54 protein-coding genes and 1 pseudogene (2 of these 55 only partly in view) are annotated in these 56,092 nt (G+C 70.1%); 28 read left to right on the top strand and 27 right to left on the bottom strand.

All coding sequences use genetic code 11. The features are described 5' to 3' along the window. The 10 genes in view from IEJ02_RS15255 to IEJ02_RS15210 are tightly spaced (at most 10 nt apart) and all read right to left on the bottom strand, a layout consistent with a single transcriptional unit that may run on beyond the window. Positions 1 to 652 carry the 5' portion of an acyl-CoA dehydrogenase family protein gene (locus tag IEJ02_RS15255; protein WP_191065367.1) on the bottom strand. 488 nt of this gene lie to the left of the window's left edge, so 652 of the gene's 1,140 nt are visible here — the first part of the coding sequence; it begins with the start codon at positions 650 to 652; its stop codon lies off the left edge, out of view. Further along, a complete protein-coding gene (locus IEJ02_RS15250; RefSeq protein ID WP_182468079.1) occupies positions 649 to 912 on the bottom strand; it encodes an acyl carrier protein in 264 nt (87 codons plus the stop codon). The genes IEJ02_RS15255 and IEJ02_RS15250 overlap by 4 nt, the downstream gene beginning before the upstream one ends. 4 nt (positions 913 to 916) lie before the next feature. After that, a complete protein-coding gene (locus IEJ02_RS15245; RefSeq protein ID WP_191065366.1) occupies positions 917 to 1,759 on the bottom strand; it encodes a 3-hydroxyacyl-CoA dehydrogenase family protein in 843 nt (280 codons plus the stop codon). Then, a complete protein-coding gene (locus IEJ02_RS15240) occupies positions 1,756 to 4,752 on the bottom strand; it encodes a type I polyketide synthase (protein WP_191065365.1) in 2,997 nt (998 codons plus the stop codon). The genes IEJ02_RS15245 and IEJ02_RS15240 overlap by 4 nt, the downstream gene beginning before the upstream one ends. 6 nt (positions 4,753 to 4,758) lie before the next feature. After that, a complete protein-coding gene (locus IEJ02_RS15235) occupies positions 4,759 to 7,152 on the bottom strand; it encodes a non-ribosomal peptide synthetase (RefSeq protein WP_191065364.1) in 2,394 nt (797 codons plus the stop codon). Then, positions 7,149 to 8,636, bottom strand: a complete 1,488-nt coding sequence (locus IEJ02_RS15230) for an FAD-binding protein (protein ID WP_191065363.1) — start codon at positions 8,634 to 8,636, stop codon at positions 7,149 to 7,151. The genes IEJ02_RS15235 and IEJ02_RS15230 overlap by 4 nt, the downstream gene beginning before the upstream one ends. After that, on the bottom strand, positions 8,629 to 9,618 hold the full coding sequence (locus IEJ02_RS15225; RefSeq protein WP_191065362.1) for an aminoglycoside phosphotransferase family protein: 990 nt from the start codon (positions 9,616 to 9,618) through the stop codon (positions 8,629 to 8,631). The genes IEJ02_RS15230 and IEJ02_RS15225 overlap by 8 nt, the downstream gene beginning before the upstream one ends. Beyond that, the gene (locus IEJ02_RS15220) at positions 9,615 to 10,871 is read right to left on the bottom strand and encodes a hypothetical protein (RefSeq protein WP_191065361.1); all 1,257 of its coding nucleotides are present in this window, start codon (positions 10,869 to 10,871) and stop codon (positions 9,615 to 9,617) included. The genes IEJ02_RS15225 and IEJ02_RS15220 overlap by 4 nt, the downstream gene beginning before the upstream one ends. A gap of 2 nt (positions 10,872 to 10,873) precedes the next feature. Next, complete coding sequence (locus tag IEJ02_RS15215) at positions 10,874 to 11,851, bottom strand: transketolase C-terminal domain-containing protein (protein WP_191065360.1); 978 nt, start codon at positions 11,849 to 11,851, stop codon at positions 10,874 to 10,876. A gap of 10 nt (positions 11,852 to 11,861) precedes the next feature. Beyond that, a complete protein-coding gene (locus IEJ02_RS15210; RefSeq protein ID WP_223863846.1) occupies positions 11,862 to 12,641 on the bottom strand; it encodes a transketolase in 780 nt (259 codons plus the stop codon). 542 nt (positions 12,642 to 13,183) lie between these two features. On the opposite strand from IEJ02_RS15210, the gene IEJ02_RS15205 reads away from it, so the two are divergent. From IEJ02_RS15205 to IEJ02_RS15190, 4 genes are all read left to right on the top strand, one after another. Continuing rightward, positions 13,184 to 14,188 carry an aminotransferase class IV gene (locus tag IEJ02_RS15205; RefSeq protein ID WP_191065359.1) on the top strand — a complete coding sequence of 335 codons (1,005 nt, stop codon included), beginning with the start codon at positions 13,184 to 13,186 and terminating at the stop codon, positions 14,186 to 14,188. Next, a complete protein-coding gene (locus IEJ02_RS15200) occupies positions 14,185 to 15,246 on the top strand; it encodes a Gfo/Idh/MocA family protein (RefSeq protein ID WP_191065358.1) in 1,062 nt (353 codons plus the stop codon). The genes IEJ02_RS15205 and IEJ02_RS15200 overlap by 4 nt, the downstream gene beginning before the upstream one ends. A 351-nt stretch (positions 15,247 to 15,597) precedes the next feature. Continuing rightward, a complete protein-coding gene (locus tag IEJ02_RS15195; RefSeq protein WP_191065357.1) occupies positions 15,598 to 16,563 on the top strand; it encodes a DUF3500 domain-containing protein in 966 nt (321 codons plus the stop codon). 91 nt (positions 16,564 to 16,654) lie between these two features. After that, positions 16,655 to 17,437 (top strand): SDR family oxidoreductase, encoded by a 783-nt coding sequence (locus IEJ02_RS15190; protein WP_191065356.1) that lies wholly within the window; start codon positions 16,655 to 16,657, stop codon positions 17,435 to 17,437. Between the two features lie 267 nt (positions 17,438 to 17,704). Here the strand turns inward: IEJ02_RS15190 and IEJ02_RS15185 are convergent, their stop codons facing one another. Then, entirely contained in the window at positions 17,705 to 18,517 is an 813-nt protein-coding gene (locus IEJ02_RS15185) for an AfsR/SARP family transcriptional regulator (RefSeq protein WP_191065355.1), read from the bottom strand. Between the two features lie 151 nt (positions 18,518 to 18,668). On the opposite strand from IEJ02_RS15185, the gene IEJ02_RS15180 reads away from it, so the two are divergent. The 9 genes from IEJ02_RS15180 to amcH all read left to right on the top strand — a co-directional run bounded on the left by IEJ02_RS15180 (position 18,669) and on the right by amcH (position 26,444). Continuing rightward, on the top strand, positions 18,669 to 18,827 hold the full coding sequence (locus IEJ02_RS15180; protein WP_223863845.1) for a hypothetical protein: 159 nt from the start codon (positions 18,669 to 18,671) through the stop codon (positions 18,825 to 18,827). 517 nt (positions 18,828 to 19,344) lie between these two features. Further along, positions 19,345 to 20,595: an ATP-grasp domain-containing protein gene (locus IEJ02_RS15175; protein ID WP_223863844.1), complete on the top strand. Its 1,251-nt coding sequence runs from the start codon at positions 19,345 to 19,347 to the stop codon at positions 20,593 to 20,595. 19 nt (positions 20,596 to 20,614) lie between these two features. Beyond that, positions 20,615 to 20,881, top strand: coding sequence for a cispentacin biosynthesis acyl carrier protein AmcB (gene amcB, locus IEJ02_RS15170; RefSeq protein WP_191065353.1), 267 nt, complete (start codon positions 20,615 to 20,617; stop codon positions 20,879 to 20,881). Between the two features lie 46 nt (positions 20,882 to 20,927). Then, positions 20,928 to 22,301, top strand: a complete 1,374-nt coding sequence (gene amcC, locus IEJ02_RS15165; RefSeq protein ID WP_191065352.1) for an amipurimycin biosynthesis protein AmcC — start codon at positions 20,928 to 20,930, stop codon at positions 22,299 to 22,301. A gap of 47 nt (positions 22,302 to 22,348) precedes the next feature. Continuing rightward, complete coding sequence (locus tag IEJ02_RS15160) at positions 22,349 to 22,750, top strand: acyl-CoA thioesterase (protein ID WP_317985802.1); 402 nt, start codon at positions 22,349 to 22,351, stop codon at positions 22,748 to 22,750. Between the two features lie 82 nt (positions 22,751 to 22,832). Then, positions 22,833 to 23,285, top strand: coding sequence for a cispentacin biosynthesis cyclizing decarboxylase AmcE (amcE, locus tag IEJ02_RS15155; RefSeq protein ID WP_086879709.1), 453 nt, complete (start codon positions 22,833 to 22,835; stop codon positions 23,283 to 23,285). 59 nt (positions 23,286 to 23,344) lie between these two features. Then, positions 23,345 to 24,466, top strand: a complete 1,122-nt coding sequence (gene amcF / locus IEJ02_RS15150) for a cispentacin biosynthesis acyltransferase subunit AmcF (protein WP_275559397.1) — start codon at positions 23,345 to 23,347, stop codon at positions 24,464 to 24,466. Continuing rightward, positions 24,463 to 25,056, top strand: a complete 594-nt coding sequence (amcG, locus tag IEJ02_RS15145) for a cispentacin moiety biosynthesis protein AmcG (protein ID WP_191065350.1) — start codon at positions 24,463 to 24,465, stop codon at positions 25,054 to 25,056. The genes amcF and amcG overlap by 4 nt, the downstream gene beginning before the upstream one ends. Positions 25,057 to 25,061: 5 nt before the next feature. Beyond that, positions 25,062 to 26,444, top strand: a complete 1,383-nt coding sequence (gene amcH / locus IEJ02_RS15140) for an adenylate-forming 2-oxoglutaryl-ACP ligase AmcH (protein ID WP_191065349.1) — start codon at positions 25,062 to 25,064, stop codon at positions 26,442 to 26,444. A gap of 230 nt (positions 26,445 to 26,674) precedes the next feature. Here amcH and IEJ02_RS15135 read toward each other — a convergent pair whose 3' ends face one another. Beyond that, a complete protein-coding gene (locus IEJ02_RS15135) occupies positions 26,675 to 27,922 on the bottom strand; it encodes an MFS transporter (RefSeq protein WP_191065348.1) in 1,248 nt (415 codons plus the stop codon). 220 nt (positions 27,923 to 28,142) lie between these two features. On the opposite strand from IEJ02_RS15135, the gene IEJ02_RS15130 reads away from it, so the two are divergent. After that, a complete protein-coding gene (locus tag IEJ02_RS15130; RefSeq protein ID WP_317985801.1) occupies positions 28,143 to 29,927 on the top strand; it encodes an ATP-binding protein in 1,785 nt (594 codons plus the stop codon). 468 nt (positions 29,928 to 30,395) lie between these two features. On the opposite strand, the gene IEJ02_RS15125 is transcribed toward IEJ02_RS15130, so the two are convergent. Together IEJ02_RS15125 and IEJ02_RS15120 are read right to left on the bottom strand one after the other, a co-directional pair. After that, a complete protein-coding gene (locus IEJ02_RS15125) occupies positions 30,396 to 30,785 on the bottom strand; it encodes an alpha/beta hydrolase (RefSeq protein WP_191065346.1) in 390 nt (129 codons plus the stop codon). A gap of 157 nt (positions 30,786 to 30,942) precedes the next feature. Next, entirely contained in the window at positions 30,943 to 31,515 is a 573-nt protein-coding gene (locus tag IEJ02_RS15120; RefSeq protein WP_191065345.1) for a TetR/AcrR family transcriptional regulator, read from the bottom strand. Between the two features lie 83 nt (positions 31,516 to 31,598). Between IEJ02_RS15120 and IEJ02_RS15115 the strand changes: the two genes are divergently transcribed. Further along, entirely contained in the window at positions 31,599 to 32,552 is a 954-nt protein-coding gene (locus IEJ02_RS15115) for an NADP-dependent oxidoreductase (protein WP_191065344.1), read from the top strand. A gap of 296 nt (positions 32,553 to 32,848) precedes the next feature. Here IEJ02_RS15115 and IEJ02_RS48555 read toward each other — a convergent pair whose 3' ends face one another. Further along, the gene (locus tag IEJ02_RS48555; protein WP_223863843.1) at positions 32,849 to 33,118 is read right to left on the bottom strand and encodes a hypothetical protein; all 270 of its coding nucleotides are present in this window, start codon (positions 33,116 to 33,118) and stop codon (positions 32,849 to 32,851) included. Here IEJ02_RS48555 and IEJ02_RS15105 point away from each other — a divergent pair. Beyond that, complete coding sequence (locus IEJ02_RS15105; protein WP_191065343.1) at positions 33,108 to 33,506, top strand: LysE family translocator; 399 nt, start codon at positions 33,108 to 33,110, stop codon at positions 33,504 to 33,506. The genes IEJ02_RS48555 and IEJ02_RS15105 overlap by 11 nt on opposite strands. Positions 33,507 to 33,892: 386 nt before the next feature. On the opposite strand, the gene IEJ02_RS15100 is transcribed toward IEJ02_RS15105, so the two are convergent. After that, complete coding sequence (locus IEJ02_RS15100) at positions 33,893 to 34,255, bottom strand: hypothetical protein (RefSeq protein ID WP_191065342.1); 363 nt, start codon at positions 34,253 to 34,255, stop codon at positions 33,893 to 33,895. A 257-nt stretch (positions 34,256 to 34,512) separates the two neighbouring features. Continuing rightward, positions 34,513 to 34,752: a hypothetical protein gene (locus IEJ02_RS15095; protein ID WP_191065341.1), complete on the bottom strand. Its 240-nt coding sequence runs from the start codon at positions 34,750 to 34,752 to the stop codon at positions 34,513 to 34,515. Positions 34,753 to 34,809: 57 nt separating this feature from the next. Here IEJ02_RS15095 and IEJ02_RS48550 point away from each other — a divergent pair. Both IEJ02_RS48550 and IEJ02_RS15090 read left to right on the top strand, forming a co-directional pair. Then, a pseudogene (locus IEJ02_RS48550) lies at positions 34,810 to 35,001 on the top strand (esterase); the annotation flags it as partial. A gap of 169 nt (positions 35,002 to 35,170) precedes the next feature. After that, entirely contained in the window at positions 35,171 to 36,427 is a 1,257-nt protein-coding gene (locus IEJ02_RS15090) for a cytochrome P450 (protein WP_191065340.1), read from the top strand. A gap of 352 nt (positions 36,428 to 36,779) precedes the next feature. Here the strand turns inward: IEJ02_RS15090 and IEJ02_RS15085 are convergent, their stop codons facing one another. Continuing rightward, positions 36,780 to 38,990 carry an MMPL family transporter gene (locus tag IEJ02_RS15085; protein WP_191065339.1) on the bottom strand — a complete coding sequence of 737 codons (2,211 nt, stop codon included), beginning with the start codon at positions 38,988 to 38,990 and terminating at the stop codon, positions 36,780 to 36,782. A gap of 254 nt (positions 38,991 to 39,244) precedes the next feature. Here IEJ02_RS15085 and IEJ02_RS15080 point away from each other — a divergent pair, with 254 nt between their 5' ends. The 3 genes from IEJ02_RS15080 to IEJ02_RS50390 all read left to right on the top strand — a co-directional run bounded on the left by IEJ02_RS15080 (position 39,245) and on the right by IEJ02_RS50390 (position 41,688). Beyond that, entirely contained in the window at positions 39,245 to 40,441 is a 1,197-nt protein-coding gene (locus IEJ02_RS15080; RefSeq protein WP_191065338.1) for a sensor histidine kinase, read from the top strand. 90 nt (positions 40,442 to 40,531) lie between these two features. Next, entirely contained in the window at positions 40,532 to 41,212 is a 681-nt protein-coding gene (locus tag IEJ02_RS15075) for a response regulator (RefSeq protein WP_191065337.1), read from the top strand. Further along, positions 41,209 to 41,688 carry a hypothetical protein gene (locus IEJ02_RS50390; protein ID WP_191065336.1) on the top strand — a complete coding sequence of 160 codons (480 nt, stop codon included), beginning with the start codon at positions 41,209 to 41,211 and terminating at the stop codon, positions 41,686 to 41,688. Before IEJ02_RS15075 ends, IEJ02_RS50390 begins: the two co-directional genes overlap by 4 nt. A gap of 1,297 nt (positions 41,689 to 42,985) precedes the next feature. On the opposite strand, the gene IEJ02_RS15060 is transcribed toward IEJ02_RS50390, so the two are convergent. From IEJ02_RS15060 to IEJ02_RS15050, 3 genes are all read right to left on the bottom strand, one after another. Continuing rightward, positions 42,986 to 43,126 (bottom strand): hypothetical protein, encoded by a 141-nt coding sequence (locus IEJ02_RS15060; RefSeq protein WP_191065334.1) that lies wholly within the window; start codon positions 43,124 to 43,126, stop codon positions 42,986 to 42,988. Next, a complete protein-coding gene (locus IEJ02_RS49880; protein ID WP_370467045.1) occupies positions 43,123 to 43,539 on the bottom strand; it encodes a helix-turn-helix domain-containing protein in 417 nt (138 codons plus the stop codon). The genes IEJ02_RS15060 and IEJ02_RS49880 overlap by 4 nt, the downstream gene beginning before the upstream one ends. Before the next feature lie 253 nt (positions 43,540 to 43,792). Continuing rightward, the gene (locus IEJ02_RS15050; protein ID WP_191065333.1) at positions 43,793 to 45,058 is read right to left on the bottom strand and encodes an MFS transporter; all 1,266 of its coding nucleotides are present in this window, start codon (positions 45,056 to 45,058) and stop codon (positions 43,793 to 43,795) included. A 100-nt stretch (positions 45,059 to 45,158) separates the two neighbouring features. Here IEJ02_RS15050 and IEJ02_RS15045 point away from each other — a divergent pair, with 100 nt between their 5' ends. Beyond that, the gene (locus IEJ02_RS15045) at positions 45,159 to 45,551 is read left to right on the top strand and encodes an ArsR/SmtB family transcription factor (RefSeq protein ID WP_191065332.1); all 393 of its coding nucleotides are present in this window, start codon (positions 45,159 to 45,161) and stop codon (positions 45,549 to 45,551) included. A 149-nt stretch (positions 45,552 to 45,700) separates the two neighbouring features. On the opposite strand, the gene IEJ02_RS15040 is transcribed toward IEJ02_RS15045, so the two are convergent. Next, positions 45,701 to 45,928: a hypothetical protein gene (locus tag IEJ02_RS15040; protein WP_223863842.1), complete on the bottom strand. Its 228-nt coding sequence runs from the start codon at positions 45,926 to 45,928 to the stop codon at positions 45,701 to 45,703. Positions 45,929 to 46,458: 530 nt separating this feature from the next. Between IEJ02_RS15040 and IEJ02_RS15035 the strand changes: the two genes are divergently transcribed. Further along, positions 46,459 to 46,980 carry a nuclear transport factor 2 family protein gene (locus IEJ02_RS15035; protein ID WP_191065331.1) on the top strand — a complete coding sequence of 174 codons (522 nt, stop codon included), beginning with the start codon at positions 46,459 to 46,461 and terminating at the stop codon, positions 46,978 to 46,980. 315 nt (positions 46,981 to 47,295) lie between these two features. On the opposite strand, the gene IEJ02_RS15030 is transcribed toward IEJ02_RS15035, so the two are convergent. Continuing rightward, complete coding sequence (locus IEJ02_RS15030; protein ID WP_191065330.1) at positions 47,296 to 48,183, bottom strand: aldo/keto reductase; 888 nt, start codon at positions 48,181 to 48,183, stop codon at positions 47,296 to 47,298. Positions 48,184 to 48,266: 83 nt separating this feature from the next. Between IEJ02_RS15030 and IEJ02_RS15025 the strand changes: the two genes are divergently transcribed. The 5 genes from IEJ02_RS15025 to IEJ02_RS15005 all read left to right on the top strand — a co-directional run bounded on the left by IEJ02_RS15025 (position 48,267) and on the right by IEJ02_RS15005 (position 53,086). Beyond that, positions 48,267 to 48,770: a TetR/AcrR family transcriptional regulator gene (locus IEJ02_RS15025; RefSeq protein ID WP_223863841.1), complete on the top strand. Its 504-nt coding sequence runs from the start codon at positions 48,267 to 48,269 to the stop codon at positions 48,768 to 48,770. Between the two features lie 501 nt (positions 48,771 to 49,271). Beyond that, a complete protein-coding gene (locus IEJ02_RS15020) occupies positions 49,272 to 50,336 on the top strand; it encodes an isocitrate/isopropylmalate dehydrogenase family protein (protein WP_191065329.1) in 1,065 nt (354 codons plus the stop codon). 75 nt (positions 50,337 to 50,411) lie between these two features. Continuing rightward, positions 50,412 to 50,738 carry a putative quinol monooxygenase gene (locus IEJ02_RS15015; RefSeq protein WP_191065328.1) on the top strand — a complete coding sequence of 109 codons (327 nt, stop codon included), beginning with the start codon at positions 50,412 to 50,414 and terminating at the stop codon, positions 50,736 to 50,738. 142 nt (positions 50,739 to 50,880) lie between these two features. Further along, positions 50,881 to 51,609, top strand: a complete 729-nt coding sequence (locus IEJ02_RS15010; protein ID WP_223863840.1) for a FadR/GntR family transcriptional regulator — start codon at positions 50,881 to 50,883, stop codon at positions 51,607 to 51,609. Positions 51,610 to 51,703: 94 nt separating this feature from the next. Next, positions 51,704 to 53,086 carry a CitMHS family transporter gene (locus IEJ02_RS15005; protein ID WP_191065327.1) on the top strand — a complete coding sequence of 461 codons (1,383 nt, stop codon included), beginning with the start codon at positions 51,704 to 51,706 and terminating at the stop codon, positions 53,084 to 53,086. Positions 53,087 to 53,351: 265 nt separating this feature from the next. Here IEJ02_RS15005 and IEJ02_RS15000 read toward each other — a convergent pair whose 3' ends face one another. The 4 genes from IEJ02_RS15000 to IEJ02_RS14985 all read right to left on the bottom strand — a co-directional run. Continuing rightward, positions 53,352 to 54,050, bottom strand: coding sequence for an aspartate/glutamate racemase family protein (locus IEJ02_RS15000; RefSeq protein ID WP_191065326.1), 699 nt, complete (start codon positions 54,048 to 54,050; stop codon positions 53,352 to 53,354). Positions 54,051 to 54,067: 17 nt separating this feature from the next. Continuing rightward, entirely contained in the window at positions 54,068 to 55,450 is a 1,383-nt protein-coding gene (locus IEJ02_RS14995; RefSeq protein ID WP_191065325.1) for an NAD-dependent succinate-semialdehyde dehydrogenase, read from the bottom strand. Continuing rightward, positions 55,447 to 55,881 (bottom strand): cupin domain-containing protein, encoded by a 435-nt coding sequence (locus IEJ02_RS14990; RefSeq protein ID WP_137975922.1) that lies wholly within the window; start codon positions 55,879 to 55,881, stop codon positions 55,447 to 55,449. The genes IEJ02_RS14995 and IEJ02_RS14990 overlap by 4 nt, the downstream gene beginning before the upstream one ends. A 70-nt stretch (positions 55,882 to 55,951) precedes the next feature. After that, positions 55,952 to 56,092, bottom strand: the final stretch of a protein-coding gene (locus tag IEJ02_RS14985) for an Ldh family oxidoreductase (RefSeq protein WP_191065324.1). It continues 945 nt past the right edge of the window; the window shows 141 of its 1,086 coding nt (coding positions 946–1,086); the start codon falls outside the window, past its right edge; its stop codon occupies positions 55,952 to 55,954.

Below are 56,092 nucleotides of genomic sequence, written 5' to 3'. Positions count from 1 at the left end.
CAGTGCCCGGTCGCCCCACCACTCGGGTGGTGGGGGCGGTCGCCCCGTCGAAGGTGACGCGGGCCAGCCGCGCGGCCCGCAGACCCGCGGTGCGGGGTTCGGGCTCGACCCGCACCGCACTGCCCGCGTCCACCAGCGCGCAACTGTCCAGGCCCTCGGTGAGGCCGAAGACGAGGTAGGCGTCGGCGATCTGGCCGAAGGAGAGCCAGCGCTTCACTCCGGTGACGCACACGGTGTCGCCGTCCCGGTCGATCGTGGTGGTCAGTGCCCCGGCGTCGGCTCCGCCGCCCGTCTCGGTGAGGGCGAAGGCGGCGAGCACCCGGCCGGTGGCCAGCTCGGGCAGGAACGCGTCGCGGGTCTCCCGCACCGCCCAGCGGCGCAGGGCGTGACAGACCATGGCGTGGACCACCAGCAGGCTGTGCAGGCTGGGCGAGGCGGCGGCCACCAGCCGGTGCACCTCGATCACGTCCACCAGCGGGAGATCGCTGCCGTGGTGCGCGGCGGGGACGGTCATGCCGAGCAGTCCGTGCCCGGCCAGGCGCTCGACGTCCTCGCGCGGGACGGCGCCCGCCCGTTCCCAGGCAGTGGCCCGGTCGGCGAACTGCTCGCCCCTCAGCACGTCGAGGACCGCTTCCGGCACGGTGGTGCTCACGCCGCCACCCGGCGGGTGACCAGGGCGGCCAGTCCCCGCACGGAGTCGAAGTTGAGCAGTTCCAGGTCCTCGTCGGTCACCTCGACGTGGAAGGTGCGCTCGACGAAGTCGACCATCTGGACCGCGGCGATCGAGTCCAGGACACCCCCGGAGATCAGCGGCCAGTCGTCCTCGATGTCCGGGTGGCCGCTGAGCCGGGTGATGAATTCCCGCACCACGGCGACGATTTCCTCGTTCGTGGGCGCGTTCTGAGCAGTCATCGTGTCAGCTCCCGTCGTAGGAGTAGAAACCGCGGCCGCTCTTGGCCCCGGTCCGGCCCTCGTCGACCATCCGGCGCAGGTGCGGGTGGGTGGCGAACTCCGTGGTCCCGTAGTGCTCGTGCAGGACCTCGAGCGTGCGCACGACCGTGTCGAGGCCGATCAGGTCGGCGGTGCGCAGCGGCCCGGAGGTGTGGCCGAGGCAGCCCTTGAACAGCTCGTCGACCTGGTTCGGGGTGGCGACACCGTCCGCGACGACGGCGGCCGCGAGGTTGACCACCGGCATCAGCACGCGGTTGATGACGAAGCCGGGGGCGTCGTTGACCACGACGGAGCGCTTGCCCATGCGGCCCAGCAGGTCCCGGGCCGCGGCCAGCGCGGTGTCCGAAGTGGACGGGGCGCGGACGACCTCGACCATGTCAATGCGGTCGACCGGGTTCATGAAGTGCGCGCCGACCACGCGGCCGGGGTCGGCAAGGCACTCCGCCAGCCGGGCGATGGGGATGGCGGAGGTGTTGGCGGCGATGGTCACACCGGGCGCCAGCGCCGTGTCCAGCAACGTGTACAGCTCGCGCTTGCCCGGTTCCGATTCGGTGGTGTTCTCTACCACGAACCCGACGTCGGCCACGTCGGCCAGATCGGTGCTGAGGCGGATGTCCAGCGGCCGCGGTCCCCGGCCGCCCAGCAGCGCGGCCAGCCGCTCGTGCCGCCGGACGGCCGCGCGGGCCGCGTCCAGTGCGGCGGTATCGGTGTCGACGAGGGTGACGGCGTAGCCCGCCGCCGCGGCGGCGTGGGCGACGCTGGAGCCGATGACACCGGCTCCGATCACTCCGAGCGTGGGTGCGCTCATGACGCTGGGCTCCCGTGGTCGAGGGGTTCCGGTTCGTGCTCGGTGGTGGCGAGCCAGTCCTGGACCTCGCGCGTCATGCCGCCGAGGGTCGCGGAGGCGAAGACGACAGAGGAGGGCACGGCCCGTCCAGTGAGTTCCTTGAGGCCGGCGATCAGGTGCACGCCCATCAGGGAGTCGCCACCGAGGTGGAAGAAGTGGTCGTCGGGGTGCACTTGGCGCAGTCCGAGCAGGACCCGGAAGCGGTGGGCCAGGAACTGCCCGACGGTGGATCCGGGTGCCTCCTCCGACGGCGCCGGGGCGGGGGTCTCGGGTGCCGACTCGGCCTGCCGCTCCGTGGCAGCCGCCGGCCAGGGACCGGCAGGCGGCTCGGTGTCGGGCAGGTACCGGCGGCGCAGCAGGGCGCGCGGGGGCAGGCTGACCCGGCGCGCCGGGCCATGGCGCAGGCGTGGCCAGTCGGTCTCGACCCCGTGTGCCCACAGTTCTCCCAGTGCCTCGAGCAGGATCTGCCGGTCACCGGCGTTCTCGTAGGACCGCCGCACGGTGCGCACGCACACGGCGTCCGGGTCGGCCTGGTTGATCCAGGGACGGGCGGTGCCCGGTCCCACCTCGACCAGGACCCGGTGCCGGGACAGGACCAGCCCGGCCGCCGTGCGGAACCGCACCCGGCTGACCATGTGGTCACGCCAGTAGCCGGGTTCGGGTACCTTCCCGTCCAGCCACGTGCCGAGCACGCTCGACGCGATGGGGATGCGGGCCGGCGCCAGGTCCACGTGGCGCAGATCCTCGCCGAGCAGGGCGGCGGCGCCCGCCAACTGCGGTGTGTGGAAGGGATGCGTGGCGTCCACGGGCAACGTGGTGAACCCCGCGGCACGCAGCCGGCCGGCCAGCGTCGACACGGCTTCCGGTCGGCCGGAGAACACGCAGTGGCCGGGCCCGTTCTCGGCCGCGATCCAGGTGTCCTCCACGGCGTAGCGCTCCACCTCCTCCGCGGCGGCGAGCACGCTGAGCATGGCGCCCGGCCCGGCGGTCCCGACCAGGTCGGCCCGGCGGGCGACGGCGGCCATCGCGTCCTCCGGTCCGACGACCCCGGCCAGCACGGCCGCCACCCACTCCCCCAGGCTGTGGCCCAGCAGCGCGGCCGGGCGGATCCCGAGGTCCATGAGCGTGCGGGCCATGGCGTGTTCCATGCAGAACAGCGACAGGTGCACCTCGCGCAGTTCCCGGGGCGCGGGCGCCGAGCCGCCGCGCCGCAGCAGGGCGCGCAGGTCCACGCGGTCGCCCTGGCGGTCCGGCCGGGCCGGCTCGGTGGCGAACGACCGGCCCACGGCACCGTCGGTGAGCGTGTCCGCCACGGCCACGACGCCCTGGAGGTGGCGGGCAAACAGCGGGTCCGTGCGGGCCAGTTCGGCGCCCATGCCCGGGTAGTGACTGCCCAGGCCCGGCAGCACGAACACGACCTCGGGGGCGTCGGCTGTGGCGTGGCCGCGCTGGATTCGCAGCCGATCGCTGCCGAACGCCCCGGTCACCTCGGCCGGGGAGCGCACCACGGCGTAGGCACGATGCGCATAGCGGTGGCGTGCGGTCTGGGTCGTCCACGCCGCGTCAGCGATCCGCGAAGGGTTCTCGCCCAAGTGGTCGCGCAGAGCGGCCAGGTCGATGTCCAGGGCGTCCGAGTGGTGGCTGGACAGCAGCAGCAACTCGGGATCCCGCGAAGGCGGCGTCACCGGTGCGACAGGCGCTTCCTCCAGTACCACGTGGCAGTTCGTGCCGCCCAGGCCGAAGGCACTCACCCCGGCCCGCCGGGGCCGGCCGGGCACCGCGGTCCAGTCCAGGGCCTCGCCCAGCGGCTGCAGCGGGCCGGACCGGGCGGCCAGGTCGGCGGGCAGCCGCTCGAAGTGCGGGGTGGCGGCGAGACGCCGGTGGCGCAGCGAGAGCACCGCCTTGGCGAAACCGGCCAGGCCCGCCGCTTCCCGCAGGTGCCCGAGACCGCCCTTGACCGCCCCGACGTGGACCGGGTGGCCGGCCTCGGCGAACACCTCGGCCAGCGCCGACCACTCGGTGGAGTCCCCGATCCGGGTTCCGCTGCCGTGCGCCTCCACGTAGTCGATGTCCCCGGGCCCGAGCCCGGCCACGTCCAGTGCGGCCCGGATCACCTCGGTCTGGGCGGCGGCGTCGACCCCGGCGAAACCCGACTTGCCGGAGCCGTCGTTGTTCATGGCACTGCCCCGCACCACGGCCCAGATCTCGTCGCCGTCGCTCACCGCGTCGGCCAGCCGCTTGAAGACGACGGCGCCGACGCCGTCGCCGGGGACGGACCCGCCCGCCGCCGCGTCGAAGGGGCGGCACACCCCGTCCGGGGAGCCGATGCCGCCGAGCGGGGCGTCGTAGCCGCCGGGAGCGGGGACGCGGACCGAGGACACGGCGGCCACGGCCAGATCGCTGCCGCGGCCGAGCAGGTCCTGCACGGCCAGGTGGACGGCGGTCAGCGCGGTGGAGCAGGCCGACTGCACGGTGACGGCGGCGCCCTGGAGGCCGAGCCGGTAGGCGACCCGGGTGGCGGCGTAATCGCCGCGGTTGGTCACCTCCAGGGACTGGGCGTCGACGCCGGGGCGGCCGGCCAGCGCACCGCCGACCCACCGCTCGTAGTCGCTGTGGCCGACCCCGGCGTAGACGCTGACCGCCGTCGTCCCGGCCCGGTCGACATTGGCCGTGGTCAGCGCCTCGTCGACGGCCTCCAGCAGCAGCCGCTGCTGCGGATCGATCAGCAGCGCCTCGGAGGCGGCGATCCCGAAGCGGTCGCGGTCGAAGTGACCGGGACCCGGCACCGATCCGTAGGCAGGCACGAACGTGGCAGCCGTGGCGGCCTCCCGCCGGGTGATGCTGTCTTCGCCGGCTTCGAGGATGGACCAGTACCGCGCCACGCTGTCACAGCCGGGCAGCCGCACGGACAGGCCGACGACCGCGACGGCCTCCTCGTCGTCGAGCGCGTTCACCTCGAATCAGCTCCTTCGACGTGGGTTGTCGGTCCGCGAGCGGACGCGCCGGCGGCGGTCGGACGGCCGTCGGGCGGGTGGGCGAGCGGGCTCCTCGGTGTCCAGCAGGCGGGCGCAGCCACGCGGGGTGCCGGCGGCGAACACCTCGGCCAGCGCGAACTGCCGGTCCGCCGCGGTCTCCAGCGCGCCGCGCAGCAGCATCAGGCGCAGCGAGTCGCCGCCGAGGGCGAAGAAGTCGTCGTCGAGGCCGACATCGTCCAGCCCCAGGACGCGGGCCACGAGCTCGGCGGCTCTGCGCTGCCCGTCAGTGGCCGGTTCGGCGTAGGGCACATCGAGTTCCGGACGGCCACGGGGCACGACCCGCAGTGCCTTGCGGTCGACTTTGCCGCTGCCCAGCAGGGGCAGGGCGGGCACCGAAGCCAGCCGCGCCGGCACCATGAAGTCCGGCAGCCGCCCGGCCAGGTACTCACGCAGCCGCTGGACAGGGATCTCCTCGCCCGCGGGCACGACGTAGGCGACCAGGGCGGCCCCCTGGTCGGGATCCGGCGCGCCGACGACGACGGCGTTGGCCACGCCCGGGTGCCCCCGCAGCACGGTCTCGACCTCCGCCGGCTCCACCCGCTGCCCGCGCACCTTGACCTGGTCGTCGGCCCGGCCCAGGTACTCCAGCTCGCCGCTGGGCAGGTACCGGGCGAGGTCCCCGGTCCGGAACACGACCGGGGGGCGACCGGGATCGTGCCGGTTGGGCAGGAACCGCTCGGCGGTCAGGTCAGGCCGACCGAGGTAGCCGTCGGACAGCCCGGGGCCGCCGGTATGGATCTCGCCGGGGATGCCGGGCGGCACCAGCCGGCCCGCTGAGTCGCACAGGTACACGCGCATGTCGAGGGGGACGCCGACGTTGGTGCCGGGGCCGCCGGTTCCGGGGGCGGCCGGGGCCGCGGTGCGGTGGCAGACGTAGTCGGCCTCGCTGAGGGTGTAGGTGTTGTGCACCTCGAAGCCCAGCGAGCGCAGTTCGCCCTCCAGGTCCTGGCTCAGCGCCTCTCCCCCGACGAACACGTGCCGCAACGCGGGCGCCGTGCGGAACGCGGGCTGGGTCAGCAGGAGCCGCAGCATTGACGGCACGAAGCTGACGGTGGTGATGCCCTCGTCGTGGATGAGCCGGGCGAGGTAGCGGTCGTCCAGATCGCGGCCGGGCTCGGCCAGCACCGCGGTGCCACCGCCGGCCAGCGGCCAGACGAACTCCCGGAAACTGATGGGCGACTTGAGCAAGTGCCGGTCCGCCGGGCCGGGGCCGTAGAGGTCCTGTTCGAGCCGGATGCGGGAGGTGTGCATCCGGTGCGGGCGCACCACGGCCTTGGGGGTGCCGCTGCTGCCCGAGGTGAAGATGACGTAGGCGGTGGTGTCGGGCCGTGCGGTGTCCGGCGGCGGACCGGACGGCTGGTCGGGGGCGAGCAATGTCTCGACCCTCCGGGCCTGCCCGCCGACGGCGGTGTGGCCACTGGCGGTGGTGAGCTGGGCCACCGGGTCGGTGAGGCCGAGGATGTCCGCGGCCCGCGGTGCGGGCAGTGCCGGGTCCAGGTAGACGAACGCGCCGCCCGCCTTCCAGATGCCCAGGATGGCGGTGAACAGGTCGAGGTCCCGCTCACCGGTCAGCACCACGAGGTCGCCGGGTGCCTCGATGCACGGGAGCAGGGCGTGCGCGAACCGGTCGGAGGCCGCGTCCAGCCGGCCGTAGGTCAGTTCGGTGTCGCCGCACCGCAGGGCGACGGCATCCGGCGTGCGGGCGCTCTGCTCGCGGAAGAGGCGGTGCAAGGTGACGTCGGCGTGCGGGGTGTGCCGGGCGTTCCAGGTTTCCAGCAGGAGCGTGCGCTCCGCCGGCAGCAGCAGCTCGACGTCGCCGGCGGCCCGGTCCGGGTGCTCGGCGACCTCGTGGGCGAGCAGCGCCAGGTGTTCCGCGACCCGATCCGCACTGCCGTCGTCGAATACGTCGGCGTCGTGCGCCAGGTCCAGTACGTCACCGTCGGCGGAGAGCGTCCAGACGGGCCGGCGGAGCACGGCCGGTGGCACCTCGGCGGGGGCCGAGAGCACGGCCGCGTACAGCTCGCCCTCGGCAGGCGGCGCGGCGGGCCGCGGCCGGATGGCGCGGGCGAGTTCGCCCAGCGGGGTGGTCTCCTGGTCTGCATCGCTGTCGTGGCACACGACGGTGCGGCCGTCGTCGGCGACTCCGACGACATCCCAGCCGACGCCGTAGCGGTGCAGCAGCAGGCGGCTCAGGGCGGCCAGCCGGACCACCCCGCCGGGCCCCCGCAACAGAGCTGCCGCCGGCGGGCTCACCCGTGCCGTGGCGTGCCGGGGCCGCGGCTCGCCGTGATCGGGAATGCGCTGTGGGAGAGTGATCACCACCGATCCCCACCCGTCACGGTCGCCAGGCCGGCCCGGCGGCGCAGCACGGAGCGGGCCGCCGCCATGCCGGTCGCGGCGCCGTAGGTGATGCCGATGATCTTCGAGGAGCTGTCGCCGACGAAGTACAGCCCGGGAATGGAGGACTCCAGGTCGTCGGAGAGCTCGATGTCGGGGAAGATCCGCTCGATAACGGGGGCGGCGACCGTGGCCGTGCCCGGCACGAGTCCCGGGTGCAGGGCGTTGAGCCGCTCGACCATGGCCAGCACGTCGCGGACCAGCGACGGGGGCAGACACTCGCGCAGGTCGCCGTGGTGGTAGTTGATCAGGCTGGTGGTCAGCGGCCCCTCCGGGGCAGGGCGCTTTGCCAACTCGTCCACCGTGGACACGACCGGAAGGCCTCGGCCGTAGGCCGCGACCCTGGCCGCGAACGCGGCGGCGTGCTCGGTGCCGTCGGTCCCCTCCGGCAGGTCGACGGTGGTGAGAACACCCATGTTGGACTTGCTGGTGGGCTGGTTGAGGCAGTGCTGCCCGTCCAGGGCGACGGCGTCCAGGAAGCCGTACTGCATGACCCGACCGCCCTCGCAGACGCAGAACGTCCGCACGGAGTGGCCCTCCTCGTTGAGGAAGGACAGCTTCGGGTTGTGGCAGCCGTCCAGCAGGCGGTCGAGGTCCTCCCGCCGCGTCTCCAGGCGCACGCCGAGATCGACGCGGCGGCTGGGCCGGTGGCGCACGCCGATCCGGCCGATGAGTTCGCGCACCCACGGCAGGCCGAGCTTGCCCACGCCCACCACGACGTCATCGGCGTGGAAAGCGGCCGGCCCGCCAGGAGTGGCCGCGCGCACCTCGAAACCGCCGCCGCCCAGCGGCTCGATGTCCTCGGCACGGTGGTGCAGCAGCACGCGGCCGCCGTTCTCCTCCAGTTCGGCGTTGAGGCGGGCGATGACGACCAGGGAGTCGTCCACGGTGACGCTCTGCGAGAACGCGGTGTCGACGTGCTGGAACATCGCACCGAAGGAGTCGTCTTGTCCGGCGTGGACCGGCTCGGCGGGCGGCAAGCCCAGTTCGTAGAAGATGCGGTACGCCTCGGAGATCAGCTCCTGGGCGCGCTCGAACGAACCGAGGGCACGCTCCAGCCCGCTGTAGGAGCGGACCGTGCCGTCCGGCGCCGACTCGATCTTGGAGCGGGTGAGCGAGGAGATGTAGCCGAGGTTGGTGTCGAAGTGGAAGGCGGCGCCGCCCAGCCCCGTCAGGCAGGTGCAGCGGGGGCACTGCAGACGGAACTTCTCGGCATCCCGCACGGACCGCCCGTCCATGCGGGCCACCAGGCGGGAGCACAGGCTCTCCCGCATGTCGCCGCCGGCCTCCAGCAGGGCGACGCGGCGGCCGGCCCGCACCAGGGTCAGGGCCGCGAACAGTCCGGCGGGGCCGCCGCCGATGACCACGGCGTCCATACGGACCGGCGTGGCGTTGGTGTCAGACATGGTTGCTCCCGTTGACCGTTGGGCGTCGTTCGAGGTAGCGCTCGCGGAAGGGGCGGTAGAAGAGCCGGCTGGTGTCGCGGCCTTCGGCCTCGATGCGCTCGATCAGCCACTGGCAGGTGAACGGCAGCAGGTCGAGCACGCGGCCGGGCCGCTGACCGGTGTGGGCACCGTAGTGGTCGAGACCGCGGGCCAGGACGGAGCCGAACCAGTGCTCGCGGTCGAAGACCTGGTCGTAGAGCCAGTCGAAGCCGCGCTCCCGATAGTCGGGGAAGACCACGAGCGCCGTCGTCATGAGCAGGTTGACGATGTCCATGGCGGCGATGCCGGTGGCGCGGTAGTCCTCGAAGTCCAGCACCCTGGCGGTGCCGTCACGCGGGTCGCAGCGGACGTTCCACGGGCCGAGGTCGCCGTGGGTCGGCGCCAGCAGTGCCGTGCGCAGCGCCTCGTCGGCGTGCTGAACACCGAACTCCGGCGTGCGGACGTAAGTAGCGGCCGTCTCCAGGGCGAGCTCGGGCGTGCTGGAGACCGCGGTACCCGACCGGTGCAGTTCGACGACGCGGTCCACTGCCGGGCGCAGCACCCGCCACAGGCCGTCAGGGGTGTCCACGCCCGTGACGGCGGTGGGCAGGTCGACGCCGGGCAGGTAGCTCATAGTGAACCCGCCCCCCAGCGCGTCGAGCGGAGCCGGACAGCCCAGGGGTGACGGAGGCCGGAAGGAGCGCAGGACCTCGAGCTCGCCGGCGAGCTTCGGGTCGCTGTGCGACAGCGGGATCTTGGCCACCGCCACGGCCTCGCCGTCGATGTCGAGACGGACGAACGTCCGACGGCGGACCTTGCGGGCGCCGGCAGGCGTCCAGGTGCTGGTGTTCACGCGCTCCGGCGACACCTCGCCCTGCCCGGTGCGTTCCCGGTGGGCGGCCAGCATGAGTTGGGTGATCTCGTCGGTGTCGACGGTGCGCTCCGCGAGGTCGGCGGCGGTCACGACGTCCTCCCGGCGGGCGTGAGGCGGTCACTGATGTGGGCCAGCAGGTCGGCCAGGGCGGGGCCGCCGAGAAGCCCGCCGAGCTCGTCGACGGCTGCGTCGCGTTCCTGGTTCGTCAGCTGCCGGTAGTCGGCCAGCCGCTTGTTCAGGTAGTCGGCGAAGACGCGGTACTCGGTCTCGTCCGAGAGGAGTTCGCGGGTGAGCCGGTCCAGCGCCCGTGTGCCCTCCAGGTCGTCCTCCGGTACCTCGAACCGGGTGCCGAGGTCGATGAGGCTGGCCGCGTTGTCACCGATCGCGGTACCGCGCAGGGCCCGCAGGTTGGTGACGTGCCCGTAGTGCTGTTCGGGCAGCAGCAGCGGGAGCTTGCGCAGGATGACCGCCTCGTGCAAGGAGGTGAGGCTGGGCGGCACCGCGTACAACGGGGCGTGGGCCAGATGCCGCAGGAAGTCCTTGTGCGGCAACATGGTGTACTCGATCTCGACGCCTGCGTGGGTCTCGGTCACCGGTTCCCGGAACGCACCACCGCACACCAGGACGCGGCGCAGTTCGGGCTGCGCTGCGGCGAGTTCGGTGACCCACCGGTGCAGCAGGTCGAGATAGGCATTGTGGGATTCGTAGTCCAGGAAGAAGTTCTGGAAGCCACCCAAGTTGATCAGCAGGTCGGGAATGCGGTCCGGTGCGGAAGCGGACAGCTCGGCCTCCAGCGCGCCTCGGTCCACGATGGGGCCGCACAGCTGGATGTGGCTCGCGCCCGTCCTGGTCAGGGAGTCGATGCGCGCCGCGACACCGGGGAAGTTCTGCGCGTACGACCGGGTGGCCAGCAGGTGGGCCAGCAGGATGCGCTCGTGCGGCGTCAGCGTGTCGAAGACGAACCGCGCGGTCTCGTCGTCGGACCAGCGCACGAGCGACGCGCGGGCGGCCAGTTCCTCGACGCTGCGCTCGGTGAGCCAGAAGCTCAGCAGGCTGTCGAAGAACAGCACCGGTACGTCGGCGCGCACCGCCCAGAACACGAGTTCCGCGTCCATCACGCTGACCACGAAGTCAGCCTCGGCCAGGCCGGCCGCGACGTCCTCGTACCGCTGAGTGTCGCCCTCGTTGATGTTGGTGAAGCGGTGCAGGTGGCGCCGCGCGAAGTCCAGCGCGACGTCGCGACCCGTGAAGTCGATCGTGGCGCCCTCGAACAGGGGCGATATGGCGGTCAGTTTGGAGATGGGTCCGAAACCGCAGGCCTGGGCGCTGGAGAAGATCCTCATCGTCACGCTTCCCTCGTCTTCCGGTGGCGGTAGCTCAGTACGGCGGACCGGATGCCCTGGCCGTCGACGCCGTAGAAACGGAGAAGGTCCTGGTGGGCGGCGACCGGCGGGTACCGGTGGTCGGTGTGCAGGCTGATCACCGCCGGACCTCGGCGGCCGAGTGCCTCCGCGGTGGACGGACCGAGACCGCCGGGCGCCAGGGATTCCGCCGCGGTGACGACGAGCGGCCAGCGGCCGGCGAGCTCTCGGATCGCGGTGGCGGGAAAGGGGCGCAGGGTAGTCACCGAGGCGACGGCCGCCACCACCCCGTCCGCGGCCAGCCCGTCCGCGGCGTCGAGCGCCTCGGCCACACATCGACCGGTTGCCAGGACCAGAACGTCGTCGCCGTCCCGCAGCAGCCGGGGTCCGCGGGGATCACCCTCGGAAGCCGCGGTCGGCAGCACGGGATCAGGACGCGCGGAGAGCCGCACGTAGGCCGGCCCCGAGGTGTCGGCCAGCAGCGTTCGCACCACAGAGACGGCGTCGGCGGCATCGGCCGGGCAGTACACCCTCATGCCGGGCATGGCCGACATCAGGGTGATGTCGTCCGGGGCGTGGTGGGTGGGGCCGAGCGGGCCATAGCCGAAGCCGCCGCCCACGCCGAGCAGCACGACCGGCAGGCCGGGCACGCACACGTCCAGCCGGATCTGTTCGTACGCCCGGCGGACCAGGAACGGCGCCATGGCGGCGGCCACCGGACGCAGGCCGGCGCGGGCCAGCCCCGCGGCGACGCCGACCAGGTTGGCCTCGGCGATGCCCGCGTCCACATAGCGACGCGGATCCCGCTCGAGGACCTGGTGGAACAAGGCCCGTCCGTCCGCACCCACGGCGATCAGGCTGGAGTCGTCGTCCACGGCAGCGGCCAGCACCGGGGCGAGCGCGGCTCGCATGCTCCGCGGCGCGACGGATGTGTGGTGCGGTGGGATGGATGTGGTGGTCATGGTGCTCTCCTCACGCCGTCGCGGTCAGCGCCGCGACGGCGATCCGGCGTTGGGCGGCGTCCAGCTCTCCCATGTGCCAGGCGGGATCACCCTCGGCGAAGGGAACTCCCCTGCCCTTGGTGGTGTGGGCGATCAGCACCGCCGGGCCGTCACCGGCTTCCAGCGCGGTGACGGCGTCGGCGATAGCCGTGATGTCGTGGCCGTCGCTCTCGCCGACCCGCCAGCCGAAGGCACGCCACTTGTCCGCCAGGGGTTCCAGGGCACAGACCTCCTCCGTGTCACCCTCCTGCTGAAGGCGGTTGCGGTCGACGACGGCCACGAGGTTGCCGAGCCGGTGGTGGGCGGCGAACTGCGCCGCCTCCCAGTTGCTGCCCTCGTCGAGTTCGCCGTCGCCCGTGATCACGTAGACCCGGCGGTCCTTGCCTGCGAGCCGTGCGCCCAGCGCCAGGCCACTTGCGAGGGACAGGCCGTGGCCCAGCGCCCCGGTGGCCGCCTCGATCCCGGGAATACCGTCCGACGGGTGCCCTGGAAGCTCGTTCAGGTCCGTGGTCAGCACGCCCAGTTCGGCGAGCACGGCGTACAGGCCGTAGGCACCGTGGCCCTTGCTGAGGACGAGCAGATCGCGGTCCGTCCAGTCGGGGCGGGCTGGGTCGCGACGCAGGATCCTGGTGTAGAGCGCGGCCAGCACGTCGATCAGCGAAAGCGCGGGGCCCAAGTGGATGGCCTTGCGCGCCGCTAGTTCGACGACGCGGAGTCGGGCCCGCCTGGCCAGTTCATCCACGTTCGACATAAGGAACACTCCTCGCGAGAACGGGGTTGGAATGAGCCGGATAAGCGCAGGGTGAAGCCGTCTGGCTTCTATACGCAGAAAAGGTCTTCCATCATTTCGTGCGAGACTTCCTCGCTCAGATCCCGCTCGTCGGTGTCACCGACAGTCAAACGAGGTCGCTCGCCTTGGTCATCATGTTGCGCGCGAGCGTGCCCTGGATGTTCGCAGACACCCACCTGTGGTCGAGGGCGGTCGGCTCTGCCGTTCCCGGTGGACCCGAAAGAAACGTGCCGCATATTTGTATCAGCCCGGATCGCCCGGTTGCCAGTAATCTAAATGCCACCTAAACGCCCGCCTATGCCTCGTCTAAACGAAGCATTGTCGACGCCTTGAAAGCTTGGACAGCCGCTGGTTGGCATGTTGTGATGAGAGCCACGGCGTCCTGTGCGAACAGGTTCTGGACCCGTTCGACCGGCCCCGACAACTGACCCTGCCGGCCACTACGGCTTTGCGCGCAAAGACATCCCCGTTCTCCGTCCCATCCTTTCCGGAAAGGAACGTTCATGTCTGCTGGCTACGGGCGGCTGATCTGGCGCAACGGCGTCCTCTTGCCGTGGGAGGAGGCCACCGTCCACATCAGCTCAGTGGGCCACGCCTCGGTCTCAGCCGCGTTCGAAGGCGTGCACTCGTACTGGAGCAGCACGCGGGAGACACTCCACGGCTTCCGCTTGCGTGACCACATGCAACGGCTGCTCGAATCGCTGCGGATGAGCTGGATGGAGCCCGAGTTCGACGCGGACGCGCTCGTCACCGCAACGGTCGAACTTCTCGCGTCCTGGCACACCACGGGCAAGGACCTGCACATCCGCCCGTGGGGCTTCGCCGCCGGAACACATCGCCAACAGATGGTGCCGCGCGGCACCCCGGCCGAGATCGCCATCGAGACCTGGGAGTTCGAGAGCAAGCTGGGCCAGGGCAGCACCTGCACGCTCGCGGTCAGCTCGTGGCCGCGGTTCAACCACGGTGCCTCACCGGCGTCGATGAAGGTGTTCTCCAATTACCACAACGGCCGACTGGGCAACATCGACGCCAGAGCACGCGGGGCCGACTGGCCGATCTTCCTCAACACAGGCGGTCAGGTCACCGAGTCGTCGGGGGCGTGCATCGCCCTGGTCAAACGCGGCCGGCTGATCACCCCGATCCTGTCCGATGGTGTGCTGGACAGCATCACCCGACGCACGCTCATCCAACTGGCCCAGGAGGAGCTAGGTCTCGAGGTGGAGACCAGGACGGTGGAGCGCACCGAGCTGTACCTCGCCGACGAGATCTTCCTCATGGGCACCTCGGCCGAGGTGCTGCCCGCCGTCGAGGTGGACGGCTTCCCGATCGGCGACGGCAAGACCGCGGGTGAGATCACGCAGGCGATCGAGGTCTGCTACCACGACACCGTGCGAGCCGTGACCGGCAAGCACGACGAATGGCTGACCCCGGTGCACCTCGGCCGAGCTCCTGGCGCGCCGTCGTTCCTCTCCCCCACTGGTTCGAGCGATGCCGGGAGTTCGAAATGAAGCGTCTCGTCCATGCCGTCGTGGGCTGCGGCCGTGTCGCCCCCAACCACGTCGACGGCTTCTCCGTCCTGCCCGACCTGGAGGTGCGCTGGGCCTGCGACCGCGATCTCACGACCGCGGAGTCGCTGGCTCGTGCACACGGCCTGCCGCGCGTCACGACGGACGTGCACGAGGTGCTGGCCGACCCGGAGGTGGACAGCGTCTCCGTCGCGACCGGGCATGCCACGCACCACGGGCTGGTCGCGGCGGCGCTCGAAGCGGGCAAGCACGTGCTCGTGGAGAAGCCGCTCGCCCTCAGCGTCGAGGACGGCGCGGCCCTGACATCCCTCGCCGAGCGCGCCGGACGGGTGCTGTCGGTCGTCTCCCAGCACCGCTACGACCGCGTCGTCACCGCCGTCCGGGACTGGATCGAGGCCGGCCTGCTGGGCAGCCTCGTCTCGGGCGTGGTCAGCCTGCAGTGCGGCCGTGACGACGCGTACTACGCGGGCAGTGACTGGCGCGGCACCTACGCGGGTGAGGGCGGGTCGGCCCTGGTCAACCAGGGCTACCACGCGCTCGACGTGACCCGCTGGCTGACCGGCGGGCTCGCGGTGGTCGGCGCGGCCGCCGGGCACACCGCGCCGCGGGGCGGCATGGAGACCGAGGACACCCTCGCGGCTCTGCTGCGCGGCCCGCAGGGCGCACTCGTGACCTACCAGGTCACCGTGGCCAGCAGCATCACCTGGCGCACCCGCGTCGAGATCATCGGCACCGGAGGGTCGGTCCTGTTCGACCTCGACCACCCCGGGACCCTGCACGTTGCGGACGGCAACGAGGAGCTGCGCGCGGCGGCGGCAGAGCTCGCCTCGGCGAAGGTGGAGCAGGCTCCGCCGGGGATCGGCTACTACGGCATCTCCCACCGCCGGCAGATCGCGGACTTCGCGGCGGCCGTGCGAGACGGCCACAAGATGATCGCCGACGACCGGGCCGGGCTGGACACCCTGATCCTGTTCCAGGACATCTATCGTGTGGCCCGGCACGAGGTGGCGGCACCCGTCCTGTCAGCGCTGGGGAGCTGAGTCACCGATGGCGGAGTGGCTGCAGTCGGCGTTCCGCACACCTCGGTGTCGCCCCAGCCATGGTCAGGGGCGACACCGAGGCGGGAGCGGACGTCGCCCGGCGGTAGGCCTCGGTCGAGGACTCGCTGGGCGTGCTGCTCGTACGCCTGGCCCAAGCCCGACTCTTCGACCTCGATCCGCAGCTTTACGCGGCCCGCATCAAGACCGCCGGGCCTCGGCTTCACCAGCCCTGCTGCGACAGGTGAGGCCGAGGGGTCGACGTCACGACCGGAGATCGACACCAGCGGTGACTTCGCCGGACCTCCAGGGAGCGCAGTCCCCCGCGGAAGCGAGTGAATGGGAGTTCGAAACATGCTGCACGACGTCACCGACGCTACGCGCCGGTTTATCGGTCTGCTGGACGCTGACCAACGCGAACACGCGATTCGCGCGGTCGCCGACGACGATCTCAGGCACCGCTGGGGGTACGCACCCGGCACACGACCTGGCCTGGTGCTCGGCGATCTCCGGCGCGACCAGCGCAAAGCGGTGCACGGCATGCTCGCGACAGTGCTCAGCCCGCACGCCTACTCGCAGGCCGCAGCGGTCATGGCGTTGGAAGACGTCCTCGACCACCGAGAGGGCGGGCACCGCGACCGTCACAGCGGCGACTACTGGACAATCCTCTTCGGCACCCCGGACGGCGACGAACCGTGGGGATGGCGAATCGAAGGCCACCACCTCTCGGTGAACGTCGTCGTCGCCAACGGCCGCGTCTCGGCGACACCGTTCTTCCTCGGCGCGAACCCGGCCCGCGTCACCTACCGCGGGCGCGTCGTCGGCCAACCGTTGCCGCTCGAAGAAGAACTCGCTCGCGAACTCCTCGACCGCATGGACCCGACCGCCCGCCGCCTCGCCGTCGTGTCTGACCTCACGCCACACGACATCCGCAGCAGCGACTCCCCGCGCATCAATCCATCAGAACCGGTCGGCGTGACACCGGCGCAACTCGGCAAGCCCGCAGGCAAGCTACTGGTCGACATCGTCCGCCTCTACCTCGACCGGCTCAGGCACGAACTCGCTGACAAGGAGTTCGCGCAGATCGACCAGGAACGCCTGCACTTCTCGTGGGAGGGCTCGCTGCGTCGCGGCGAAGGCCACTACTACCGCGTCCAGGGCCCGGAACTGCTCATCGAGTACGACAACACATTCAACGAGGCCAACCACATCCACACCGTCTGGCGTCGCCACTCAGGTGACTTCGGCGACGACCTCCTTGCCGCCCACTGCGACGCGCCACTGCACACTGTCGCCCTCGGAGTGGCCCAGAGGGGTTGACGACGCCGTCGCCCCGCAAGGACGCCTGCGCACCCAGCGTTTCCCTGCCTACCCCACACTGAACACGCCACCACCGCACGGGAGGAACCCGATGGAAGTCCGTCTGGACGGCCGCAGCGCCATCATCACAGGTGCCAGCAAGGGCCTTGGGCTCGCGATGGCCAAGGAATTTGCTGCCTCCGGCGCCAATGTGGCGATCCTGGCCCGCAATCCCGATACGCTGGCCGAAGCCAGGGCTGTTGCGTCGGCCGGTACCCAGGGACGGGTCGAATCCTTCAGCTGTGACGTTTCCAAGGCCACCGACATCCAGAAAGCCTATGATGCGGTCGTCGGCGCGTTCGGACAGGTCGATATCCTGATCAACAATGCTGGCCAGACCCGGTCCATGCCGTCGGACCAGATTACCGATGACATCTGGCAGGAAGACCTGGACCTGAAGCTTTTCGCGGCGATCCGCCTTACCCGGCTTGTCTGGCCGGGCATGAAGCAACGCAAATGGGGCCGGATCATCAACGTGCTCAACACCGGGGCCAAGACACCACAGGCCAATGGTGCCCCCACGGTGGTGTCGCGTGCGGCCGGCATGGCGCTGATGAAGGTCTACGCCAGTGAGGGCGCCCCGCATGGCATCCTGGTCAACGGCATGCTTGTCGGCCAGATCGTCTCGGATCAAATCGCGCGTCGCTACAAGGCCGAGAACACGAACGTCTCATTCGAGGACTATGTTGCCAAGGCCGGCGCCAATATCCCGGTCGGCCGCATGGGCAAGGCCGAGGAGTTCGCCGCCATGGCCTGCTTCCTGTGCTCGGATCATGCGGGCTTCACCGCCGGGACGGCGATCAATATGGACGGCGGCGCCTCGCCCGTGGTTTGATGCCGCCGGGTCACGCTGCGGGAGCGCAGAGCGCGGCCGTCGAGCGGCTCGGCCCTCGCGCGCTGACAGTGCAGTTCGAGTGCTGCGATCGGGATTCTTGGTGTTGGTGGCGAAGCAGGTCAGGCGCATGCCGTCGGCGTCGGTGAAGCTCAACTGTGCGCCGCTTCGGTGTGGTCTGCAGCGGGTCACCCACCGGACGCCCTGCCACGTGAAAGCGCGAGGCCAGGCGGTGCGGGGAGCCCATCCGTGCTCCCCGCGCGTCCGATGTCAGGACTCCACCGGCGACCGGTGCGAGCTCAGTCGCGAGGCGACGGCGCTCGAGATGGCCCGCTTGGCCCGACCGACGTCGTCGGACCGCACGATGTCGTGCACGTTCACCAGGTCGCCGCCGGGCTCCAGACCGAGCCTGTCCGAGAACGTCCGACGGGCGTTGCCGAACACCCGTAGCGCCTGGGCGCGATGACGAGTCAGGAGAAACGCCAGCATCAGCTGCTGGTGCAGGATTTCGTTGAGCGGGTTCCGCGGCACTTGCTGGGTGAGGAAGCCGATTGCCTCGTGGTATAGGCCGGCGCTGAGCTGTGCCCACGCGGTGAGTTCCACGCATTCGGTGCGCGACTGCCGCAGCCATGAATCGAACGAGCTGAGGATCGGTCCCGAATACACGCCTCCCATCAGGCTGCCTCGGTGCAGGGCGAGCGCGTTGCGCCACGCCCGCGCCGCCCCCTCGTGATCACCGTTGGCCATGCTGAGATGGCCGTCGGCCCGATACCGGCCGAACATCTGCACGTCCAGCTGCTGACCGCGGACAAGCATGGTGTAGCCGGGGAACTGGCTGTCGACGACCCCATTCCCGATCTGATCCCTCAGCTTGGAGATGTAGACGTAGATGGCATCCCGGGCCCGCCGTGGCGGCTGGTGCCACACCTCGCCGATCAACTCCTCGACGCTGACCACGCGGCCACTCCGGACCAGCAGGGTGGTCAGGATCACTGACAGGTTTCGTGACCGGATCGCATGGGGGCGACCGTCGACGACGAGGCGAGGTGGACCGAGGATTTCGAAGCGCAAGTCGTGGGTCATGGTTCACGCTCCTCCGGGATCGACGCAGGACCGGCGGTGCGTTCCGGCATGAAGTCTCCTCGGGCCCTCGCCGTGTCGTTGCGGTGGCGCAGGATCCCGTCGGCTCCCCGCAAGGCGGTACCGGGCGGCCGACAGGCGGATCATGCTGGCCGTGGACGTAAGCAATTGGCTCCGCCCTGACGCTCCGACCAGCGAGGACCGGTTGTTCTGCCACGTCTACGGGTGGGGTGACCACAAGACGGATCAGTTCGTGCCGGGCCGGCAGTCAGCCGTGAACCAGGACAGCTGCGCCAACGGTTCGTCCGAGTAGGTGGTGGAGAACTTGTCGACCCAACGGTCGGTGAACGCCCTCATTCGCCATTCCCCTCACGCCATCAGTTTCGCGGCACACAGCGTCGCGCTGAATTCCTGAATTCTCCACGACGCGCCTTACGGCCGTCTTGTCCGTCGGCTTGTCCAACGCCTTGTTCACCGCCTCGTCCAACTCCTTGCAGGGTTCCGCAGTCAGCTGCCCGACGTTTACGTGATCGGCCGTTCGAACAGCAGCGGCCGCGGGAATCAAGCCAGTCGCAAGAACCCCGTAAGGAGTTGGACAAGCCCGCGGACAAGACAACCGCAAGGAGCATGGTGGAGACTTCCGGGACTGGCACCACGCACGGATCGACCACGCCGTATCGACCATGGCGACGGAATCTGTTTTCCTGGCCCTGAATCCCATCGCCGCTTATTTCTTTGATGGGGGATCCTCGGCCGCACGCGACGTCATCGAGACACATCTCACCGTGGAACGCCCGGACACCGTCCAGCCTCGGCAAGGAGTTCGCGCCTTGAAGCTGCCTCCGTCTGAACCACCCGCGACCTCGTCCACCCTCCTTCTGGTCGGATCCGGTTCCCGCCTCCGTCAGGGACACCTACTGTCCCATCTGGCCGCCGCCGCTGACGTGGTGCTCCTCGACACCGTGGCACCGACCTGGCAGAAGCCCTGGCTCAAGGGCGCGGAGGCGTACGACCCTCGGGACACGCCGTTCCCCCTGGAGCAGGCCCGCCGGCTGTGCCGGGACCACGATGTGCGAGCCGTCGTCACCTACAACGAGTCGGAAGTCCTCCTGGCGGCCGAACTCGCCGCGACGCTCGGGCTGCCCGGCCTGCCCGTCGAGGCGGCGCGGATCTGCAGGGACAAGCACCGGCAGCGCGAGCTGCTCAACCGCACGGGTCTCTCGCCCACCGTGTCCGTCCCCGTACACGATGTCCAGGAGGGGCTGCGGGCCGCCGCCGACATCGGCTATCCCGTCGTGGTCAAGCCGCGTGGCCTGTCCGGAAGCCTCGGTGTCGGTCGCGTCGCCGACCCGGCGGACTTCACCCGGTTCTTCGAACTGGCCGCGGGAGTCGACAAGATGGGCATGGCCAGCGACGGCGTCCTCGTCGAGGAGTACGTGACGGGAACCGAGTTCCTGGTCGACGTCTGGAGCAGCGGGGGAACGGCCGAGGTCGTCTACTGCGGCCGGAAGTACATGGCGCACGACCCGTACCCGATCGACACCGGGCACATCATGGGCGAGGGGGCGCTCCCGACAGCTGAGTACGCCGCCGGCCTCGCCCTGGCCCGGGACGCCGTCCTAGCCGCCGGCATCGACCGCACGATCGCCAACCTGGACGTCGTGCTGACGCCCCACGGCCCCCGCGTCATGGAGATCAACGGGCGCCCCGCCGGGGACCTGGCCTCCGTGATCGCACACCTCGGCACCGGTCTGAGCGTCGGCGGCCTGCTGGCGGACGCGGCGCTCGGGCGCCCGCTGCACGCCGAGCCCGCTCCGGACCGCGCCGCCGGCGTCAAGTTCCTCTACCCCGCCCGCCGGCAGCGCTTCGAAGGGCTGGCCGAGGCACCGGAGTTGAGGGCACAGCCGTGGCTCCACGAGATCGGTGAACTACCTGAACGCGGCACCGTGGTGGAGCCTCCGCCCGAGGACTGTTTCGGCCGGGCCGGGTGGGTGATCGCGGAGGGCACCCACGCCGATCAGGTCCACGAACGGCTCACCGAGGCCGAACGCGCCCTGACCGTCCAGGGGCCCTATGTGTGACCTACGAAGGGAGCGCGCGATGAATGAAATTCAGGCTGCGATCAGGTCGATCATCGTGAACGACTTGTTCTGCGAGATCCCCGAATCCGAGATAGGAGTCGACGACGGCCTGCGGAACGTACTGGCACTCGACTCACTCGGCTTCCTCGAGTTGCGTGTCACCTGCGAGGAGCGGTTCGGCATCGAGATCTCCGAGGACGACTTCACTCCGGAGAACTTCACCAGCATCCGATCCATCTCCGACCTGGTTCTCCGCCTGCGTGAGACCCAGCTCGAAACGACCTGAGCCCATGACGTCCGCAGAGGACCTTCCGCGAAGCGAGCTGCCTGATATGACTCACGGACATGACAGCGACACGGTCGAGTCCTGGTTCGACCGCACGATGCACATGGACCAGTACGGAACGCGGCTTCCGTTCGGCAGCCTCGGTGCCAAGGGGCTGACTCACCGCTTCGTGGAGCTGAGCGGTGCCGACCGGGGGCGGGAGCTGAACGTCCTCGATGCGAGCGGTGGTTACGCCAGCGCGTGTCTGGGGGCCGGCTCACCAGTGGTCGGCTCGGCTCTCTCCCGCGCCGTGGCGGAGGCGGGCTATGTCACCGACGAGATCCACTCATGGGAACGCTCGAAACTGCTCGAACTCCTCTTCAGCGGGGGCGGGTTGTGGGCCGAGCAGTTTCCGGCCGACGAGTACCACGTCGCCGGTCGCAATTCCGGGTCGGAGGGAATGGAGATGGCGCTGCGGCTGGCGCTGGAATCCCGCTTCGACCGCCGTCGCCTACAGCCCGCGGAAGGGCGGGGAAATCGGGACATCGTTCTCGCATTCGAGGGGGCGTGGCACGGTTGGACCGGTGGGTTGCTCCCGCTGCTGAACAAGAGGCACTACCGGATCGGACTGCCCTCCGTGGCACCGGAGCCGTACGGCCTCACCGTCCGGCACATCCCGTTCGGGCACTTCGACACGGCCCGCGAATTCTTCGCACGTCACGGTGACCGCGTACTCGCGGTGGTGATCGAACCCGTTCAGGGCGACGCCGGAATCATCGTGCCGCCCGCCGGCTATCTGCGTGAAGTCGCCCGGTTGTGCACGGACAGCGGGGCGCTCCTCGTGGCGGACGAGGTCCTCACCTTTGCCAAGACGGGCCAGTTCTTCGGCATGGCCGACGAGAACGGGCCGATTCCGACCGATGTCTCCGTGGTGGGCAAGAGCCTCGGGATGGGCGTGCTGTCCACGTCCATGGTCATCGCCCGCCGAAACCTGACCGTACGGGCCACCGGCGCCATTTCCACCTCGGACCTTCGCCCCCTCACCTGCGCGGTGATCCGGGCGGGCCTCGAACACATCCAGGCCGAGGGAATGCTGGAGAAGTCACGGGATCTGGGTGAGCACCTGGCCAAGCGGCTGGACGAGGAACTCGTCACCGTCTTCCCGGAGCTCTACACGGAGAGCCGAGGATCCGGCGTCATGCACGGCGTCGAGCTGACGCAACGCGCAGCCGACCGGTTGGGCGAATTCCGCGAGGCGATGATCCGCAGCGGTGTGTTCGTCGAATTCATGGGCGGCGCGGGTCGGCGTTCGGCGGGCCTCCGCTACGTCTTCCCGACCATGCGGGTCGCCCCTCCCATCATCTCCACCCTCGCGGACGCGGACGCGATCGTGGAGCGTCTGTCGGCCGGTTCCCGCCACTTTCTCGAGGTATCCGCGTGACCGCCCCAGAACCCGTACCGCGGGAATGGGCGGAGGTCCGTCGACGTGTGGAGCACGTCGACACCGACGCGTCCGGTGTCGTGCATTTCTCCCGATACTCCTCCTGGCTCGAAACCGCCGTGCTGGAGAATCTGGATCGCCTCGGCGCCGGGCTCGACGCCCTGGCTCGCGTGAATCTCGAACTGGCCGTCGTGGAACTGCGCATGCTCTATCACGCACCGGCCCGCTTCCTGGACCACGTCTGCGTCAGAGCCCGTGTCGAACGAGTCGGGCCCGCGCGCGTCCAGGTCTCCGGGGAGATCTCGCGGGAGAACCCCGGCGAGGTGCCGAGGTGCGCGTCCGGGAGCCTGCTGCTCGGCGCGGTGGACCTCTCGACCGGAGCACCCTCCCTGCTCCCAGAAAACATCGCAACCACACTGAAGGAGTGCACTGTCCGTGCAGAGGGTTGATTCCGCCCAGACGACAGAGTCGACAGAGCCGACAGCGCCGACAGCGCCGACAGCGCCGACAGCGCCGACAGCGAAGCGGACCATGGGCTTCACGGAGCTCAAAAGCTGGCTTCGCCACCGCCACCCGATGGTGTATCTGGACCGGATCCTCGACTACGAGACCGGGGTCCGGCTCCGGAGCAGCCTGTCGGTCTCCGGGACCATGGACGTGATCGCGGGACACTTCCCGGACCGGGCCGTCTTCCCCGCCAGCCATCTGACCCAGGCGTTCGCCCAGTCGGGCATCATCCTCTACCAGCTCAGCACCTCCCGCCTCACCGACGACGAGATCACCCTCATCGGCTCGGTGAAGGCGCGCTTCACCCGCGTCGTGGTCCCGGGCGACCGTGTGATCTTCGATGTGCGGAGTGACCGCATCAGGGGCAACACCTTCAGTTTCTCCTGCAGCGCGACCGTGGACGACCACCTCGTCGCGGCGTTCAAGGGCACGCTGGTGCGGTCCAAGATCGCGGACTTGGGCGAGCAGTTGTGGTGACGTCCAGCTCACCTCCGGCACCGGCGTCAACTCCCGCGTCGGCAGGGGAGAACGCGGACGTGTGGGTCACCGGCATGGGGTGGGCGACCGCGCTCGGATGCGGGCTGGAGGAGGTCTGGAGCGCTCTGCTGCACGGCCGTACCGGTGTCGACGCGGTCCCCTCCGAGCACCGGCTGCGCAACGGCGACGCCGCGGTCGTCCGCGACCCTCCGCTGTCCATGACCCCGGTCGAGCGCCAACACCTCCTCACCCGCGACACCCTGGCCGCCGCGGTGCGCGACGCCGGACTCGAACTCACCGACGCACGCCTGCGGCCCGTGCTGGGCACCAGCTACGGACCGCACCTGGACACGGTCGGCGTACCGGCCCTGGACCGCTGGGCCGCCGATGCCGTACGGGCACTCGGCATCCCGAAGGCCCCGCTCTCGGTGACGACCGCCTGCTCCTCCGGCTCCGACAGCCTCCTGGTCGGCGTGGAGCTCATCCGCAGCGGTGCGGAGGACCTCTGCGTCTGCGGAGGAGTGGACGTCCTCACCCCGGCCAAAAGACTCGGGCACTCGGCGCTCGGCACCATGTCGCCCACCTCGCTCCGCGCCTTCGACGCCGGCAACGACGGCACGATCCTGGGGGAAGGCGCGGCGTTCCTCGTCCTGGAATCCAGCCGGTCGGCCCGTACCCGCGGGGCTCGGGCGCACGGTTTCCTCATCGGCACCGGCTCGGCCAATGACGCGGTGAGCCCCGCGGCCCCCGACGCGACCGGTGACAGCGTCGTACGGGCCGTCAGCAAGGCACTGCGCGGCGCGGCCCGTGGTGTGGCGGACGTGAACGTGGTCAACGCCCACGGCTCCGGCACTCCCGCGAACGACGCCGTCGAATCCGTCAGTTACACAAGGCTGTTCGGCACCGGCGGCCAGGCGCCAGGCACCCCTACGGTGTTCGCCACCAAGGGGGCGTTCGGCCACACCCTCGGGGCGACCGGTGCGATCGAGGCCATCACCGTACTGCTGGCTCTCCGTGACCGCACGGTGCCACCAGTCCACGGCCTCACCACGCTCCGTCCGGACTTCCCGCTGCCGGTGCCGAAAAGCCGGCCCGCCACGTTCACCGGCCGACTCGGGCTGAGCGTGACCCTCGGCTTCGGCGGCTTCAACACCTGCCTGGCCTTCGAGGGAGCACCATGAACGCCTTCCCGGCCTTCGGGCCATACGCCATCTGTCCGCCGGACACGGCGGACGTCGCCGTCGTGGGCCACGGGGACGCCTCCCGGGAACAGCTGACGGCTGTCCGCAGCCGTATCCCGTCCCTGTACGCCGACCCGCTGGCCTGGCTGGTCGCGGACGCGGTCGAGAACGCGCTGTCGGAGTGCGCCGCCGATGTCCTGGCCTGCCGCGAAGACGTCGCCGTGATCCTGGTGAGCGCGCAACTCACGCTGCACACCATGGACGCGGTGGCGCGTTCGCTTCCCGCCCCACGCGTGTCCCCGCTGCGCTTCGCGGGCGCGAGCCCGGGCAGCGCGGGGAGTCTGCTCTGCCTGCTGCACGGCTTCAAGGGATCGTCCCTGACGTTCTCGATGACACCCGAGGACGGTCTGCCCGCCGCGCGTACGGTCGCCCGTTCATGGCTGCGCTCCGGTGCCGCCCCCTACGTGGTGCTCTGCGCCCACCAGAGGCACGAGGGACAGGGGCACTCGGTGCGCTGTGCCGTGCTGGCCCCCGCGGTCAGCGTCGCGCACGCCGGGGATGTCGGCCGTGCCGCGGCAGGCCGGGGGTGAGCGCCATGCCGACGGACTCCCTTCCGGACGCGGACGTGATCGAGACGTTCCTCGACAGCACGGTGGACGTGCACGGGCACGGTCCGCCCCGGCCTCTGGCGGCCGCGCTCGACGACCTCGCCGGGACGGTCGTGGGCGCGGGGGCTCCCGTCCTGATCGCGATGCCCAACGGTACGTCCCTCCTGACGGCCTTCTTCGCGGTGCTCCTCCACGGTGGCGTGCCCGTTCCCCTGGCACCGGCGTCGAGTTCCGCCCGTCTCACCGAAGTGGCCCGCCGGCTCGGCGCAAGTGCCCTGATCGCGCCGAGGGTTGACGCACGGCGCTACGGCGCGGCGCCCCCGCGCCCGTTCGGCGACGCCGATCTGCTGCCCCTGCCGTGGGGCGAGCGGCGGCACTACTCCCGTGGTGAAGTCATCCTGATGACCTCGGGCACCTCCGGTATCGCCAGTGGGTGCCTGCACGCCCTCGACTCGCTGCTGGAGAACGCGGCACGGCACGCGAACGCCGTCGGCCAGCGGGAGGGCGACACAGTGCTGCTCAACCTACCGCTGCACTACTCGTACGCTCTCGTGGCGCAGGCCCTCGCCGCGCTGGTCCGCGGCTCACGCCTCGTCATCACGGGTCCGCCGTTCACTCCGCGGACCTACGTCGAGGCGCTGCGCACCCACCAGGTCGCCCTCTCGTCCCTGACCCCGGCCGCGGTCGCACGGTTCATCGAGCAGGACCTCGCCCTGCCGGGCACACTGCGCACCCTGACCGTGGGGGGAGACCGACTGCCACCGGCCCACGTGCAGAGGCTGCTGGCGTCCCGGCATGGACTCGAGCTCTACCTCACGTACGGCCTCACCGAGGCCGGCCCACGGGTCACCACTCTGGCGGCGCACCGCGAACCGCCCCGCCGGTACGCGTCCAGCGGCCTTCCGCTGCACGGAGTCCGTACGCGGCTGCGGCCGTCCGGTCTCGCCGACGGCTCCCAGGAACTCCTGGTGGAATCCAGCACGGTGCTCCGCCGCAGGGTGCCGGACGACCAGAGCAGTCCGCTGGTCGCACCGGGGACCATCGCCACCGGCGACCTCTTCACCATTGACGAGGACGGATACCACTACATCCAGGGCAGACTCTCCGACTTCATCATCGTGGGCGGCGAGAAGGTCTGGCTTCCTTCGGTCCGCGCCGCCGCCGAGGCCATCCCGGGCGTGCGCCGGTCCACGAGCCGGGTGCACGCGGAGAACGGCGAGCACCGCTACGAGCTCGACGTGTACGTGGACCACCCGAGTCCGGCGCTGGCCGCGGACATCAAGCGGACCCTCTACCGCCTTCTGCTCCGCAACGAGCGGCCGCACCGCATCACCGTACGGCCGGCGCGGACCACCGACTGGCACAAGTGACAGCGCCCATGGGCCGGTTCGGGGCCGGGTTGTGGGCCCGTGCGGGACCGTGGTGCGGCGGCCGGCAACGGCTACTGCCGCACCTCGTGGCGGCGGCCAGGGGCTCCGGCTCCTGGGGCACCTCGGAGATATGCGCCAGGTCGCTGAGATCTCCGTATCCGCTCCACGGGACCTCCATGGACCCACACCCCGCTGAACGCCCGCTTCGCCCGCACACGACGGGCCTTGGGTCACCGCGACGCCCACGCCTTGCCGGCGGGCTGGACGGTGTCCTCGCGCGGGGTGGTCCTCCGGGTGCGGAAGGACCACAGGACGTACAGGGCCAGGCAGTAGCCGAGGAGTTGGACGGAGAGATAGCTCCCGGTCCCGCCGCTCTCCACGACGGGAAGCAGCACCAAGGGCGCGACGAACATGCCGAGGCCGTGCGCGAGCGACGTGGCGGCGGCATAGCCCTCCACCGCGCCCGGCGGAGCGGTCCGGGTGACGAGCGGTTGGACGCTGGGGGCGATGAGGCACTGCCCGACGGCGAACACGAGGCCGAACAGGACTCCCAGCAGCAGTCGTCCACGCGGCGCGGGGACCAGCAGGGCGCCCGCCAGGAAGGCCAGCGCCGCCATCCAGGCCACGATCGCCACCGACAGGGCACCTGTGTAGCCGACGCGCTCGACGGCACGCAGGGCGAGCCCCTGAAAGGCGATGATTCCGGCGGTGTTGCACGCGATGACGACGCTGATCGCCACCACCGAGAGGTGCGCGTCGCGCAGTACGGCGGGCACCACGGACTCGAACTGGCCGAGTCCGAAGATCACGAGGGCCGACTGGAGCACCAGCAGACGCAGGAACACGGGATCACGCAGGGCGGCGGAGCGCCTGCCCGGCGCGGCGGCGGCCTCGGTGGCGCTGGACACCGTGTCCCGTGGCTCCACGCGTGTCCGCCTGAGGCGGACCAGCATCACCCCGTACACCAGGTAGCTGGCGGCGTTGGCCGCCAGGCACACGGTGTAGCCATCGTCACCGAGCCGCTCGACGGCCTGGCCGCCCAGCAGCGAACCGACCGTCATCATCAGTGCAGAGGCGCGGTGTTGGCCGGACAGCACACGGCTGAACGCCGCGTCGCCGAACGCCCTGGTCAGCAACGGGGTCTGGACCGCATAGTAGATGCCGGTGCCCGCACCGGACAGGCAGGCGGCGGGCACCGTGACCGCCATCGAGTCCGCCGCCGTGAGCCAGGTCGCGCCCGCGGCCTGGAGGACGGTGGCGGCGACCGCCGTCGGGCCGGGTCCCCGGACACGGCCGATCCAGGCGGCTAACGGATTGACCACGAGCCCGGAGAGCGCGAACAGCGCGAAGTAGAGGGAGACACCCGAGGTGGACACGCCGAGCGTCTCCCGCAGGTAGGCCACGATGAGGGGCAGCATCAGACCGCTGCCGAACGCGGTGGCACTCCAGCCGGTCAGGAACCCCCCGTAGCCGGGCAACGACGCGCGCGTGGATGTGGACCCTTGGGCAGAAGGCATACAGAAGTATCCAAACCGAGGCAGAACAGGACAAGCTTGACCATATCCTGTTGACCTGACGGGTCGTCGGGTCCCTGTCGCTGAGCACCCCAAAGGCAGCCCAAGGACGTGGGGCGAGCGGATAAGGACCTGGCGGGGAGGGTAACAAATCACCGTACCGACGAAGCACGGCGGGAGAGTTATGAGTGAGCAGCGACGTGCGCGTTCCGCCCAGGGCTTGAGGATGCGGGTCTTCGGGACGATGGTCGCTTTACACGGGACTCGGGAGCTGTCGTTAGGTGCCCCGCGCCATCGGGCGCTGCTGGGACTCCTGATGGTGCGGCTGAATCAGGTCGTCCCCGTCCCCCAGCTCATCGAGGAGTTGTGGGGCGACCGTCCGCCCCGACGCCCAACGGCCGCCCTGCACACGTACATCTGCCATCTGCGCCGTGCGCTCAGCTTCGGCGCGAGGCCGGGAGGCCCGTCGATGCTGGTGCGCCACCAGTCGCCCGGCTACGTCCTCGCCCTCGACCCGGACCAGGTCGACGCCCACCGGTTCGAGCGGTTGGTGAGCCAGGCACGGCGCGACATGGCGGTCCAGAACCACCGGGTGGCGCAGGACCGGCTCAGCGCCGCCCTGGCGTTATGGCGGGGCGCCCCCTACCTGGAGCTCGTCGACTACGCCCCGATGGCCGAGGAGAGCGCCCGGCTGGAGCAGGCGCGGCTGGCCGCCGTGGAGTTGCACGCCGAGGCGTCCCTCGCGCTCGGGGAGAACGACGCCGTCGTGGCGCGGCTCCTTCCGGAGTCCCAGCGGCACCCGATGCGCGAATGCCTGATCGCTTATCTGATGACCGGCCTGTACCGGCTGGGCCGACAGGCCGACGCGCTGCAACTGTTCGAGCGGACGCGTGCGCACCTGGCGGAGGAGCTGGGAGTGGACGCCGGCGCCGAACTCCAGCGGGTCCACGCCGCCATACTGCGGCAGGAGCTGCCATTCGGGGACCGTCCCGCCACGCGTGTGGACGTGACCACGAGCGAGGACCGGGCTGACGCGACGGCCTCACCGCAGGCGGAACACCCCACGGGTGGCGGCCACAAGGACATGGTGACGTACGGCGCGCGGACGGCCCGGTCGGCCCTCTCCCATGAGCGGGCGGAGCCGGGTGCCGGGGCTGCGGTTCCGCACACTGCCGGCGTCCCGCACAGTACCGCCGTTGGGCACAGTGCCCGGGTTCCTCACGCTCTGACATCGTTGCCATTCGTCGGCCGCACCTATGAGTTGGCCGTACTCGGCGCCTGGGCGGACGCCGCCCTCTCCGGCGAGGGCGGTCTGGCCGCAGTGACGGGCCAATCAGGGATCGGCAAGACCGAGTTGACGGTGGAAGTCACGCGTGGGGCGCGGGAGGCCGGGCACGAAGTGATCGGCGTCTCCTGCCCCGGGAAGGACGGTCCGGCGTACGGGGTGTGGGCCCGGATACTGCGGCAGCTCTCCCACACACGCCCCGAGGCCTTCCGTACGGTTAGCGCACGGTACAGCGGTCTGCTCGGTGGCCTCCTGTCCGACGTGCCGTCAGACGCGGCGGAGGACGTGCAGCCGCCCTTCCTCGTCGAGGACGCCGTGTGCGTCATCCTCGTAGCGCTGGCCCGGCAGAAGCCGTTCCTGCTGGTGCTGGACGATCTGCAGTCGGCCGACTGCTCCTCCCTGAACCTGCTGCACCTGCTCACGTGCAGGTTGCCCGAGGTACCGCTGGGCGTCCTGGTGACCAGCGCCGACCCGGGCCCGGCTTCCGAGGGCACACCGCAGACGACGCTGGACCATCTGCTGAACAGCGCCCGGACGTTGATCCTGCGGCTGGGCGGCCTCTCCGAGCAGGCGGTCGCCGCACTGGTGGCCACTCACGTCGACGCCGACGTCGATGCCGAGGCGACGCTGGCGCTGCACAAGCGCAGCGGGGGCAGCCCGTGCGCTCTGCGCCGGCTGTTGTAGCCGGCCTGAGGAAAGTCCGCGCGAGGGCGTGTCCGCTCTACTCGCTCGCGAAGCCCGCGTCCATGGCGCCTGTGAGCTACAACGGGCGAAGACCCCACCGCGGACGCCAACTCAAACCGCCCCGACCCGACCATCCCATCGCCGACCTCTCACAAGAACGGATCAAGCGTCGACCCGCCCTCGGAGGACTGATCAATGAGTATGAACGGGCCGGATAAGTTCGCAGGTCAGTGCGGCGGCCCTGTTTCGGAACCCCATAGGCAGACGTCCTTCAAAGATGCCGTCATGAGCAGCCCTCAAGGAGGCGAACAGGCCGTGCCGCAGGTCACGCGAACCTCACGCAGCGGCCACAGTCGGCGGCAGTCCACGGTCAGCACCTTGTCACGCTCGCGCGCAACGCCCTATTCGGGTGGCCTGCGGGGGGCAGCCCACATGTGTCGCGGACTCACCCCGCCTCGATCGCCCACATCAGGAGTGGAAACGACATCGCGCCGAAGCCCCCATGGACAGACCCGCGATCGCGCGCCGGTCGGCGGCGTGGAGCCCCCGCGCGAGGATCTGCGAGAGCTCCACCAAGTGGAACGTCTCCCAGCCCGGCTTGCTACCCGCACCGCGGGCCCACCAGTCCGTGTAGAAACCGAGCGCTCCGCCATCCGGCATGACGACCAATACGTCGCGCTTGCGGACCAGGCGCGCGACGTCGCTGTGCCGCGCCCAGTCCGTGTAGTCGCCGTAACCGCCATGGAGAAGGTAGAGCACCGGCCATGAGGCGCCGGCCCGCGAGCCGAACCGATTCGGAAGGATGATGCGCACCGACGCGGTGTGGCCGAGCGCAACCGAATCGATCGTGATGTCCACCGTGCGCGGGTCAAGGCGAGCGAAGGCCCCTCACACCGGCCGCGCAGCACACGCGGCGGCCCCGGAGGCGGAGCAACCCCGTGCAACGCGGCCAGCAGATAGATCACGAAACCGCACCGAAACACCAGGCGGGCGCTGCCCTCTTCGCGCGGTGGACTCAGTGGACCGTCGGGGCCGGCGGCGCGACCGCCTCGCACAGCTCAGCGGCCGCCTGGGCGACGAGCTCGGAGAGCGTCGCCTCCGGCTCGGCCAGCCAGCGTGACGTGGCGCGCCGGGAAATCGCAATCGCCACGTCGATGATGAAGCGTGCCGCGCCGGGCTCGACGCCGCGGCGCTCGAGCGCCCGCGCCAGCGCGTCGGCGATGTGGGCAAGCTTGATCAGGTCGCGCTCGGCCAGCGCCGGGTTGGCGGCGATCACTTTGATACGGCGCAGCAGAAACTCGCGCGGGCGAAAGATCTCATCTGCGGTCCCCAGCGCGGTCAGCAGCGCCTCGAACGGCGTGAGGCTCGGGTCGGCCGCCTCGACCTGGGCGACGAGGTGGGCCTCGAGCTTTTTGTCGGCGAAGAGCACTTCCCGTTTGTCGGGGAAGTAGCGGTAGAAGGAGCGCTCGGTCAGACCGGCGGTGCGCGCGATCTGTGCGACCGAGGTGCGCTCGAACCCCTGCGTCTCGAACAGGTCGAGCGCCGCGCGCTCGAGCCGGCCCTGTGCGTCGGACTCCCATCGTGGCATGCCGACCAGGATATGACAGCAGACGCTGTCGTCACGGTGCTACCTTCAATGACAACAGATGCTGTCATCGGCAGGAGATCGTCATGAAGGCTCTTCAGTTCGACCGATTCGGATCCCCGGATGTGATCGTGCTCCGCGACGTCCCGAAGCCGGAGCCGGGACCCGGCCAGATCCGGATCGCCGTGCGGGCGTGCGGCCTGACCCCGGCCGACTGGGCGGTGGTCGACGGCCTCTTGGCCGACCAGTTGCCGCCGCTGCCGCGCGGGCTCGGGTTCGAGGTCGCCGGCACCGTCGACGCGCTCGGTGAGGGCGCCACCGGTGTCGAGATCGGCGACGGTGTGTTCGGCCCGGCGCCCTTCGACGGCCCGACGGCCGGGGCCGCCGAGTACGCGCTGATGTCGGCCTGGGCGCGCATTCCCCAGGGCGTCACCGCCGAACAGGCCGCCGCACTGCCGGTGGCGGCCGAGACGGCGTGGCACGCGCTCGACGACCTCGGCGTCCAGCCGGGCGAGCTGCTGCTCGTCCACGGCGCGGGCACCACCGTGGGCGAGGCGGCGGTGCGCCTCGCGCTGCACCGGGGCGTCCGCGTGATCGCCACCGCCGGGCCGACCCGGGCCGCCGCCCTGGAAGAGATCGGCGCCCACGTGACCGGCTACGGCGACGGCATGGCCGAACGCGTCGCCGCACTGGCCGCAGGCCGCGTCGACCGCGCCCTGGACACAGCCCCGACCGGCGGCCGGATCGACCGCGCCGACCAGGCCGGCCCGGCCAGCGGCTCGCTGCCGACCCTGACCGCGCTGACCGGGGATCCCGACCGCGTCCTCACCGTCTCGGACTTCGCCGCCGCGGCCGAACTGGGCACCCGGATCACCCAAATCGACCTGCGCTACGACCTGATGGATGAGTTCGCCCGGCTGGCCGGCGAGGGCATCCTGGCCGTATCGGTCGCCCGCACCTACACCCTCGACCAGATCCAGGAGGCAGCCGAGCTCAGCCAGTCCCGCCGATCCGGCGGCAAGCTCATACTCGCCCTGTGATCGCCTCGCTGGCCTGGCCAGACGAGAGTGTTCGACAGCGGTCCGAGCAGATAGGCGCGGGCAGTCGCTCACGGTTCCACCCGCCCGAACCCGCCCGCGATCCGGGTTATGGCCTGGTCTGACATCGCCCGCCACCGGACAGGCTTTTACGCCAAGGCCCGTGGCCACCCACGATCTTCAGAAGTCCGCACAACCTCCTATGATCACGCGGTGGCCGTACCCGTTCCCAGACTGAATCCCTACAAGATCGCGAAGTCACACTGGAGTATCAGGGCGTGTCTCTCCGATCGGGTGACTCATGCGCCGACGGCGCCGCCGTTGACCTCGGCCACAGCCCACGCGTGGTCAGCCGCGGCCGAGCAGCGGCTCGGCCGTCGGCGAGGTCGCTGCGAGCGTGACAGCTCCCAGCGGCGTAGGAGTCCGTCGAGTATCAGCACGATGGTGAAGTCGAAGCGTTCGTGGTCGGTGCCCGAGGTGAACTCGGCGGCATAGCGCGTGGCCCGGCCGATCAGGCGCTCACCGTGCGGGGTGAGGCGGAGGCCACGCCTGCTGCGGATGAACAACACGCAGTTTCGGCGTTCGATTCCGCTGATGGCGGGAGTCGCCTTGGGGCTCGCCTCGATGGCCGCCGCGGCCGACACGGGGCTCGGCGGTGCTCTGCTGGCCGTTCCCTGGTTGCAGGTGGTCATGAAGCTGGCCGCGGGGCTCTACCTGCTGTGGCTGACGGTGGGCACCGCGCGTGCGGGCGCCCCCGGCAGTCCGGGGGCTGCCGCCCGGCCTGTCGGGTTTCTGGGCGGCGTGTGGATGCTCTGGCAGAACCCCAAGGGCTGGACCATGACACTGGGCGCCGCGACCTCGTTCGCCGCTCTGGCCACCGGCCCGGCCGAGCTCGCCGTGTCAATCTGCTGTTGGTCGGGCTGCTCGTCGCCTCGATCGCGGCCTCGATCGCGCTGATATGGATCTAGCCCGCAGAGACGGTCGGAGCCCGGATTCGCCTTCGTCCGATCCCACGTATGTGCCGTTGTGTGCTCACCGGCCGCTTCGATCCGTACGAAATAATAGCGGTGCATCTGCCCAGCGGCGGTCAACTCGATATCCATCGTGCAGGCCAACGCCGCACGGCCCTGACCTGCACGAAAGGACCGATCAGCGCTCCCTTCCGCACCACTCCTCACCTCACCAAAGACCCCCGCCTGCACCACCCTGAGCACCCGCCAACGACCGCCAAAGAGCCACGGACAACTACGAGACATCTCCAGGCGCGAGGGGCGGCCGTGCCTGCTGTCCGGGGGATGGCGAACCCCGGCGCGAGCCGAACGCACCGGGGTTCGACGACAGGCTCAGTACCGCGTGGGGAACAGCTGGAGGCTGGCCCTATTGCCGGAGACCGACTTCACCCAGATCTTCAGGTTGTTGAACTTGACGGTGCCGCCCGGGCTGGTGCTGCCGCTGAGGCTCCCGCCCGCGGCCGACATCTTCACGGACCGGGAGCTTACGCTCGTGATCTTCAACTTCCCGAACCCGAACTTGCGGCTGTCGACCGTGATGGTCTTGGGCGCCGACACGGTGGTCTTGCACCGCCCGTCGTAGCAGGGCCCGTTGGCAGCAGACGCCGCCGGCGTCATCAGGCCGAACGCGAGTGTGCCCCCCATGGCCAGCGTCACGGCGGTCGTCGCGGCCCGTCGGCGCGTACCGGAACTCATCTGTTGGACCTCCTGTGTTCAAGGGGGAATCTTGCTCGACTTTCCTATCCCGCCGGGCCCGGGACCCCTCCCGGGGAGACATCCGAGCGCCGACGTGGTCAACGCCGCGCGACGCCTCACGCCGGCGCCGTATGCCGTATGCCGTATGCCGTATGCCGTATGCCGTATGCCGTATGCCGTATGCCGTCCAGAAGTGCAGGTCAAGGTCGCTGAGGACGGGATCGCCGGACGCACGTATCGGTTCCACCGCCGTCTCCTCAAGCGGCCAGGCCCCAGCGGCCACTCCACTCACCACGACGCCGAAGAGCACCGGCCCACGGGAGCTGTGTCGCGTGGGCGGCCTCCGCTTCCCGTAACTCGGTCTGAAGAGCCTCCACCCGCTGCCGGGCGGCGCGTTCCCGCTCCTTCAGCAACCCCATGCCGGCGGTGGTGGGTGGCAGGACGCGGACGTGGATGAAGTAGACGCGGACGCTGGAGATTTCGGTGTATGGGGCCATGCGTCGAGGGCGCCGTAGGTGGGGTAGTTCGAGGAGCTTGCCGGTGACATTACAGATGTCGACCAGGCGTGGTCCATGGGAGAGTTGGCGGGGCGGGGAGCGGCGGGGCATACCGGGTTCACGGGCACCCGCCTGGTGGTCGACCGCGCCTCGGGCTGCTACGTGGCACTTCTGGCGAACACCGTCCACCCCCGCCGCCCCGGAAACAGTGCCCGTCGTGTGGCGGCGGCGCTGGTCCGCGCACTGAGGCAGCAATCCCGCATAGTTGTGGGACGGAGACGTTCTGGCGGTTGGTCCGACCGGGTCCCACGGTTAGCCTATGCCTCTCGCTGTACCAGCGGCCGCGCTGATCCACCGCTCCAAGGAAGACTTCGTGACGAATCTCCAGGACCCACAGGATATTCCGGACCCTCAGGACATGCCCGACGGCACGGGCTCGGTGGTGCCGCCTCCCGGCTGCCCCGCCCACGGCGACGCCTCGCCGTTGTACGGGCGGCAGTTTCTGCGGAATCCGACCGAGAGCTACCAGCGGATGAGGCGCGACCACGGGCAGGTCGCCCCGGTCCTGCTCGAGGCCGACATCCCCGCGTGGCTCGTCCTCGGCTACCGCGAGATGCGCCAGGTCCTCGGCGACACCCAGACCTACGGCCGTGACCCCCGTCGCTGGAACCGCTGGGACGAGGTTCCGCCCGACTGGTCCCTCATGCCCTGGGTGGCCTACAGTCCCATGATCCATTTTACGGAGGGGGACGAGCACCGGCGGCGCTCGGCGGCCGTCAGCGACGCTCTCTCCACCGTCGATCCCTTCGAGTTGCGTGCGCACTGCGAGCGCTTCGCCGACGGTCTGATCGACGAGTTCGCCGGCAGCGGCAAGGCGGACCTGGTGTCCGACTACGTCTACTCGGTGCCCGCCCTCGCCGTGGGCATGATGTTCGGCCTGCCCGAGGACCAGCTCGAGGACATGGCGCAGGCCCTGACCGCGAGCCTTGACGCCAGCGGGGACGCCATCTCGGCCCAGCAGCGGGCCGCCGAGATAGTGGGGCCGCTGGTGACGGCCAAGCGTGATGCGCCGGGCCCGGACATCACCTCCCGGTTCATCCAGAACTCCCCGAACCTCACCGACGAGCAATTGGTCGGAGACATCATGGTGATGATGGTCGCGGGCTTTCCCGCCACGTCGTACTGGATCGGCAGCACCGTCCGGCTGATGCTCACCGACAGCCGGTTCGCCGTGACCCTCGCGGGCGGCCGAAGGAGTATCGGCGAGGCCATGGCCGAGGTGCTGTGGGCGGACTCCCCCGTCCCGAACGCCATCGGGCGCTTCGCCATTCGGGACACCATGCTCGGAGGTCAGCGCATCCGCACCGGTGACCTCCTCGTCCTCGGCCTCGCCGCCGCGAACATGGACCCGCTGCTGTGGCCCGACACCACGGCGGGCTTCGCCGGGAACAACGCGTATCTGTCCTTCACCGGCGGCGACTACGGATGCCCGGCGGGGGCGCCCGAGCTGGCCAGGATCATCGCGGAGACGGCGATCGAAGTGCTGCTCGACCGGGTTCCGGATCTGACCCTGGCCGTCGAGCCCGAGGAGCTCGAGTGGGTTGACTCCCTGTGGTGCCGAGCCCCGTCCAGCCTTCCCGTCACCTTCACCCCTACGCACATCAACGCGGGCTAGGTGTGTCGCCCCGGCACGTCGGTGACGGGCGACGCGCCGTGAGGGGTGCTTGAACGGAGCGAGGGGTCGACCACGCGCACCGCTTCGTCCGCACCCAGGTCATTCCCACTCGCCGAACGACGACAGCCACCCCCAAATCAGCGACAGAGTCACTTTCAGTGCTGGAGCCACGAACGGTCACCAGGCCGCTGAGGCCGTGCGGTGCCGTCTCGATTGGAAGTACTGCCTACGGCCTGTCCGGCGGATCTTGTCGGCGAGCACGGGGGGGTGCCGTGAGCGTAGAGGCCCACCCGGTGACCACGTCCACCGGGTGGGCCGAAAGGCACTGCGAGCACCGGGAAGTGATGGGCGATCAGTGCCGGGTGCTGAGTTCGGTCGCGGGTTCTGGCCGCGCGCCGGCCGCTGGGGACTTGGCCAACCGCTCGCCTTCTATGTCGACGTTGGGCAGGACGCGGTCGATCCAGGCGGGCAGGGACCACGCCCGGCGGCCGAGGAGGGTCAGGACCGCCGGCACGATGGTCATGCGGACGATGAAGGCGTCGAGGGCGACGGCGACCGCGAGACCGAGCCCGAGGGCCGCGATGACAGAGTCGGTGGAGCTCATGAAGCCCGCGAACACGCAGATCATGATGAGGGCCGCGGCTGTGACCACCTTGGCGCTGTGCTCGAAGCCCGTGACGACGGCCTGACGCGGATCGGCGCCGTGGACATATGCCTCGCGGATGCGGGTGACCAGGAAGACCTGGTAGTCCATGGCCAGGCCGAAGACGATGCCGACGGTGAGGATGGGCATCAGGCTCATGATCGGCCCGGGCTGTTCGACGCCGAACAGGTCCTTCAGCCACCCCCACTGGAAGACGGCTACCACGGCGCCGAGCGAGGCCAGGACGGACAGCAGGAAGCCCAGTGCCGCCTTCAACGGCACGAGCAGGGAGCGGAAGACGAGGATCAGGACCAGGAAGGCCAGTCCGACGACGACCAGGAGGTAGGGCATCAGGGCGGCGCTGAACTTGTCGGAGACGTCGATGTTCAGCGCGGCGGTGCCGGTGACCATGCTCTGGGCGCCGATGGAGCGCTCCGTCGCCGTCGCCAGGGAACGGATGTCGTTGACGAGGTCCTTGGTCGCGTCGTCGGACGGCGCGCTGTCGGGGATGACGGTGATGATGCCCGTGTCACCGGAGGGGTTGAACACGGCGGGGGTCGCCACGGCCACATCGTCCAGTTCGCGGATCTTCGAGCCCATGGTGGCGGCGGCCTTTTTGGCGGTGGCCGCGGCCCGGTCGGTGACGACCACGGTCAGGGGGCCGTTGAAGCCCTTTCCGAAGGACTGCGCGAGCATGTCGTATGCCTTGCGCTGGGTGGTGGACGGCGGCTTGGAGCCGTCGTCGGGCAGGCCGAGCTCCAGACCGCTGACCGGGAGCGCCACCACGATCAGTGCTGCCACAGCGGGGACGAGAACCCGTACCGGTCGGCGCACCACCGCCGTGACCCACCGTCGGCCGAACTGCGCCTTGGCCTCACGGCTGTCGCGGCCCTCCGCGCGGTCGCGGGAACGTCCACGGACGCGTTCGGGGGCGAAGCCGAGCATGGCCGGGATCAGCGTGATGGCGACGAGGACGGCGACGGCGACGGCTCCGGCGGCGGCGATGCCCATGGCGGTCAGCACCGGGAGGTTGACCACGGCCAGGCCGACGAGGGCGATCATGACGGTGAGGCCGGCGAAGACGACGGCCGACCCCGCGGTGCCGTTCGCCCGGCCCGCCGCCTCGCGGGCGTCGTGGCCCGCGGCACGTTCGGAGCGGTAGCGCGAGACGATGAACAGCGCGTAGTCGATCCCGACCGCGATGCCCAGCATCGAGGCGAGTGCCGAGGTGCTGCTGTTCAGATCGAAGACCGGGCCCAGCGCTGTGACCGCGGAGAGGCTGATGGCCACTCCGACCACGGCCGTCAGCAGCGGAAGACCTGCGGCGATCAATGAGCCGAGGGCGATGAGGAGGATGACCGCCGCCAGGGCGAAGCCGATGGCCTCGGCCGAGGTGCCTTCCTCCTCCGTGGCGACCGCGTTGCCGGAGGCTTCGACCGTCAGCCCGGTCTTCCTGCCCTCGCTCAGAGCGTCGTCGAATCGCTCGTGGTCACGATCGGTGAGCTCTGCGGGCGTGATCCGGTAGGTGACCGTGGTGTAGGCGGTCGCGCCGTCCTTGCTGACCGTTCCGCTCTTGAAGGGGTCACTGACGGTAGCGATCCGGGAAGAGGAGGCCGCCAGGTTCTTCAGGGTCGTGGCCACCGAGGCATGGTTGCCCTTACTTGTGATCTTTTCCCCGTGCGGGGCCCGCAGCACCACGCGGGCGGTGGCGCCGCTCGCGTTGGCCTCGGGGAATTTGTCGCCCAGCAGGTCGTTCGCGCGTTGTGACTCGGTGCCGGGCAGGGTGATGGCGGACGTCGAACCGCTGGTGGTCTGCGCGGCGGCGGCGCCCACAGCGGCAACGACGATGCCCCAGAAGAGAAGCACCAGCCAGCGCCGCTTGAAAGCGGTCCGACCGATCCAGTGCAAGAAGGTGGCCATGAGGGTGCGGAAAACTTTCTACTCATGCGATGTTGGGACGGGAGGTTGGGACAGGGACGTGCCGCACACGCCGCTTCCTTGGACGGCGCGCTGGGCACAGGCCGACCCTTGGTGAATGTCGCCGACCGCCCGCGATCACCATCGTCGGCCCGGCGCACGGGGCGGCACGTCAGCCCTACGTACCGTGTGGGCGCGCGGCTGTCGGTCGTTCGGCCGACAGCCGCGCGCCCACCCACCCTCCTACGCTGAACATCGTGGATCGACATCTTCCGCGTACCCCGCACGTCAGACGACTGATCACCGTCAGCGGCCTGTTCGCGTTCGTTCTCACCTGGCTGGCGGACATCACCGTGGTCAGGAGCGATTCCATGACGTTCGGAACCGTCTGGCTGCCCGTCGTGGCCTCCGGCCCCCTGATCGCCCTGGCCGTCGCCGAGACCCGCTGGTCGCCGTCGCTGGGCACGTGCGTCGCCGCCGCGGTGTCACTGTCCTTGGCGCTGACCGCTTGGAGCGTGATCGCGCAGAGCACCATGGCGTGGTGGGGAGCACTGGAGACATTGGGTCTGCTGTGCATGGCCCTGCGCACCTCAGCCCAACCCGGCCGGCCGGCCGCCGCGGTGGCGGAGACCGTCCTGATCAGCGTGACCGTACTTCTGCTGCCCCTGCGGGCCGGGTCGTGGCAGGCGTTCACCGGCGGCGGCTATGTGCTGACCGTCGCGCTCGCCGTCTTCATCACGCTCGGCTATACCATCCGAGCCCTGGAAGCGCGCAGAGAGCGCACAGCCCGCGAGGTCCGCTACGGGGAGCGCCTCGCCCTGGCCCGCGATCTGCACGATCTCATCGCCCATCACATGACCGGCATCATCGTGCAGGCCAACGCCGCCTTGTCCATCCAGGCCGCCGCACCGGAGAAGATCGAGCCCATCCTGCGCAACATCGCCGAGGCCGGTGCCGAGACCCTGGAATCCACGCGCCGTCTGGTCCGCGTCCTGCGCGAGGAGGGCAACACGCCATTGCGACCCGGCGACTTGCTCACCGATCTCGGTGACCTGGTGTCCGCCCACTGCGCCGCCGCGTCGCCCGGCTCCGGGCCCTCCGAAGCCGATACGGCCCGCCTCGAAGCCACAGCGGCAGCGCGGGTGGCCCGACTGCGCCCCGAAGTGGAGACCTCCGCCCACCGCGTGGTCCAGGAAGCCCTGACCAACGTACGCCGCCACGCACCGGACGCGCACACCACCGTCCGCCTGGACGCCGACACCGAGCGACTGCGCGTGACCGTCACCAACACTCCACCGCACCGCAGGGCGCTCACGCCGGCCGGGGGCCGGGGCGGCTTCGGCCTGCTCGGGCTCCAAGAGCGCATCGAGGCCCTCGACGGCACCCTGCGCGCCGGGCCGCTGCCCGACGGCGGCTGGGAAGTCTCCGCCGCCCTCCCGCTCGTACAGTCATGACCCCGGGCCGAGCCCTGCCCGAGCCGGGCCCCGGCGAAGCGGCCCGGGCCATCTCGACGCGGCCCAGCCCCGCGATGATAGGAACGGTCAGTGCACGAACCCCAGATTGACGTCGTCATCGCCGACGACCAGGAACTGGTGCGGATGGGATTCAGCCTGATCCTTGGTGTGCAACCAGGGATCACGGTGGTCGGTGAGGCGGCAGACGGTGTGGAGTGCGTCGAACTCGCGCGTCGTCTGCGTCCCCGGGTCGTGCTGGCCGACATTCGTATGCCGCGACTGGACGGGCTGGAGGTTGTGCGACAGCTGGCCGGTCCCGGCGTGGCCGATCCGATGAACGTCGTCGTGATCACCACATTCGACCAGGACGACTATGTGCGAACCGCGCTGCGCAACGGCGCATGCGGTTTCCTGCTCAAGGACGCCTCTCCCGCCCTTCTGGTGGAGGCCGTCCAGGCGGCGGCGCGGGGGGACGCCCTCGTCTCCCCCGCGGTCACCGTGCGGCTCCTGCGGAGGCTGGAAGCGACGGAACGCGGGGTGGCGCAGGCGGCCGCGGCGTCCGATGCCGCCGGCCTCAGCGAACGGGAGCGGGACATCGTCCGGCTGGTGGCCGTGGGGCGCACCAACCAGGAGATCGGCGATGAGTTGTTCCTGTCGCTGTCGACGGTGAAAACGTACCTGGGACGCATCCAGGCCAAGCTCAACGCCCGCAACCGGGTCGAGGTAGCGGCCTGGGCCTGGGAACATGGAGCAGTCCGCGGGAGCCGATGAGACAGCCGGTCGCGACGGACACGGTCCAGGCGTGCTCGGCGTATGAAGGCAGCCACCGTCTCGTCCTCGCCCTGGAAGAGTCGGTGAAGATGGCTGACCGAGATGTTGTGCGCGGCAGCGATGGTGCCCGGCGTCAGGTCGGGGTCATGCAGGTGATGTCCGATGATCGCCCGGATGCGCAGCGGGACCCGCCGTCCCCGCTCATCACGACACAGACCGACGCCACCCGGGCCACCGTCGGCTCCACCCGCACCTACCCCGGGGCCGACACCACCACCGACGTCGCCGTGAGCCGGGACCGGCTGCCGGTGACCAACTCCCAGATGTACACCTACCTGGTCCTCGCTGGAGGCGGTGACGGTCTCCTCATCGGGGAACGGGTAATCGTTGACCTGGTCGCCGCGCCGGGGCCGAGGGCCGACCAGCCGTCGCGGTGGAGCGGGGTGAGACGGTGGGTGACTGCGGGCCGGGGGTGAGGGCCCTCTTCTACGTCTTCGGTCCGGGTGTTGTGGGGCTCTGGCGCCGACGAAGCGGCTTCGGTCGTCGCCGATCTCGGCGAGCACGCGGGCTCCGAGCAGAGGCCCAGGCCGGGGTCGGAGCGCGATGTTCCCTTTCGTCGCATCCGGTGTCCGACTTTCGTCGTACCGGTGTCCGACCGAGGGCTGATGCAACACCCCACGCGCCTGGGCCAAGATCTTCCGCATGACCTCAGACTTCCGCGCCGACAAGGCCCTGCGCACTGCCTTCGGCCCGGTCTACGCAATGCGCCACGTCAGCACACACATCCTGCTGGCCTGCATCAGCAAGGACGAACGGGTCCAGGAGTTCCTCGCCTCGTACGACCTCACGACGCACGTGATCCGCAGGGGCGTCGGGGAGATGGACGAGGAGCCCGGAAGGGTCGAGGTTCCGTTGGCCGAGCAGGAGGACCGCTCGCTCACGCTCAGCACGGCCGGGGCCNAGGACCGCTCGCTCACGCTCAGCACGGCCGGGGCCGCGGCGCTCGCCCGGTGCCAGGAGCAACCGTCCGTGACCGGTCAGGGCGCCGAGCGCTCGCCGGCCGATCTGCTGGTGGCCATCCTGGACGACCCGTCCTGCGGAGCGGTGAGCTACCTGAACGGATGCGGGGTCGACGTCGTCGCGCTGCAGCGGGCCGTGCGGTCGGGACAGGTCCCTGCCGTGGAGGACGCCGTCCCGCCGGAACTGCGCTCCACCCGCGACGCCTTGGTGGGCCGCCGCCGCTACAAGCCTCGTGAGCTGGGGCAGTTCTGGACGACGCTGCTGGTCAAGGTAATGCCGTTCAACGCCGCGGCGCACCCGGTGCTGTGGGCGCGCCTGGAGGCCGGGGAACTCGCCAGACAGCACGGTGGGAAGGTCCGCACCGACGATGTCCTCCTGGGCATGCTGCGGACGTACGCGGTCGCGCAGGCTTACCCCCACCTGACGAAAGAGGCGAAGGCCGACTACGACGGGGGCCGGGTCCTGGTCGAGACGGGGGTGGACCATGAACGGGTGCGTGCGGTCATGGCGAGTACAGACCTCGGCCAGGACACGGTGCCGCCGCGCGAGTTGCTCAAGGACACGATGGCCGGCGGTACCTCCGACCTGCTGGACCGGCTGCTGAGCGAGCCGGGCAACCGCAGTGTCCGGCTGTTGGCGGCGCTCGATGTGGAGCCGGCCGGTCTTCGGCGCCCCGCCGGTTCCTGACCACTGCTGCATTCTCGACAGCGGACACCTGGGTGACCACCGCTTCTGCCAGGTCGTCGCTCAGAATCACGCCTGCCACCGCACCGGCCGACGCGGCTCGTACCTGTCCAGGGTGCGGGCCGCGTAGGCGATCGTGACGACCGCGATCACCCAGGCAGCCGGCACCCGCAACTCGCCCGTGGTGTCCCAGGGACAGGGTCGCGTCATTGCCGCGCCAGCTTCGCCAACCAGGGATGTCCGGGATGAACACGCGTCAGCCACCCGCTGAGAACGTCACGCCGCGCCTGGCTCAGCAGCGGCAGGACCCCGTCGAAGTCCGCTTGATCCTGCGGGGACGGGCGCGGTGCGCGGGCCTGTTCCAGCCGCTCGTAGTAGTTGACCGACACCCCGGCCAGTGCGGCCACCTCTTCGCGGCGCAGTCCGGGAGTGCGCCGGGCACGGGGGCCCGGTGGGTGGATGGCCGTGGCCGGCACCCGGTCCGGGGGCAGTGCCTCCCGTCGGCGGGTGGTCCACGGCACGTGAAGGGCCGCCCGGGGAGGTAGCACAGGGCGCCCTTGCCGGGTCCGGGCGTCCCGGTTCGACTGGTTGGCCCGCACCATCCGCTCGTACGCGCCGGTCATGGGCTCGCTATGGCAGGCGTCCGCACACCACCGGCAGTACCCGCGCACCACCGCAAGACCTCCGCAAACCCATACCCACTGCCCGCGTCGCGCAAGTGGTCGGTTCGTATTCGTACAGTGGTGTCCGTTTCGGCATGAGGGTTGTGCCAGGGGTGCTGGTCGCGGAGGTGGCCTGACGCGGCGCTCGGCGCGGCGGCGCACCGCAGACCGTGCTGCGGTGCGCCGCGGGAGGGGGCGTGCGGGTGCCAGCCGCTCACGCGGGCTCGGGAACCCGGCGCCGGGAGGCGACGACCACGAGGCCGCCGATGACGGCGAGGCTCATCAGGACGGTGGCGAAGACGGTCGCGCCGTTGGTCAGCCCGACGGCGTCGCTGAGGTAGCCGGCCGAGACCGGCAGGATGCCCGCCGGTACGTAACCGCCCACGTTGAGGGCCGCGTTGGCCTCGGCGAGCCGCTGTGCCGGGACGGTGGAGTTGAGCAGGGAGAGACCGCCGAGCTGTCCCATGCCCTGGCCGGCGCCAGCCAGCAGCGCGGAGGCGATCAGGACCGGGACCGACGAGGTGCGCACAGTGGTGACGAGTGTGACCATGCTGAGCGTGGTGCTGACCGCTCCGGCGGTGAGGATGGTGCGCCGGGGCAGCTTCTGGACCGCGAACTGCACACCGGTGGCGGCCAGGAACATCACGAACGCCATGGCTCCGGCAAGGATCCGGCTGGTGGTGCCGAGCAGTCCGGCCAGCAGTGACGGACCGAGCGAGAGCACGAACGACGTCGCGGTGATGCCGGGCGCGAACACGGCGATGCCGAGGGTGAGTTGCACGCCGTTGCCGTGCGGTACGCCGGGCACGCGGATCCAGGCGCCCTTGGCGGGGGCGGCGGGGCGTCCTACGGGCATGCGCAGCACAGCGAGGAGCGCGGTGGCGAGCAGCGCCATCTCGACGATGAAGACGGTGACGGTCGGGGCGGGCAGGGTCTCGGACAGGATGCCCGCGAGGAGCGGGCCGAGGCCGGCCCCGAAGACCATGGCGCAGGAGGCGAGCAGGGCCGCGAGCCGCTTGCGGTGCGGGCCGGCGACGTCCGTCACGGCGGCCATGCCCGCGGAGACGACCGCGCCGACGGCGATGCCGGTGAACAACCGGGCCACGATCAGCGCGGCCACGGTGGAGGCGGTCGCGAAGACGAGGCAGGCGGCCAGGGCGAGTGCCAGGGCGGGCAGGAGGACCGTCCTGCGGCCGAGCCGATCGGACACGACGCCGGAGATGAGCAGCGACCCGAGCAAGCCGACGATGTAGAAGGCGAAGACCACGGTCAGGGTCCCCTTGGAGAACCCGATCTCGCGCTGCCACAGCACATACAGCGGAGTGGCCGCGTTGGACAGGATGAAGACCGCGGTCACCGGCCAGGCGGCCAGCCAGACCCACCAGGTGGGAGCGGGGGAGGTACCCGCCTCCGACGGTCGGCCCACCCCAGAACCCCGCTCGTCCACCGCCTTCACGGGCGCCGTTCGACTCTCCAACATGACAGGTTCCTTCCGCGAGTAAAGCAGTACGAGTTTTCTCGAACATAGCATGTAGTACGATCGGAGTCGTACATAGGATTCGGGTCATGAGGAGCCACCTATGCCTTCGACGGCGCGTCCAGTGTTCGTGCGAGTGCCGGATATCAAGGTGCTGCCGGAGCCCGCGGAGCTGCCCGAGCCGCTGCCCGAGCCCGCAGTGGAGGACCTGCGCCTGGAGACGGTACTGGGGGCCCTGAGCGACCCGCTGCGCCTGCGCATCGTGCGCAAACTCCTCCTGGAGTCGGAGCAGTTCGACCACACATGCGGCTGGTTCGGCCTGGACCGCCCCAAGTCCTCCCTGACCCACCACTTCAAGGTCTTGCGCGAGGCGGGCATCACCCGACAACGCCAGTACGGCCTGGAACGCCGCAGCCACGTCCGCGTCGACGACCTCAACGCCCGCTTCCCCGGCCTCCTGGACCTGATCGCGGCCTGGACGCCGGACGAGCCCTGACGCGACGGTTTTCCGGCGGACTACCGGCCGTTCTGCGCACCGCGCTGAGCACGGTGCATGATGAGAACTCCATGCCTGGTGGCCTGGTGTGCGTGGGCGTCGGGAGCCCGGGCAGGTCCGGGGCGGTAGCCCACCGGCAAGGTCATCCGTCAGCGGGAGACTTCCCTGTTGGTCAGCACCAGCAGGGCCCGTACCAGCGCGGTCGCCCACCTTGGATCCGTGCGGATCTCGCCAAGGACGCGCCAGTTCTTCAGGCACGCGAAGCCGTGCTCGACCCGGGCCCGGACCGCGGCCAGCGCGTCCTGCCCGCGAGCTACCGGCTGGGGCTGCAGATCAGCGGCCACGACTTCGAGCGCGAACTCCCGGACGAGCCCCATGAGGCTTGGGTGTCGCGAGGCTCGGGCCCGTGGCTCCACACGCATCCGGAAGACCGGCCGGCTGAGGTGTTCGCGGGACGCACCACCGTGCACACCGGCGGGGACACCGATTCCCACCTGCTGATCCCCGTCATTCCGCCAAGCGATGGGACGGTTGCACGGATGCCGACCTGAGCGGTAAGTCGATCCTGATCACTGGCGCCGGCCGCGGCATCGAGCACGCCCTCGCGGTCAATCCGGCAGCCGAGGGCGCGAGGATCGGGGTGCTCGAACTCGACCGTGTTCAACAACGGCGGAAGCACGCCGGAAGCCACGCAGGCACACCAGCGGCTGCCGACCACAGCCGCGAACGGCTACCGCCGGGTACGCGCGCCTCCAGGAAATGCAACTCCCGCGAACGGTCCGCCGCGTTCCGGACAACGTGACCGATGGCCACGTCGCGGAACCTGTCCTCCAGGCCATCACCCATGACTACGGCACCACCGCCACCTGTCCTGCCCCGCGAGATCCCGCACGAAGGAACACATCACATGCAAGACAACCTGGAAGACCGGCTGCGCGTCATCGAAGACCGGTTGGCGATCTACAACCTGCTCGCCGCGCACCCACTCAGCGCGGACACCGGCGAGCCCGGATTCATCGAATCCATCTACACTCCCGACGTCGTGTTCGACCGTGGCGCCGGGCTGGCAGGCGCACGCGGCCGCGACAACATGGTCACCTTCGTCGGAAGCGACGCGCACCACACCGCCATCGCCGGCGGGCTGGCGCATTTCGGCAATCTGCCGCTCATCGAACTCAACGGCGACACCGCCATGGCCACCTCCTACATCGCCCTCATCACGCCGGACGAGAAGGGCGAAGAACGAGAACTGGCCAACCACGGAACGTCGACGGGATTCCGCATCCACCGCATCGTCGCCAACCGCTGGTCGCTCGTCCGTGAAGACGGACGATGGTCGATCGCGTCCCGGAAGGTCCTGCCCATGGACGGCAGCGGGCCGGCACTGGACATGTTGCGCCAGACCGCCACCTACTACACCGACCGCTGAAGGGCCCACCGTGTATGAGGCATCCACCGGGCGAACCAGGACGCCGCGGACGGGTTCTGGCGCTGGACCGGCACGTCGGCGGCCGGCCGTCAGGGAACCGGCGCGAGCCGCCCGTGAGATGGTTCCGCCGCTGGTGATCGCGCCGGCCCAGCTACTGCGGGTGCTGGACGACTCGTCCGTGAACATCGCCCTGCCGAGCGTCCAGGACGCGCTCGCCGACACGCCCGCACATCTGCCCTGGACGTGATCGCCTAAGCCTGTCACGTGGGGGGCAAGTCGGCGGCGCGCGTCTCCAGGGCCGGCAGGAAGCGCGGGCTACCCCTCCAGCGCGGCCAGCGCCTCCTCGTCGAGCACGACGTCGGCGGCGGCGAGGTTCTCCTCAAGGTGGTCGATGCTGCGGGTGCCGGGGATGAGAAGCGTCTGCGGTCCCCGGGTGAGCACCCATGCCAGCCCGACCTGGGACGGGGTTGCCCCCAGCCGCGTCGCTACCTCCCGCACGGCAGGCTGGTCGGCGACCTTCGGCAGCTCCGGGAACCCCGACCCGAGCGGGAAGTACGGCGCCCAGGCAATGCCATGCTCGCGGCAGAGGTCGAGCACCGGCTCGGACGAACGGTCGACGAGGCTGTAGGCGTTCTGCACGCAGACGACGCCGGCCGGCAGGGCGTGCCGTAGCTGATCGGCGTCGACGTGGCTGAGGCCGATTCCGCCGAGCAGCCCGGCGTCGCGCAGGGCGATCAGCTCGGCGAGCTGGTCGTCGAAGTCGACTCGCTGGCCGACGGGGATTCCTTGCGTCCCGTACATCGGGTAGATGTTGACCACGTCGAGGCGCTCGACGCCCAGCGTGCGCAGGTTCGCCTCCAGCTCGGAGCGCAGTTCGGCGGGCCTTTGCGCCGCACGCAGCCCGTACTGGCCGCCCGGGTCGCTGGTGGCACCGACCTTGCTGGCCAGCACCAGATGCTCGGGGTAGGGATGCAGGGCGGCTCGGATGCGCCCGTTGACGCGGCCCGCTCCGTAGAACTCGGCGGTGTCAATGTGGTCGACGCCCAGCTCGACGGCCCGACGCAGCACGGCGAGGGCGCGCTCCTCGTCACCGTGCTCGAGCTGCATCGCGCCGTAGCCGATGCGGGCGACGGGACGCCCGGCGAGAGACGCGAGCCCGCCGGGGTGTGGGCGTGCGCCTGAAGTGGTGCGGGTGGTGGTCATGGTCGTACTCCCGTGGAACGTTAGGCTCACGATTAAACGGAGGAGCCTCCGGAACGTATCACAACCGGAGGTACCTCCGCTTCATGGCTGCTGTCGACCGTGAACCACGCCTGCGGGCCGATGCCCAGCGCAACCGGGCCCGCCTCCTTGAGGTGGCCCGCGCCGCCTTCGCCGCCGGGCAGACGCCGACCCTGGAGGCCGTCGCCCGCGAGGCCGGCGTCGGGATCGGCACTCTCTACCGGCACTACCCGACCCGTGAGGCGCTCATCGAAGCGGTTTATCGCGCCGAGCGCGCACGGCTGTGCTCGCACGTGGAACCGCTGCTCGCCGAGCACGAGCGCGTCACCGCACTGCGCACGTGGATGGGCGACTACGCCGACTTCATCGCCACCAAGCGCGGCATGGCCGAGAGGCTCAAGGTGATCACCGCAGAGGGCACGGTCGCCTCCGCCCGCACGCGGCCCCGGCGACATCGTCAGCACCCTGGTAGGGATCTTCCTCGCGCCCGACGACCGCGAGCAGGCCGGGCTGACGCTCGACCTGCTCGTCGACGGCTTGCGAGCCGGAACGTCAGCGAAGCGCGGTGAGGGTGGGTGCCCAGCTCGGCCGCGGCGGCGGAGTCCGAGACGGTGAGAACGCGGTCGGGGTCCCCGGTCAGCCCGATCAGGGTCGGCAGCGAGCCGCCGACCGGGCCGGCCTGGACGGCGCGATCGATCCGGCCGCCGGTCGGGGCTGTGTCCAGGGCGCGGTCGACGCGGCCTGCGGCCAGGGCGGCAGCGGCGGCAGCTGGTCGACCAAGAGGCCGCAGACCAACGCCGCGATGCACAGCTACAGCATGGCCTTCCGGGCCACCAGCGCGATCTTCGCCGCCGGCGCCGTCAGCTGCGGCCTGATCCCGCGAACCGGTAACCCCGAACCCGCCGAACCCGCCGAACCCGCCGGACCCGCCTCCGGCGGGTGGCCCAGGCTCAATGACGACGGCCCAGGGCCGGATCGGGTGCGAGCCCCTTTGCGCTGCCCTCGATCTGTGCTACAGATAAGCGAAATGGTTGACAGGTTGATAGGTGGCTGAATGCCAAGGAGGCATCGTGAAGCTGGCAGTACTGCCCGGCGACGACATAGGCCCCGAGATCACGGCGGCGACCCTGGAAGTACTGGACGCCGCGGACCAACGCTTCGGCCTGGGGCTTGAGTACGACCGGCACGAGGTAGGCATGGCGTCACACCGCGCGGAGGGCACGACGCTGCCCGAATCCGTCCTTCGGGCGGCGCAGGAGGCCGACGGGATGGTCCTGGGCCCGGCCGGCATGACCGAGTACCCGCCTCTCGACCAGGGCGGCGTCAACGTCCCCGGTACCGTCCGCAAGCGCTTCGAGCTCTATGCCAACATCCGCCCCGCCCGCTCGCGCATCGGTGTCGCCAACGCCCGACCCGGCCTTGACTGTGTGATCGTCAGGGAGAACACCGAGGGCTTCTACGCCGACCGCAGCCTCTTCAACGGGTACGGCGAGTTCATGCCCACCGAGGACGTCGCGATGTCCATGCGCGTGATCACCGCTCGCGCCTCGCGGCGCATCGCCACGGTGGCCTTCGAACGGGCTCGGCAGCGGCGCGGGCACGTCACGGTGGTGGGCAAGCGCCACGTGTTGCAGGTGACCGATGGCCTGTTCATGGATCAGGTGCGCGCGGTCGCGGCGGACCACCCCGATGTGGAACTGCGTGAGATCGACATAGACGCCATGGCGGCGGCCGTCTACACCCAGCCCGGCGACTTCGACGTCATCCTCACCACCAATATGTTCGGCGACATCTTGTCGAACCTGACGGCGGCCCTGTCCGGCGGTCTCGGCCTTTCGGCGTCGCTGAACGTGGGTGACGACTACGCGGCCGCCAACGCCGGCCATGGGTCCGCGCCCGACATCGCGGGCCGCGGAATCGCCAACCCGACCAGCCTGATCCTCTCCAGCGCACTGCTGCTGCGCTGGTGGAGCGGGCGCTCGGGGAACAGCGCGTTCGAGGCTGCCGCTTCCCGGATCGAGGAGGTCGCCGACGAGGTACTGGCCGAGGGCAAGACCGTCACTGCGGACCTCGGCGGCAGCGCGTCAACCATCGAGTACGCGCGCGAGCTGTGCAGCCGCATCGCCGCGGAGTGACCAGCCGCCCGCACAGCACCCGGTGCTCCCCACTCGTACCGCGCGCCTTCAGACCCCTACGGAGGAGAGAAAACCTTGTTCGCCCTCATCGTTTCGCTTCACGTCCAGCCCGGTAAGCGGGAGGAGTTCCTCCGGGTCATCCAGGCCAATGCGGAGGCTTCCCTGCGGGATGAACCGGGTTGCCTGAGGTTCGACATCATCGAGCAGCACGACGCCGAGAATCGGTTTCTGCTGTACGAGGTGTACCAGGACGAGCAGGCATTTTACGAGGGGCACCGCGGTTCTGCCCACTACGCGCGCTGGCGCGAGCGGATGCCTCACCTCCTCGTCGAGGGCGGACACAGCAATGCCTTCGGCACCACGATCCACCTCTCCTCCCCCGAGACGGCTGCGACAAGCTGACGTTCCGCCGCCTGCCGCCCCTCGACCCGCACGCCGAGTGCGGCACCGGCACCCTCATGGTCGGGCTGCTGCCGAGTACCCTTTGGATGACAGGTTGATGTCCGGCGCACAAGGGAGCCGGGCCTGCACGAGAGGACTCAGCATGAGCGCCGGCCTGACCCGGGTGGAGCGTGTTCAGCGGGATGCTCCCGCGTTGCAGGTCGCGCGGCAGCTCCTTGGTTATCTCCTGGAGTCCGGAAAGGCTCAGGTGGGCCAGAAGCTGCCGGCCGAGCGGGAACTCGTGGAGACCTTCGGTGTCGGGCGGTCGTCCGTGCGCGAGGCGTTGAAGTCCCTCAGCCTCCTTGGACTGCTGGAGATTCGCCAGGGTGACGGGACGTATGTACGCAATCCCAGCTCGGACCTGCTGCCGCAGGTGATCGAGTGGGGCTTGATGCTGAGCGACCACAAGACGGCTGAGATGATCGAGGCCCGGCTGGTGATCGAGGTTGCCGTAGCCGAGTTCGCCGCGGCTCGCCGCACGGAGGAGGACCTGGCCGATCTCGAGCGACACCTGCGCGGGATGAAGGACAGCGTGGACTCGCCGCAGGACTGGGTCGAGCACGACATGCAGTTCCACTTCGCCGTGGCGCGCGCCTCGCACAACGGCGCCCTTGCCGATTACCTGCTGCGGCTGCGCTCCCTGCTCGGGGCGTGGATCAAGCGGAACCAGGAGAGCGGCGGCGGCAACGCGGACAAGTACGAAGAGCACCACGCCGTCTACGTCGCGATCCGGGATCAGGATGCCACGGCCGCGGGCGTGGCGATGCGCCGCCACATCAACCGGGTGGCCACCCGGTTGGATACCTCTGAGGCCACAGAGGCATCCGGCTGATCTTCCCGCGTGGTGCTGTGCCCCCCCCTCCCGGGTGAGGCACGGCACGGATCGCATACAGCACCACCACAAGCACCGTCCGCCATGAGCCGGTTTGCCGGTCGCCGCCCTGATCCTCGTGCCCAGCATCTTCGGGCTCATCGCCGGCGGCGGGTTGTCGCTCAGTGACGACATCGCCAAGTCGATCGAGGACGCCGCCCCGCCGGCTGCCCTGCTGTTCTTCGCCATCACTTTCTTCGGGGTCATGATCGACGTCGGTCTCTTCGATCCGCTGATCCGCGGCATTCTGCGGGTAGTGCACAACGACCCCGTCAAGGTCGTCGTCGGAACGGCACTGCTGTCCGCGATCGTGTCGCTCGACGGGGACGGATCGACGACGTTCATCATCGTGACGTCGGCATTCCTGCCGGTCTACCTTCGCCTCGGGATGAGTCCTGTGGTCCTCACCTGCGTCACCTCCACCGCGAACGGTGTTCTGAACACCGTGCCGTGGGGTGGCTCCACCGCTCGTGCGGCGGCGGCCTTGAAGGTCTCCCCCATCGAGATCTTCGTACCGATGATCCCTGCGATCGCAGCCGGACTCGTCGCGACTCTGTTCTTCGCCTATTTCCTCGGCCGCAGCGAGCGTCGCCGGCTGGGCACCGTGGAGCTACGCGACGGGGTTCTGCGCAGGAACCGTGAGACCAACATGGGCACGAACGACGTCCCCGCGCTGGCCACCGCCGCGGTTACCGCTTCCAGCGGATCCGGCGGGTCTCGCCCGGACGCTTCTGCGGACCCCGGCCCCTCTCCCAGCGACGCGGCGGACACCGACGAACAGTCGCTCATCGCTTCCGATGGCCATATTCGTCGGCCCCACGCCCGCCCCAAGCTGCGGTGGGTCAATCTCATCCTGACCCTCAGCGTCATGACGCTGCTGGTCGCGGGCGCGGTCGAGCCGGCCGTCGTCTTCTTCATCGGTGTTTCCTGCGCGTTGATCCTCAACTTCCGGCAGGTGGCCGAGCAGCGAGCGCAGTTGGAAGCCCATGCGTCCAGCGTCGTCAACGTCGTCGGCATGGTCTTCGCTGCCACGGTGCTCACCGGCGTGCTGAGCGGCAGCGGCATGGTCAAGGCGATGGCCGAATGGCTCGTCGGCATCATCCCCGAATCCCTCGGCGGGCACTTCCCCGTCATCGCCGGTCTTCTGTCGATCCCGATGACCTTCTTCACGAGCAACGACGCCTTCTACTTCGGCATGCTGCCGGTACTCAACGAGACCGCCTCGCACTTCGGCATCACCTCACTGGAAATGGCGCGTGCATCACTGGTCGGCCAGCCGCTGCACCAGTCCAGTCCGATCGTCGCCTCGTTCCTGCTGCTGGTGGGCCTGGCCAAGGTCGACCTCGGCGACCACCACCGCAAGACCATCTGGCGCGCCGCGGTGGTGGGGCTGATCATGCTCGGCGTCGGTAGCCTGACACTCGCCTTCCCCGTCTGAGCCCGTGGTTGGCGAGGACTGTGGCCGGGAGCGGTGGAAGGAAGCATGCCGGAAGGCTTCTTTGGTCGGCCGGGGACCGTGGAGGAGCGTCCACGCCTTCCCGGTGAGCCAGCGTTGGGTGGCGAGGGGTTCCTCAAGGGCTTCCGGGACCGGGGCGGAGCGGGATTTCAGGGCGACCACCACGGCCTCGCGGTCGGCCGGCAGCGGCGTTGTGGCGTCGGGCACACCGAAGACCAGCGCGGTGCGCGGGAAGGCTGGGCGTTCATCAGTCGGACTCGACGGGGATGGGATGCCGCGCCAGTAGAGTTGCGCGCAGTGCGCGGGCGGCCGCACCGGCACCGTCGAGGACGGGCACCCCCAAGAGGTCGGACAGCTCGGGTCCGGCCGGGGCCAGCGAGTACTGCGCCATCAGCACGGCCTGCACGGTGTCCGCCCCGGCCGCGTGGAGTGCGTCGGCCAACTGCTGCGCGGCTTGACGGGGTGTGGGTGCCTTCGCCGCGGTTTCGCTGAGCGCGGCCGTGACTCGGATGGGATTGTCCGGCCGTATCCGCGCCGACAGCTGATCCAGTTGAGCCAGAGCCGCCGGGACGGCCGACGGGGTGGAAGCGGCGACGCCGAGATGTTCGTAGGGGCCGGCCAACGCCGCCTGGAACATCGACTCGTCGGACTTCAGTACCGGCACGGTCCACAGCTTGCGCGCGACTTCGGCCACCTCTCCGTAGGAGGAGCAGGTGAGCAGCACGGCCTGGGCCCCGCCTTCGACGGCGTGTTCGATCAAGCGGAGCATGCGGCGGCGCAGGCGCTCGTTGAGTCCTCCGGCGGTGTTCGCGTCGACCAGCAACCGGTCGTCCAGCAGGTTCCACAGCCGTGCCTCGGGGAATTCGCGAGCGAAAGCATTCTGCGCGATCCGGGCCGCCGCAGAAACCGCGTGGACCATGGCTATCAACGGCTGCTGCTTCTGCACTGGTTTTCCCCTTCTCGTCAGTGACCGATCCAGTAGGTGCGTGTGTTGGTGAACTCGCGGATGCCCGCGTCCGCCAGTTCGCGGCCGTGGCCGCTGCGCTTGGTACCGCCGAAGGGCAGGCGCGGATCGGAGGCGACGACAGCGTTGACGAACGCGGCGCCGCTGGTGATGCGGCGGGCCACCTCGATGCCGCGGGCGGACCGAGCAGTCCATACGCTCAGCCCGAGACCGAAGCTGGTGGCGTTGGCGAGCCGGACGGCGTCGTCCTCGTCCGAGGCGACGGCGATGGCGGCCAGCGGGCCGAAGGTCTCCTCGTCGAAGGCGGCCATGCCCGGTCCGGTGTCGGCCAGGACGGTCGGCTGGTAGAAGAAGCCGTCGCCCGGGAGGGCCTTGCCTCCGGTCAGCAGCCGGGCGCCGGCGGCGACGGAATCCTCCACTTGCCGCTGAATCGCCTCGCGCAGGTCGTTCCGGGCCAGCGGGCCGACCTGGGTGCCGGGGTCGCGGGGGTCTCCCACCGTGAGTGCCTCGACCCCTGCGACGAATGCCTCGGTGAAGGCGTCGGCCACATCCTGGTGAACGATGAACCGCTTGGCGCACACGCAGCTCTGGCCGGAGTTGGTGAACCGCGCCGTGACCGCGGCCGCGGCCGCCTGCTCGATGTCGGCGTCGGCGAGCACCACGAAGGCGTCGGAGCCGCCGAGTTCGAGGACCGACTTCTTCGCGGCACGTCCGGCGGCCGACCCCACGGCCGCGCCGGCCCGGTTGCTTCCCGTGAGGGTGACGGCGGCGATCCGGTCATCCTCGATGAGGCGTGCCGTGGTCCCGGGCACGTCCGCGTCGGCGATCAGCAGGGTGGTGACCAGGTGTTCGGGAAGCCCGGCCCGCACGCACAAGTCCTGGAGGGCCAGTGCGCTGCCGGTGACATTGGAGGCGTGCTTGAGGAGGATGCCATTGCCCGCCACCAGCGACGGCAGGGCGAAGCGCATGACCTGCCAGACGGGGAAGTTCCACGGCATGACCGCCAGAACGAGACCGGCGGGCTCGTAGGAGACCCAGGCCTCCGCACCGTCGACCGCGACGCGCACGTCGGCCAGGATGCCCGGACCGTTGGTGGCGTAGTAGTCGGCGGTCAACGCCGACTTGTCGACCTCGCCGCGGGCTTCGGCCAGCGGCTTGCCCATCTCCTCGACGACGAGGCGGGTCAGATGCCCGGCATGGCTGCGCAGGGCCTGGCCGATGCGGGCGACGCGCGAAGCGCGTTCGGCGACCGGGACCAAGGCCCAGGCGCGGCTTGCGGCGTGGGCACGCTGGACGGCGGTTTCGATGCGTTCGGCATCCCATGCCTCATAGCTGGTGATGGGCCGGCCGGTGGCGGGGTTGCTGGTCTGGATGGTGCTCATGAGGTGGGCGCCCCTCCCTTGTCGTTGGCGGAGAGGTGCTCGAAGGTCTCGCCCGTGGCGGTCATGGTGCGGGTGACGTCGCGGCCGCCGTAGACCCAGTAGATGCGCATGACGCCCTCGCCGCGGTTGAGGAAGCGGTGGGGGATGCCCGCGGGCACCCATGTGGCGTCTCCTGCCTCGAGGTCGAAGAACTCACCGTCGATCTCGGCGGTGGCCTGGCCTTCGAGGATCAGGACGGACTCCTGGACGTTGTGGCTGTGCAGCGGCAGTCCGTTGCCGGGCTGGAAGACGGTCTGGCCGGTGGTGATGACGGTCTCCTCGGAGTTCCACTTGCCCACGTAGGGAATGGTCGCCACGCCGCCGCCGCGGTCGAAGCGCTCGACCTCGTCGGGGTGGATGAGCAGGTTCGGCTCTGCGGGCTTGGTGCACATGGGGTTCGCTCCGTTCGATCGCGTCAGGAGTGGTGGACAAGACGGCAGGAGCGGGGCACGGTCAGCGCGATCATGCGGGAAACTCCTGCGGGGGCGTGGTCGATACGGCCTGGGGTCTCGGCAATGCGGCGCCCGTGGTCGTGGCGATACGGGCGAGAGAGGCCCAGGTGTCGTCGACGACGGTGATGCCTTCGGTGCGCAGCCGTTCGGC

Origin of the sequence: Streptomyces sp. 5-10 (assembly GCF_014712245.1) — a bacterium.
Classification (GTDB): domain Bacteria; phylum Actinomycetota; class Actinomycetes; order Streptomycetales; family Streptomycetaceae; genus Streptomyces; species Streptomyces violaceusniger.
This window is presented reverse-complemented; position numbering and strand designations above follow the sequence as displayed.

Excerpts from the sequence above, each read along its gene's own strand:
- IEJ02_RS15040 (WP_223863842.1), bottom strand. The coding sequence starts at position 45,928 with ATGGGGCTCGTCCGGGAGTTCGCGCTCGAAGTCGTGGCCGCTGATCTG.
- IEJ02_RS15230 (WP_191065363.1), bottom strand. The coding sequence starts at position 8,636 with ATGTCTGACACCAACGCCACGCCGGTCCGTATGGACGCCGTGGTCATC.
- IEJ02_RS15190 (WP_191065356.1), top strand. The coding sequence starts at position 16,655 with ATGGAAGTCCGTCTGGACGGCCGCAGCGCCATCATCACAGGTGCCAGC.
- amcG (WP_191065350.1), top strand. The coding sequence starts at position 24,463 with ATGAACGCCTTCCCGGCCTTCGGGCCATACGCCATCTGTCCGCCGGAC.
- IEJ02_RS15210 (WP_223863846.1), bottom strand. The coding sequence starts at position 12,641 with ATGTCGAACGTGGATGAACTGGCCAGGCGGGCCCGACTCCGCGTCGTC.
- IEJ02_RS15060 (WP_191065334.1), bottom strand. The coding sequence starts at position 43,126 with ATGACGCGACCCTGTCCCTGGGACACCACGGGCGAGTTGCGGGTGCCG.
- IEJ02_RS15130 (WP_317985801.1), top strand. The coding sequence starts at position 28,143 with ATGAGTGAGCAGCGACGTGCGCGTTCCGCCCAGGGCTTGAGGATGCGG.
- IEJ02_RS15115 (WP_191065344.1), top strand. The coding sequence starts at position 31,599 with ATGAAGGCTCTTCAGTTCGACCGATTCGGATCCCCGGATGTGATCGTG.
- IEJ02_RS14995 (WP_191065325.1), bottom strand. The coding sequence starts at position 55,450 with ATGAGCACCATCCAGACCAGCAACCCCGCCACCGGCCGGCCCATCACC.
- IEJ02_RS15185 (WP_191065355.1), bottom strand. The coding sequence starts at position 18,517 with ATGACCCACGACTTGCGCTTCGAAATCCTCGGTCCACCTCGCCTCGTC.
- IEJ02_RS15105 (WP_191065343.1), top strand. The coding sequence starts at position 33,108 with ATGAACAACACGCAGTTTCGGCGTTCGATTCCGCTGATGGCGGGAGTC.
- IEJ02_RS15050 (WP_191065333.1), bottom strand. The coding sequence starts at position 45,058 with ATGTTGGAGAGTCGAACGGCGCCCGTGAAGGCGGTGGACGAGCGGGGT.
- IEJ02_RS14990 (WP_137975922.1), bottom strand. The coding sequence starts at position 55,881 with ATGTGCACCAAGCCCGCAGAGCCGAACCTGCTCATCCACCCCGACGAG.
- IEJ02_RS15245 (WP_191065366.1), bottom strand. The coding sequence starts at position 1,759 with ATGAGCGCACCCACGCTCGGAGTGATCGGAGCCGGTGTCATCGGCTCC.
- IEJ02_RS15035 (WP_191065331.1), top strand. The coding sequence starts at position 46,459 with ATGCAAGACAACCTGGAAGACCGGCTGCGCGTCATCGAAGACCGGTTG.
- amcC (WP_191065352.1), top strand. The coding sequence starts at position 20,928 with ATGACTCACGGACATGACAGCGACACGGTCGAGTCCTGGTTCGACCGC.
- amcB (WP_191065353.1), top strand. The coding sequence starts at position 20,615 with ATGAATGAAATTCAGGCTGCGATCAGGTCGATCATCGTGAACGACTTG.
- IEJ02_RS15200 (WP_191065358.1), top strand. The coding sequence starts at position 14,185 with ATGAAGCGTCTCGTCCATGCCGTCGTGGGCTGCGGCCGTGTCGCCCCC.
- IEJ02_RS15205 (WP_191065359.1), top strand. The coding sequence starts at position 13,184 with ATGTCTGCTGGCTACGGGCGGCTGATCTGGCGCAACGGCGTCCTCTTG.
- IEJ02_RS15025 (WP_223863841.1), top strand. The coding sequence starts at position 48,267 with ATGGCTGCTGTCGACCGTGAACCACGCCTGCGGGCCGATGCCCAGCGC.
- IEJ02_RS15220 (WP_191065361.1), bottom strand. The coding sequence starts at position 10,871 with ATGAGGATCTTCTCCAGCGCCCAGGCCTGCGGTTTCGGACCCATCTCC.
- IEJ02_RS15120 (WP_191065345.1), bottom strand. The coding sequence starts at position 31,515 with ATGCCACGATGGGAGTCCGACGCACAGGGCCGGCTCGAGCGCGCGGCG.
- IEJ02_RS15095 (WP_191065341.1), bottom strand. The coding sequence starts at position 34,752 with ATGGCCCCATACACCGAAATCTCCAGCGTCCGCGTCTACTTCATCCAC.
- IEJ02_RS15100 (WP_191065342.1), bottom strand. The coding sequence starts at position 34,255 with ATGAGTTCCGGTACGCGCCGACGGGCCGCGACGACCGCCGTGACGCTG.
- IEJ02_RS50390 (WP_191065336.1), top strand. The coding sequence starts at position 41,209 with ATGAGACAGCCGGTCGCGACGGACACGGTCCAGGCGTGCTCGGCGTAT.
- IEJ02_RS15010 (WP_223863840.1), top strand. The coding sequence starts at position 50,881 with ATGAGCGCCGGCCTGACCCGGGTGGAGCGTGTTCAGCGGGATGCTCCC.
- IEJ02_RS15030 (WP_191065330.1), bottom strand. The coding sequence starts at position 48,183 with ATGACCACCACCCGCACCACTTCAGGCGCACGCCCACACCCCGGCGGG.
- IEJ02_RS15045 (WP_191065332.1), top strand. The coding sequence starts at position 45,159 with ATGCCTTCGACGGCGCGTCCAGTGTTCGTGCGAGTGCCGGATATCAAG.
- IEJ02_RS15215 (WP_191065360.1), bottom strand. The coding sequence starts at position 11,851 with ATGACCACCACATCCATCCCACCGCACCACACATCCGTCGCGCCGCGG.
- amcE (WP_086879709.1), top strand. The coding sequence starts at position 22,833 with ATGGGCTTCACGGAGCTCAAAAGCTGGCTTCGCCACCGCCACCCGATG.
- IEJ02_RS15085 (WP_191065339.1), bottom strand. The coding sequence starts at position 38,990 with ATGGCCACCTTCTTGCACTGGATCGGTCGGACCGCTTTCAAGCGGCGC.
- IEJ02_RS15250 (WP_182468079.1), bottom strand. The coding sequence starts at position 912 with ATGACTGCTCAGAACGCGCCCACGAACGAGGAAATCGTCGCCGTGGTG.
- amcH (WP_191065349.1), top strand. The coding sequence starts at position 25,062 with ATGCCGACGGACTCCCTTCCGGACGCGGACGTGATCGAGACGTTCCTC.
- IEJ02_RS15090 (WP_191065340.1), top strand. The coding sequence starts at position 35,171 with ATGCCCGACGGCACGGGCTCGGTGGTGCCGCCTCCCGGCTGCCCCGCC.
- IEJ02_RS49880 (WP_370467045.1), bottom strand. The coding sequence starts at position 43,539 with ATGACCGGCGCGTACGAGCGGATGGTGCGGGCCAACCAGTCGAACCGG.
- IEJ02_RS15195 (WP_191065357.1), top strand. The coding sequence starts at position 15,598 with ATGCTGCACGACGTCACCGACGCTACGCGCCGGTTTATCGGTCTGCTG.